This is a genomic window from Pseudoxanthomonas sp. GW835-FHT14C01, from assembly GCF_058793715.1.
The window spans coordinates 564,311-617,844 of the sequence record NZ_JBXAGB010000002.1 but is presented as its reverse complement, the minus strand read 5'-3'; the positions used below and the strand labels follow the sequence as shown (position 1 = coordinate 617,844).

The window sequence follows — 53,534 nt, the reverse complement described above, 5'->3', positions numbered from 1 at the left end:
CGCCTCGTGCAGCGCCGCGGCCTGCTTGATCATCGCCAGCACCTCGGCCGCGCTGTCGGAACTGCCGGCGATGCGGCCGTCCATGCCGAGCACCCACACGCCCGCCTGGCGCACCACGCCGGCAAGCAGGTCCCCCTGCGGATTGCGCAACTCGGCGTGCGGCTCGATGGCCGGCGCGTTCGCGCGGGCCTGGTTGTGCGCTTTGGTGGCCTTGCGCTTCTTCGCCTCGCGGCGGGCCTTGGACTGGATCGACATGGGGTCCTCGCGGTACGTCAGAGTTGATCGGTGGGTTCCAGGGCGGCGGCGTTCTGCGGGCATGCCAGGCGGCGACGGTGGGCCTGCGCTTCCCATTGCCACATCAGCCAGCCCAGCAGCGTGAAGCCGGCCATGCCAAGCGCCAGATGCAGGCCATGATGGCTCAACAACGGCGACAGCAGCCCCGCGATCACCGCATTGACGATCAGATTGCTGAACGCCTGCAGCGACGACGCCGCACCGCGCTGGCGCGGATACATGTCGAGGATCGCCAGCGTCAGGATCGGGAATACCAGCGCCACGCCGAGCGCCGCCAGCATCATCGGCAGCACCGCCCACGGCACGTCGATGTCCGCGCCCGCCCAGGCGTTGTAGCCCACGTTCGCGACCATCGCGAGCGCCATGCAGGCGTAGCCGATCCTCACCAGCCGCGTGCCCTCGATGCGCCCGGCGGCGCGCCCCGACAGGAACGCGCCCAGCACCATGCCGCCGATGGTCGGCAGGAACAGCCAGGCGAACTGCTGCTCGTCCAGGTGCAGCAGGTCCATCACGAACGCCGGCGCGGAGGCGATGTACAGGAACAGGCCGCCGAAGCTCAGCGAGCCCGCCGCCGCCAGCCGCAGGAAGCGCGGATTGCGCGCGATGCCGACGTAGTCGCGCAGCAGGACGCGCGGCGACACCTTCAGCCTCGCCGCCGGCGGATGCGTCTCCGGCAGCCAGCCGATGACCGCCGCCATCAACAGCAGCGAGAAGCCGGCCAGGAACCAGAAGATCATCGGCCACGCGCTCCAGCCCAGGATCCAGCCGCCGACGATCGGCGCGATCGCCGGGGCGATGCCGAAGATCATCGACACCTGGCTCATCAACCGCTGCGCATCGTCGCCATCGCGCGCGTCGCGGATCACCGCACGCCCGACGATGAAGCCGACGCCGGCGGACAGGCCCTGGACCGCGCGGAACAGCAGCAGCGTGCCCATGTCGGTGGCCAGGGCGCAGCCGACAGAAGCCAGCAGGAACACGAACAGCCCGCCCAGGATCACCCGCCGGCGCCCGAACGTGTCCGACAGCGGTCCATGCACCAGGCTCATCAGCGCGTACGTCAGCAGGTAGACGCTGATCGTCTGCTGCATCGCCACCTTGTCGGCACCCAGTTGCGCGCCGATGGCCGGGAACGCCGGGAAGATGGTGTCGATCGAAAACGGGCCGAACATCGCCAGCCCGCCCAGCAGGAGGGCCAGGCGGCGGTTGGAAATGGCGTGGGGGGCACTCATTGCGGGGAAACTCCGGACAGGCGCGGCGGGGCATCATGAACAGGCCGCGCCGGGTCGCACATGGTACGCCCAAACCGCCGGCAGCCCGCCGCAGCGGGCTATAATCCGCCGGCAAGACTCAGGTGGGAGAAGCCCGTCGCCCGCGACGTGCTGCCGAAGGCGCAAACGCCCGTAATCGCTCAGGCCCGATACCACCGCTGCTGCAAACACTCTGGAGAGACCGGTCGCCCTCGTGGCCGCACCGGCGCCGAAGGGGCACGAAGCACGCGATCCTCGTCGGCGCGCTTCCAAACTCTCAGGCAAAAGGACAGAGGGGCATCCCACGTGCGGCTTCCGCACGCTGGCCCTATTCGCCCTTCCGGATGCCTCCCATGTCGAACACCCCTTCCCTGCGCGAGCTCGAGCACCACGGCGCGTTCCTCGAACGCCACATCGGCCCCAACGACGCCGAGATCGCGCACATGCTGCGCGTGGTCGGCCACGATTCGATGGATGCGATGACCGATGCCATCGTCCCGGGCAACATCAAGTCCGCGCAGCCGCTGGCCCTGCCCGCGCCGATCAACGAGGAAGAGGCGCTGGCCAAGATCCGCGCGCTCGCCGACCGCAACCAGGTGTTCCGCAGCTTCATCGGCCAGGGCTACTACGGCACGCACACGCCGAAGGTCATCCTGCGCAACATCCTCGAGAACCCGGCCTGGTACACCGCCTACACACCCTACCAGGCGGAAATCTCGCAGGGGCGCATGGAAGCGCTGATCAACTTCCAGACGATGGTCACCGACCTGACCGGCATGGAGATCGCCAGCGCCTCGCTGCTGGACGAGGCCACCGCCGCCGCCGAGGCGATGACGCTGGCCAAGCGCTCGGCCAGGTCGAAGTCGAACACCTTCCTGGTCGCTGGCGACACCCACCCGCAGACGCTGGAAGTGCTGGCCACCCGCGCCGAGCCGCTCGGCATCACCGTCGAGGTCGTGCGCTCGACCGACGCTTTCCACGAAAAGCTCGCCGCCGGCGACTACTTCGGCGTGCTGGTGCAGTACCCCGCGTCCAGCGGCTGGGTCGAGGAGTGGTCGAAGGACGCCGACACCATCCATGCGAACAACGCGCTGTTCGTCGTCGCCACCGACCTGCTGGCGCTGACCCTGCTGAAACCGCCGGGCGAGATGGGCGCCGACATCGTCATCGGCAACTCGCAGCGCTTCGGCGTGCCGTTCGGTTTCGGTGGTCCGCATGCGGCCTTCATGGCCTGCCGCGACGCCTACAAGCGCAGCATGCCGGGCCGCCTGATCGGCGTGTCGGTCGATGCCGAGGGCAAGCCCGCCTACCGCCTGACGCTGCAGACGCGCGAGCAGCACATCCGCCGCGAGAAGGCCACGTCGAACATCTGCACCGCGCAGGTGCTGCTGGCGGTGATGGCCAGCATGTACGCCGTCTACCACGGTCCCGAAGGCCTGGCGCGCATCGCCGGCCGCGTCGCCCGCCTCACCGCCATCCTCGCCGCCGGCCTGCGCACGCTCGGCTATCCGGCCGTGCACGCGAGCGCCTTCGACACGCTGTGCATCGAGCCGGGCGACGCCCGAGACGCCATCCTGGTCCGCGCCCGCGACGCGCGCCTCAACCTGCGCGTGCGCGGCAACGGCTCGCTGTGCATCTCGCTGGACGAGACCACCACCCGCGCCGACATCGACGCGCTGTGGGCCGTGTTCGCTGGCGAAGGCGCCACCCTGCCTTCGGTGGACGCGCTGGACGCCAGCGCGCCGTCGCTGATCCCGGACGCCCTGCGCCGCCGCAGCGACTTCCTGACGCACCCGGTGTTCAACACGCACCACAGCGAGCACGAACTGCTGCGCTACATGCGTGCGCTGTCGGACAAGGACCTGGCGCTGGACCGCACCATGATCCCGCTGGGCAGCTGCACGATGAAGCTCAACGCCACCGCCGAGATGATCCCGGTGACCTGGCCGGAATTCGGCAACATCCACCCGCTGGCGCCGGCCGAGCAGGCCGCCGGCTACGCGCAGCTGATCGACGAACTGGAAGCGATGCTGGTGGAGTGCACCGGCTATGACGCCGTCAGCCTGCAGCCGAACTCCGGCGCGCAGGGCGAGTACGCCGGCCTGCTGGCGATCCGCGCCTACCACCGCGCACGCGGCGACGCCCACCGCGACATCTGCCTGATCCCCGAATCCGCGCACGGCACCAACCCGGCCAGCGCGCAGATGTGCGGCATGCAGGTGGTGGTGACCAAGTGCGACGCCAACGGCAATGTCGACGTCGAGGACATCCGCCGCGCCGCCGAGAAGTACAGCGACCGCCTGGCCGCGATCATGATCACCTACCCGTCCACGCACGGCGTGTTCGAGGAGGACGTGGTCGCCATCTGCGACATCGTCCACCAGCACGGCGGCCAGGTGTACACCGACGGCGCCAACATGAACGCGCTGGTCGGCGTGGCCAAGCCGGGCAAGTGGGGTTCGGACGTGTCGCACCTCAACCTGCACAAGACGTTCTGCATCCCGCACGGCGGCGGCGGCCCCGGCGTCGGCCCGTGCGCGGTGAAGGCACACCTGGCGCCGTACCTGCCGAAGAGGCTCGGCGGCGAAGGCGACGTGGGCATGGTGTCGGCGGCCAGCTTCGGCAGCGCCAGCATCCTGCCGATCAGCTGGATGTACATCACCCTGATGGGCGCGACCGGCCTGCGCAAGGCCACGCAGGTGGCGCTGCTCAACGCCAACTACATCGCCAAGCGGCTGGAACCGCACTTCGAGACGCTCTACACCGGCCGCAACGGGCTGGTGGCGCACGAATGCATCCTCGACCTGCGCCCGATCAAGGACCGCACCGGCATCAGCGCCGAGGATGTCGCCAAGCGCCTGATCGACTTCGGCTTCCACGCGCCGACGCTGAGCTTCCCGGTGGCCGGCACGCTGATGGTCGAGCCGACCGAAAGCGAATCGCAGCACGAACTGGACCGCTTCATCGACGCGATGATCGAGATCCGCGAGGAGATCCGCGCGGTCGAGGACGGCCGCCTGGACCGCGAGGACAACCCACTGAAGAACGCCCCGCACACCGCCACGCGGGTGATGGCCAGCGAATGGACCCACGCCTACCCGCGCGAACTGGCCGCATTCCCGCTGGCCACGCTGAAGCTGCAGAAGTACTGGCCGCCGGTCTCCCGCGTCGACAACGTCTACGGCGACAAGAACGTCATGTGCGCCTGCATCCCGGTGGACGCCTACAAGGAAGACGTGGAAGCGTAAGCGCCCGAACCCGTGCCACCCCGCGAGGCCCCGTTTCCCGGGGCCTCGCGCGTTTCGCGAACCGCTCGGGCGCTGGCGCATGTCCTGCAAGCGTCTTCACGCAAAAATGTGATATCAAATCCTCAGGGGCAGTGGGCTCCGTGAGGAATGCGACGGCATGCGGTCAACGGAATCGTGGGGACACCCCTTCTGGATGGTCATCGCCTGCCTGGCCGGCCTGCTGGTCTCCACCGTCGCCGACGCTTCCACCCTGGTCCGTGGCTACACGCCCCGCTACGCCACCACCGCGCGTGGCGACCTGCTGGTGATCGGCAACACGCTGATGACCTGCCCCACGGCGGCGCTCAACTGCACCACGGCCCAGGGCGGCGGCAGTTTCAACAACAACAGCTTCGCGATGGAGTGGGTGAACGCCGACAACGTCACCACCTCGCCGCAGAACTCCTCCACCGCCACGCTCAGCATCCCGGCCGGCAGCACGGTGGTGTTCGCCGGCCTGTACTGGGGCGCCGACACCAGCAGCGGCGGCAGCGGTGCGGCGCCTGCGCCGGCCAGCCGCAACGTGGTGCGTTTCGCCACCCCGGCGTCGGGCTACGCCAACACCACCGCGGCGACCGTGGACGTCAGCGGCACCCGCTTCTCGGCCATGGCCGACGTCACCTCGCGCGTCCAGGCCGGTGGCTCGGGTACCTACAAGGTCGCCGGCATCCAGGCCGGACGCGGCGCCGACCGGTACGCCGGCTGGTCGCTGGTGGTGGTGGTCACCAACCCCTCCCTGCCCCCGCGCAACATGGTGGTGTTCGACGGCTACGCCAACATCAACAGCACCGCGCCCACCGCCATCACCACGACCGTCACCGGTTTCCGCACGCCGCCGACCGGCGCGGTGGCATCGCGCGTCGGCTTCATCGCGTACGAAGGCGACCGCGACAGCACCGGCGACAATTTCCAGGTCAACGGCGCCAACCTCAGCAACGCGCTGAACCCGGTCGGCAACGCGTTCAATTCCACGATCAGCAGCGGCGCCACCTACTTCACCGCCAAGAGTCCCAACTACACCAACCAGTTGGGCTTCGACGCCGACCTGTTCGACACCACGCTGCTGCCGAACAACGCCACGTCGGCCACGCTGACCTTCACCACCGGCGGCGAGACCTATTTCCCTGCGGCGATCCTGTTCTCGACGCTGGTGTTCGAGCCGGTGATCGATTCCAACTTCATCAAGTCGGTGACCGACCTCAACGGCGGCACCGTCGGCACCGGCGACATCCTCGAGTACACGATCGCCTACGGGAACACCGGCAACGACGGCGCCCTGCAGGTGGTCGTCACCGATGCCATCCCGGCCAACACCACGTACGTACCCGGTTCGCTGCAGATCGTCGCCGGCCCCAACGCCGGTCCCAAGAGCGATGCGCCCGGCGACGACCAGGCCAACTTCGACGCCGCCAACAACCGCGTCGTCTTCCGCTTGGGTACCGGGGCGAACGGCCTGGCGGGCGGCACGCTGTCGCCCGGTACCAGCGGCAGCCTGCGCTTCCGCGTGCAGGTCAACGCCACCACGCCGCAGAACGCGACCATTCCCAACACTGCGGAAACCGCGTACGTCTCGGCGTCGCTCAACGAGGCGAAGACGGCCACGTCGAACACCGTATCGGTCACCGTGTCCAACCGGGCGGACGTGTCGATCACCAAGACCGCCAGCGCGGCGCAGGCCATCGCCGGCGAACCCGTGGAGTTCACCCTGACGGTCAACAACGCCGGTCCCGCCGCGGCGAACGGCACGATCCTGCGCGACCCCGCCGTGGCGAACCTGGACTGCCTGGCGGCGCCCGCATCGGGCAGCGCCACCTGCGAGGGCACCGGCGGGGCCTTGTGTCCCGGCGGCGTGGCCAGCGGACCGATCGCCGTGTCCGCGCTGCAGTCCGCGGGCGGCGTCGTCCTGCCTGCGCTGCCCGCGGGCGGACGGATCGTGGTGGAACTGACCTGCGTTCCCGCCAGCCCGTGATGCCGCGCCTGGCCTGAATCGAGCGCCATGGCAGCCGCTATCATCGCGCCATGTCCAGCCTCACCGCCTTCGCCCTCGACGCCCTGATCTTCATCGGCCTGGCCTGGACCGTCTGGCGGGCGCTGGGGCGCTCGATCCCGATCGCCGTCATCCCGATCGTCATCGGCCTGCTGCTGGCGGCCACCGGCGTACTGCCCCCCGGCTGGGGCGTGCCCTCGCAACCCGGCGACCACGTCGGCTTCGTCGGCGTGCTGCTGCTCGCGTTCACCGCCGGCCTGGAAACGCGCCAGTCCGCGCACCTGCCCAGCGCACCCTATACCGCGCCGCTGCCGCGCACGCAGGCCACGCGCTTCATCGCCAGCGCCGGCATGGCGCTGCTGCTGCCGTTCGCGCTGGGCACGCTGGCGGCGCACGTCTACTTCACCGGTCTGCCGGGCTGGGACGCACCGAAAGGCGGCGCCTGGATGGGCGCGCTGGCGATCGGCCTGTGCCTCGCGGTCAGTGCGCTGCCGGTGCTGATCGGCATCGTGCGCGAACTGGGCCCGCTGCATCGCCCGTTGACGCAACTGGCGATACGCATCGCGGTGATCGACGACGCCGTGCTGTGGACGGGTCTGGCACTGCTGCTGATCGCCGCGGAAGGCGGCTCGCTGCTCGTCGACGCCGCTTCGCCGACGCTGCTCGCCCTCGGCGCGCTCGTCCTGCTCGCCGCCGCCGGCCCGCTCGCCCAGCGGATGCGTGTGGAACCGCCCGCATGGGTCGTGTGGCTCGCGCTGCCGCTGTTCCTGGCCGCCGGGGCCTGGGCCAGTTCCCATCTGGGCCTGCATGCGTTGCTGGGCGCCTACTTCGGCGGCGCGATGGTGCCCGCAACGTGGACGAAGCGCCTGCCGGTCGAACGCTTGGGCCAGTTCGCGCTGATCGGCCTCGCGCCGCTGTTCTTCGGCCACAGCGGCCTGAAGATCGACGGCAGCGCGCTGGGCTGGGCATCGCTGCAGGCCTCGCTCGCCCTGCTGGTGATTGCCGTCCTGGCCAAACTGGCGGCCGTGCTGGTCTGCCCGCCGGTCTCCACGCTGTCGCGGCGCGAGACGCTGGCGGTCGGCGCACTGCTGCAATGCAAGGGCCTGATGGAAATCGTCGCGGCCACCATCCTGCGCGACAAAGGGCTGCTGTCGGAACAGGCGTTCGCCGCGCTCGTCACCCTCGCGGTGCTGTCGACGCTGCTGACCGGCCCGTTCTTCCGTGCCCTCGTGCGACGCCGCGCGCTGGCCGACACCGGCGGCCGCCAGACCGCATAACGTTCGCGTCGCGCGCGGCGGTGGCGATCGTGCATCCGGCACCACGCCCGACACGCCTCGCGCATCCAGATCAGGTCGCGACGTCTCCGACGGAGGCGACCGAGTAGCGAACGGAGCCAGGGCGATCGACGTAACGCGATGCCTCCACGCCCGGCGCTCGCCACTCATCCGCCTTCGGCACCTTCCCCCGCCACGCGGGGAGAAGTTTTCAGAACTCCACCTTCACCGACGCCGCACTGCGCTTCGCTTCGCCGTGATACACCGCTTCGATGTTGTTGCCGTCCGGGTCCAGCACGAACGCGCCGTAGTAGCCGGGATGGTAATCGCGCAGGCCTGGCCCACCGTTGTCCTTCCCGCCATGCGCAAGCGCGACGGCGTGGAACCGGTCCACCATCGCACGGTCCTGCGCCTGGAAGGCCAGATGGTGGCGCCCGGTCAACGCGCCATCCGCCGCTGCGCTGTCTGCGGTGGAGACGAACAGTTCGTCGGCCCAGAAGTACTGGTCGCCCTCGCCGCCCATCGGCACGCCGAGCACGTCGAACACCGCGCTGTAGAAGGCCTTGCTGGCCTGCAGGTCGCGCACGACCAGCTGGATGTGGTCGATCAGGCGGCCGCGGTGCAGTTCATGGGTTTCCATTGCGTCATCTCCAAGGGGAAAGGCGGCAGTGATGCCACCGGATGCGGACAGGCAGTGTCCGCGACCGCGCGTCGGCCCGCCGTCAACGCCTCCTAACGCGGCGTCCACGCGGCGACGCCGATGATGAAGCGTGCCACCCCGCGGTGGCCCCACGTCGTCCAGGAGATCCCCGATGGCTGCGCGCAAATCCCCCGCCAAATCCTCCCCTCGTCCCACCGCCGACCACGCGACGCGCGGCGAGGGGGGCGAACTCCACTTCGGTGCCGGCGGCAAGCACCCGCCGCTGACCACCAACCAGGGCATCCCGGTCAGCGACAACCAGAACTCGCTGCGCGCGCACGGGCGGGGGCCGACGCTGCTGGAAGACTTCATCCTGCGCGAGAAGATCACCCACTTCGACCACGAGCGCATTCCCGAGCGCATCGTGCATGCGCGGGGTACCGGCGCGCACGGTTACTTCGAACTGACGAAGTCGCTGAAGAAGTACACCACCGCGCGCGTGCTCACCGAGACCGGCGTGCGCACCCCCGTGTTCTGCCGTTTCTCCACCGTGGCCGGCGGCGCCGGCTCGGTGGACACGCCGCGCGACGTGCGGGGCTTCGCGGTGAAGTTCTACACGCAGGAAGGCAACTGGGACCTGGTGGGCAACAACATCCCGGTGTTCTTCATCCAGGACGCGATGAAGTTTCCCGACCTGGTGCACTCGGTGAAGATGGAACCCGACCGCGGCTACCCGCAGGCCGGCAGCGCGCACGACACGTTCTGGGATTTCGTCTCGCTGACGCCGGAAGCCTTCCACATGATCATGTGGGCGATGAGCGACCGCACGATCCCGCGTTCGCTGCGGATGATCGAAGGTTTCGGCGTGCACAGCTTCCGCCTGCTCGACGCCAGGGGCAACAGCACCTTCGTCAAGTTCCACTGGCGCCCCACGCTCGGCCTCCAGTCCACGGTCTGGGACGAAGCGGTCAAGCTGCAGGCCGCCGACAACGACTTCCATCGCCGCGACCTGTTCGAGGCGATCCAGAAGGGCGACTTCCCCGAGTGGGAGCTGGCCGTGCAGCTGTTCAGCGAGGAACAGGCCGACGCCTTCCCGTTCGATCATCTCGATCCCACCAAGCTGATTCCGGAAGAGCTGGTACCGCTGACGGTGGTCGGCCGGATGGTGCTGGATCGCTGGCCCGACAACTTCTTCGCCGAGACCGAGCAGGTCGCCTACTGTCCGGCCAACATCGTGCCGGGCATCGACTTCAGCAACGACCCGCTGCTGCAGGGCCGGCTGTTCTCGTACCTGGATACCCAGCTCTCGCGCCTGGGCGGGCCCAACTTCCACCAGATCCCGGTGAATGCGCCCAAGTGCCCGTTCGCCAATCTGCAGCGCGACGGCCACATGCAGATGCAGGTGCCGAAGGGACGCGTCAACTACGAACCCAGCAGCCTGCAGCCCGATACGCCGCGCGAGACGCCGGCCGGTTTTCGCAGCCATGCCAGCATCGCCGACGGCCACAAGGGACGCGTGCGGCCGGAAAGCTTCGCCGACCACTACAGCCAGGCACGGCTGTTCTTCCGCAGCCAGACCGCGCCCGAGCAGGCGCACATGGCGGGCGCGCTGGTGTTCGAACTGTCGAAGGTGGAAACCCCGCACGTGCGCGAGGCCATCGTCGGTCACCTGCGCCATATCGATGCCGATCTCGCCCGGCGTGTCGCCGATGGCCTGGGGCTGGACGCACTGCCGCCTGCGCCGCCCACGACCGTCAAGCCGAAGGACATGCCGCCCTCGCCCGCGCTGCAGATCATCGGCAAGATGAAGCCGACCCTGCAGGGCCGTTGCGTCGGCATCCTGGTGGACGACGGCTCGGACGCGGCCACGGTGGCGGCCCTGCGCAAGGCGGCGGAAGCCGATGGCGCGCAGGTCAAGATCGTGGCGCCGAAGATCGGCGGGGCGAAACTCGGCAACGGCAAGCGGTTGCCGGCGGACGGACAACTCGCCGGCACGCCGTCGATGGTGTTCGATGCGGTGGCGCTCGTGCTCTCGGAGACCGCCGGCAAGGCGATGGCAGCGGAGGCCGCGGCGGTGGACTGGGTGCGCGATGCGTTCGGACATCTCAAGGCGATCGCGCACGACGACGGTGCGGCGGCGGTCATCGGGGCGGCCGGCATCGGCAAGGACGCCGGCGTGGTGCATGCGGCCGAGACCGGCGCCTTCATCAAGGCAGCGAAGACGCGCCAGTACGCCCGCGAACCGAACGTCCGCACGCTCCCCTGACGGCCGCCAGGACACCGTCCATGCCCGAAACCCTCTACGACGCCCTGCGTGAAAGCCACGACGTCCAGCGCTCGCTGTGCCGGCGCCTGTTGCGCTCGAAGGCCGGGACGCGCGCACGGCTGGACCTGTTCACCGCATTGCGCATCGAACTGGCCGCGCATGCCGCGGCCGAAGAGCGCTTCCTGTACGTCCCCATCCTGATGGACGACCGCGGCCTGGATCCGTCCCGCCATGCGCTGCACGAACACCATGAGATGGACGAACTGGTCGAGGACCTGCAGTCGCTCGATCCGCGTTACGCCGCTTGGGGGAAGAAGGCGCGCGAGCTGTCGGAAAAGGTGCACCACCACCTGCGCGAGGAGGAAAAGAAATTCTTCCAGGTGTCGGGCAAGATCCTCAGTGCGACGCAAAAGACCCGGCTCGCCCGCCAGTACCGGCGCGACTACGCGCGCATGCGCCGGGAACTGGAATCGGCGTAGCCGGCGGCATCCCTGCGCCACGCACCACGCGTCCGCGGTAGCCTGCGCGCATGGACTCCCTGATCGCGGCCGCAGGCCGGGCGCTGGCCGCCGGCGACATCCTGGGCGCCCTCAGGCACGTGGGCTGGCGCGAGGATCCCGACGCGCTGGCGCTGCGCGGCATCGCGATGGCGCAGCTCGGTGATTACCCGCGCGCACGCGACCTGTTGCGCCGCGCCAGCCGTGGCTTCGGCCCGCGGGAAGCGGTCGCGCGGGCGCGCTGCGTGGTGGCAGGGGCGGAAGTCGCCCTGGCGTTGCGCGACCTGGGGGCGGCCTCCCGGCCGCTCGATGACGCCGCGCGTACGCTGGCCGCGCACGGCGACCGCACCAATGCCTTGCACGCACGCCTGGTCCTCCTGCGCCAGCACCTGCTGCTCGGTCGCCTCGACGCCGCCAGCGCGGTGCTGGACGCAGACAGTTTCGATGATGCGCCGCCGGCGCACCGTGCGCTGGCCGCGCTCGCCGCTGCCGAGATCGCGTTGCGCTCGCTGCGCACGCGCGACGCCCGCCACGCCCTGCAGCGCGCGCAGACCGCGGCAGAGCAGGCCCGCATCGCGGCGCTCGTGGCGGAAGTCGCGGCGGTCGCGGCAGCGCTGCAGTGTCCGGCCGCGCGCATGCTGCATGCGGGCCACGAGCAGCCGGTGCGGCTGGACGAGATCGAAGCACTGCTCGACGGCGGCACGCTGGTCGTCGATGCCGTACGCCATGCCCTGCGCGATGGCCGGCGGATGCTGCCACTCGCCCGCCGACCCGTCCTGTTCGCCCTGCTGCGCACGCTGGCCGAAGGCTGGCCAGGCGATATCGAGCGCAACGTCCTGATCGCACGCGTGTTCCGTACGCGCCATCCCGACGAGACGCATCGCGCGCGGCTGCGCGTGGAAATCGGGCGCCTGCGCCGCCTGGTCGCTCCCTTCGCCGGCATCACCGCGACCTCAGGCGGGTTCCAGCTGGTGCCGCACCATGCACGCAACGTCGCGGTGCTGGCGCCGCCGCTGGATGGCGAGCAGGCCACGCTGCAGGGCCTGCTGGCGGACGGCATGGCCTGGTCCACCTCGTCGCTGGCGCTCGCCACGGGCATGCACCAGCGTTCGGTGCAGCGCGCGCTCGTCGCGCTGGAAAGCGCGGGCCAGGCGCGTTCGATCGGTCGCGCACGCGCGCAGCGCTGGCTGGCGCCGCCGCTGTCCGGATTCACGACCATCTTGTTACTCCCTGCCGTGCCGCCGCCTGCGTAGATTGGCCGCACATCCACCGCATCCGGAGTTCCGCATGAGCCGTCCCGCCTCTCCCCACCGCGATACCGCCCCGTCCCGTACCGCGGAGATCGTCCGCGAATACGGCCCGTTCGACGGCGCGCCCAGCATCCACGGCGTGACCCACGACGGTCGTCACGTATGGGCCGCCACCAGCGAGCGCCTGCTGGCCATCGAGCCGGCGAGCGGCGCTGTCGTGCGCAGCATCGCCTCCCATGCCGATGCCGGCACCGCCTTCGACGGCACCCACCTCTACCAGCTGACCGAAGCACGCATCGACAAGATCGATCCCGCCTCCGGCACCGTGGTCGCATCGATTCCCGCACCGGGTGCGGGCGGCGATTCCGGCATGGCCTGGGCGGAGGGCAGCCTGTGGGTGGGCCAGTACCGCGACCGTTGCATCCACCAGATCGATCCGGCCACCGGCGAGATCCTGCGCACCATCGCGTCCGACCGTTTCGTCACCGGCGTGTCGTGGATCGATGGCGATCTGTGGCATGGCACCTGGGAAGGCGATGACAGCGACCTGCGCCGCATCGATCCGCACGATGGCCACGTCATCCAGCGCGTCGACATGCCCGCGGGCGTCGGCATCAGCGGGCTGGAATCCGACGGTGGCGACCTGTTCTATTGCGGCGGCGGCCCCAGCGGCAAGCTCCGCGCCGTGCGCCGGCCTGCCCGCGCCGCCTGAATCCGGCCGCGCCGCGCAATGCGGCGCCCACCGTATGGACGTGGGCACTCGCGCGGCAGGCACTGCGATCGGAGGACAGCACACGTTCACGCCATCGTGTGACCGGGCACGCAGTTGCGCGTGCCCTCCCGCGCCGCGTTGACGCGATCTTTGCGAACCCCACGCGACACTGCAGCCGTGGTCGATGCCGCTACGGCGGCGAGCCGGATCCAGGTGAACAGCCACGGCGGCCACGCGGGTACCGTTGTGCGAAGCCCTAGCTTCGTCCAGTTCGGCTGCAGGTGCGTCCCCGTTGAAGGATCGCTGGCGCGGTACCCTCTTTTTCCCGACGTCACTCGTCGCGTTCGTCTCCCGCCACGGGCGTCGTCGGGCATGCGTGGACGACCGAAGGCGGATCGCATGCCGCAAGGGCTGCTGTCGCCGTAGCGGGAAAACGCAGCGAAGCAGGCGTCACGAGCGTCGCCATCGCCACGGCCGCCGCCGCGAACACGCCGGCGACGCACAAGGGCATCACCTCCGCATCCGCGCCTGCATCGCGCCGGCGCGCACGCCGGCGCCCGGTATCGGGCGACATGCGTTTCATACGTTCGGCGGCAACGGCGTGCGCATGCGCGGCGTGACGTCCGCCGGTCCCGCCAGCGACTGCAACTGGCAGAACGTGGCGTCGTAGGCGCCGACTTCTTCCTGATGCTGGCACAGCGCGCGGAACGGGTTGCGCGCGGACAACGCCTGCGCCGATGCGCGCAGGCGTTCGCCATCGGGATGGCTCTGCACCAGCGCGGCGACCCACACGGTGAGCGCTTCGAGTTGGCCGGTGGTACGGGCGTCGCTGGTGTCCAGTCGGTCCAGCAGGGTATGCAGTTGGGCTTGCGAGTACAGCAGCATGGGGCATGACATCCGGTCGGTGATCGTCGCGTGCCGGCCCCTGTTCCCGCCGCGGTTGTCGTTGATCACGCGCATGAAAACAGGGTGCGGCCAAGCCGCACCCTGCCGAGTCATCTGCCGTTGTGAAACCGTGACTTCCGGCCTATCGGGCCTTGTCAGGCACGCAGGTTCACTTCCGCAACCTTGTCCTCGTAGTCTTCCTTGGGGTCGACACCGAGCAGCATCTTCACCCCCGCCAGGAGGCTGTGTTCGTTGAGCCAGATTTCCGCGTGTTCCGCATCGAAGCGCAACAGCGCCAGCTTCGGATCGTCCTTGCCGCCCTCGTACCAGGCGGCGATGAACGGATTCCACAGCCGCTCGATCACGGCACGGTCGTCGTCGCGCACCAGCGAGCCCTGCAGGCTGGCGAAGATGTCGTGCCCCATCGACGCGAACGTGGCGATGGCCCGTTGCGGCGACGCCGTCCGCTGCGCGAGCAGGTTGTCGGTGGCGGTGAAGATCCACAGCGGACCGCGACCCTCGTGTTCCAGCAGCGCGGTCATCGGCCGCGTGTGGCCGTCTTCCACGCCATCCAGCCCCAGCATCATCGTGCGATCGGACTTGATCGCCTTCCACAACTTCTTTTCCAGTTCTTCGGGCGTATGCATGGCGCGTTCCTCGTCGGTGTTGCCTGCACGCTAGGGGCCGCCCTGTCGCGTTGCCGTCAACGCGACGGGGTCCCGTCAGCCCTGCGTCATCTTTGTCGTGCAGCCGTCACGGCCGGCGCACTGGCGCATGAACGGCGTTGCGCCGTTTCACCCGGCGTTCGCGGCGGCGCGCGCAGCCTGCGCTGGCGATTCCACCAGGAGATGGTCCATGAAAACTTCCCGCTATCTGTTGTCGCTCGGCCTGATGTCGGTGATGTCGGCCGCCGCTGCCCAGACATACGGTCCGCAGGACGAAGGCCGCCGCTTCAGCGACGGCAGCAGGATCGAATGCCGCAATGTGGAAGTACAGAAGAACAGCCGCGATCCCAACCGTGTCGCCGGCACTGCCATCGGCGCCGTCGTCGGCGGCCTGCTGGGCAACCAGGTGGGCAGCGGCAACGGCAAGAAGGTCGCGACCGTGGGCGGCGCCGTCGCCGGTGGCGCGATCGGCCGCAAGGTGCAGGGCAACAGCCAGGAGAACCGGGGCGACCGCGTGGTCGAGCGCCGTTGCGAGCGCGTGTACCGCTGAGCGCAGCTATCGCAGGACAGGTGCCATCGGCGCCTGCGGTGACGAGGCCGCAGGCGCCTTTCTTTTGTCCATAGCGCACGCGTCGCGCACGACCCCGGCCAGGCTAGCCATGCGTGCCCCACGCCGCCGATGGCGCCTGCGCTGCCTGTGCGGCCGCGTCGTCGACCGCCCGCGGCTTGCCGATGTAGTAGCCCTGCAGCCGGTGGCAACCCATCGCCGCCAGCATCTGCTTCTGCTCCAGCGTCTCGACGCCTTCGGCCACCACCTCCAGACCGAGCTGCTGGCCGAGCATCACCACCGACTGCACGATGGCGGCATGGCGCGAGCCGGTGGTCATCTGCCGCACGAACTGCCTGTCGATCTTCAATTCATGGGCCGGCAGTGAGGCCAGGTAGGACAGGCTAGAATAGCCGGTCCCGAAGTCGTCGAGCGAGACGCGCGTGCCGATCGCCGTCAGTTGCGTCAGCACGTCGACAGTGCGCTCGGGCTCCAGCATCGCCATCGACTCGGTGATCTCCAGCGTCAGGGCGCCGGGCGGCAGGCCATGCCGGCGCATCGCCGTGGCAACCTGCGCCACCAGATGACCGCTGCGCAGCTGCACCGGCGACAGGTTCACCGACACCGTCGGCACGCGCGCGCCGGCGCGGCGCCAGGCGGCCCACTGGCGGCACGCCTCGTCCAGCACCCATTGCCCCAGATCCACGATCAGGCCGACGCGTTCGGCCAGCGCGATGAACCGGTCGGGCATCACCAGGCCCAGGCGTGGGTGCTGCCAGCGCACCAGCGCTTCCATGCCGGCCAGGCCGTTGTCCACCGCGCGTACCTGCGGCTGGTAGTGCAGTACCAGTTGCCCGCGCTCGAGTGCCTTGCGCAGTTCGTACATCAGCTGCAGCTGCCCCTGTACTTCGTCGCCCATCGACGGGGCATACAGCGCCAGCCCGTTGCGACCGGCCTGCTTGATGAAGTACATCGCCGCATCGGCATGGGCGATCAGCGTCTGCGCGTCCTCGCCGTCGCCGGGATACTGCGCGATGCCGATGCTGGCGCTGACCGTCACATCGTCGTTCTCCTGCAGCCGGGTCGATTCGGCCAGCGCGGCCAGCAGGCGCTCGCCGCGCACCGTGGCCTCGCCGGTTTCCGTCACCCGGCTGACCATCACGAACTCGTCGCCGCCCAGCCGCGCCACCGTGTCGTCGGCCGCCGCCATGCGCCGCAGCGTGTCGGCGACACGCATCAGCAGCGCATCGCCGACGTGGTGCCCGAAGGCGTCGTTCACGCCCTTGAAACCGTCCAGGTCGATGAACAGCACGACGAAGCGTCCTCCGTACCGCCGCCCGCGCAGGATGCGCTCCTGCAGTTCGTCGATCAGCATCATCCGGTTGGGCAGACCGGTCAGTGCGTCGTGCATCGCCAGATGGGTCAACTGCTGGTTGGCCCGCTGCAGCGAAGCCGACAGCCGCGCCGTGCGCTCGTGCAGCAGCCGGTCCAGTGCGCTCGCGCCGATCGCGGTGCCGAGCACGGCGGTGTTCACCACCACCACGAGCCAGGCCAGCGAGTCCGGCGAGAGGCCCGCGCCCAGCGCGGCGCTGCAGATCGACCCGGCGGGGAAGTACGCCGCCGCCATGCCCGTGTAATGCATGCCGACGATGGCCACGCCCATCACGCCGGCCGCGAGCGCGCGATGCAGGCGTTCATGGCGTGCGTTGTCGCGCAGGCGGTAGGCGATGGCCAGCGCGGCGCCGGCCGCCACCATGGCGATCAGCAGCGACGCGCCGAACCACAGCGGCCGATAGACGATGTGCGGATCCATCCGCATCGCCGCCATGCCCACGTAGTGCATCGCGGCGATGCCGAGCCCCATCACCACCGCCCCGCTCAGCAGGCGCAGGCGGGTGACCTGGTCGCGCGTGACCAGCCACAACGCGTAGCCGCTGGCGGCCACCGCCATCAGCAGCGACAGCAGGGTGATGCCGGTGTCGTAGCCCAGGCGGATCGGCAGGCGCAGCGCGAGCATGCCGATGAAGTGCATCGACCACACCCCGATGCCCATCGCCAGCGCGCCACCGCCCAGCCACCAGCGCCGCGCCACCGGATCGCTGGCGCGGATGCGGCCGGTGGTCTTCAGCGCCGCGTACGAGGCCATGACGGCCACGGCGAACGACGTGATCACCAGCTCGGGCACATAGGTTGCGACGAGTCCTGCTTCCATGGAACGTGCCGGGTAGCCCTCTCCTGAAGCCGTTAACGGCGCTGGCGATTCAAGAATGAAGCGGTCCGCCGACGACCGGCACGGGCGTGATCCATTGTGCGAGCGCGGTCACACATCGTGTGCGGGCCGTCCACGCGACGCCCCGCCGCCGCCGCAGGCACGGGAAACGCCCGACGGCGGCCGCCTGCGGCAGGCGACCGCTCCCTGGACGGACAGGGGATGCGCGAGAACCACCAGATCATCCTGCGCAAGCTGGCGCAGTGGCATGGACGCGCTGCTCGGGCTCGTGCGCTCGTGCGCTCGTGCGTCCGTCGGGCGCCGGGAACGCAGGCCCGCTACACGCGGCGAGAGGCGCTACGGCAACGCCCGCGCCCGATCACTTCTCCGTCACTCCGCATCGCGTGCAATCGAAGCCTCCCGGCAGGCGTGACCCGATGACTGCGCGCAACCCTTCGAATCCCCATAGCGATAGCGAAAAGGCCAACACGCCCGACCGGCATCGCAACGACAAGGCGACGTGGAAGGAACACGACCAGCCCGAGGTGCCGCACGAAGACAAGGAACCCCGCGATCCGGAGCAGGACTATCCGGGCGCGCGCGACACCGTTCCGCGTTGACTCAGCGCGACGCGTCGCCGCCGGTCGACGGCAGCGACGCCTGCACCGCGTCCAGATCGGACGCGCGGACCGGTCGCACCACGCGTGCACGTTCCCGCCCGTCCTCGAGCACGATCACGGTCGGCCACAACGTCACGCCGAAGGAGCGGCCCAGCGGGCGCCCTTTGCCGTCTTCCACCTTGAGGTGCGCAACCTCCGGCCTGCCATCCAGCAAGGCGCGGATCGCCGCCTGCGCTGCCTGGCAGTGCCCGCACCAGGGTGCACCGAATTCGAGCACCACCCTGCCCGGCAACGCCTCGACCGCCGAGCGCGCCGGCTCCACCGCCGCGTAGTCGGCCACGTAGGTCATGCCGCCGCCACGGCCTGTTCGATCGCGTCCCGCGGACGGTTGGTCAGGTCCTTGCCGATCTCGGCCACGATGCGCTGGGCAGCTTCCTTGTGCAGCAGAGGACGCACGCGGCCGAGCGTGACGGGATCGGCCACCAGCACGAGGTGCGCGTACTGCTGCTTCAGCGCGCCGCGGTTCAATCCCTGGGCGAGTTGCTTGGCGAAGGTGGCTTCGTCGATCTGACGGCTGGAAGATTCGCCGGGCATGCTCCCTGCCGGCCCATCGTCATTCATGTTCATCAGCTCGAGCAGATCGTACTGGTGCAGCGATGCGGTGCCGTGCTCGCCGCGGTTGCGGAAGATACGGGCGCCCTCGCCGTCCGCGACCACCACCAGCGCGTCAGTGGGCACTGCGGTCATGTCGTTCTCCTTTACCCGAATGCAGGAGTACCGCTGCACCACGCTCCTTCCCGTGGAAGGAACGCGGGTGCAGCGGCGCCGCCGGCATGTGTCAGTGCGGCTTCTGGCGGTCGAGCGTGAAGGCGTCGGCGACCGCATGCTTGGCGCGCTCCCAGGTCAGGCGCGAACCACCGCGCGCGCGATCCCAGCCACGTTCCAGGTCGGTGGCCAGGCCGTCGTCCCACTCGCGGTCGGCATACTGGCTGCGCGCGTAGGTGCCGTAGCGGTACGCCGAACGGTAGTCGTCGAAGTCCTCGCCGTCCTGACGGTACGGTGCGCTGTCGAAGCGCTGCGAGAACTGCTCGTCGGTCCGTGCATAGGCATCGTACGTACGGTCGGCGCGCTCCCAAGCGTCCTGCAGGGCCGGGCGCGCCTGCTCCCACGCCAGGCGCGACTCGCCGCGCCGTTCTTCCCAACCGGCCTGCAGGCGGCGCTCGGTGTCTTCCCACGACTGCTCGGGATATTCGCCGCGCGCCACTGCGCCCGCGTGATAGACGCCGGCGTAGTCGCGCTGGAAGTCGTATTCGTCCGAATAGTAGGGACGCGTGCGCGCGGTTTCGCGCCAGTAGTCCACTTCACCGGTCGGATCGATGCGCTCGGCGACGCCCTTGCCGGCGGCAGCGCCGATGACGGTACCGGCCGCCGCACCGATCAGCGTGCCGATGGGACCGAACACCGTACCGGCCACGGCACCGGCGGCCATGCCGCCCGCCACGCCACCCACCCCGACGCCGACCGGGTGCGAACCCGGCGCGCCGCTGATGGGGTCACGGTTTGCATCACGTTGTGAAGTATCGCGGGTCATCGTCGTGTCCTTGCATGAAAGAGGAAAGTTGTCGGAAGAGAGCCGGCGCACTCATCGTTGCGGGCGGCGTGACTCCGATCTTCCTCATGGCGCGTGACCATCGTGTGCACTCGCTTCAGGCTGGCGCATACGCCGCATCAACATCCGTCGTCTGCATCGCTTCTCGATCACGGTGCGCATCGCACGTCGAACGACGTGCGTGCGTTCGACGCAGCGGGCATTGCGCCCGTTGGTGCCCGTTGGTGCCCGGTGAGCCGGTGAGGGTCGGGCGTGGCGGTGAGCGACGTGTTGTCATGTCCACACTTGCGGGTTTTCGGAACCGCATTGATAACGTGGGCAGCGAAACCGGACATCGCGAGCATCTGCCCGATGACGCCAGTGCGCGAGCACGACGGTAAAGCGCGCCCCTCATCCGCCTTCGGCACCTTCTCCCCGTTGTCACGGGGAGAAGGACTGTAGCGCCGTCATGCACTGATGCCCCGCGTCAAGGATCATGCCTGCGCATCCGCAGCATGCGCCCTTACCCGCCTGCTCACGCAGCCGTCGAAGCGCCCACTTCCTCGCGCGGCAGGTTGATGACGAAGATCGTCCGGCCGGCCTCGACGCGGGCGTTGACGTCGCCACCGTGCGCGGTGGCGATCTCGCGCACGATGAACAGACCCAGTCCCAGGCTGGTGTGCTCACCCTTGTTGGCGGTTTTCGAACCGCGGCGCAGGGGCTCGAACAACGCATTGAGCGCATCGGTCGGCAAAGGATCACCCGCATTGCTCACGGCGATGCAGGCACGGCTGGCGTCGCCGGCGACGGTCACGCGGATCTCGCCCCCCTCGTCGCCGTACTTGGCGGCATTGGTGACCAGGTTGTGCACGGCTTCGCGCAGGCGCGCGTCGTCGAAATGGCCGCAGGTATCGCCCTCCACGTGCAGGGAGATAGGTGTGTCGTGCAGCGTCGTGCGGAGCAGGTCGACTTCTTCCGTGATCGCCTCGCCCAGGTCGCACGCGCCGCGATGCAGCGTCATGCCCGCGCCCAGCGTGCTCTTGCTGTAGTCGAGCAGGCCATCCACCAGGCGGCTGAGTTGCTGTCCACCACTCAGGATGCGCTCGGCGTAGCGCGCATGCGGCGTGTCGCGGGTACTGTCGACCAGCAGGTCCGCGGTGCCGACGACGGCCGTCAATGGGCCACGCAGGTCGTGCCCCAGGGCGCCGAGGAAGACATCGCGCCACGACTCCACGGTGCGCGAGAACTCCACCAGCGATTCGGCCACCGCCTGATCGATCGCTTCGTTGAAGCGGATCATGTCCTCGATGGAACCCGTCGCTAGCGCTTCATCCGCGGCCCACCGCCACAGCACCGAGGCGCGCAACGCGCGGTATTCGGCGATCATCTGGTTGACGCCGAAGCCATCGTCGGCACGGCTGCGGCCATGGCTGGTGGCGGCCGATTCCGGACCCGGCGACACCGGTGCGCGCCCCTGCGCCTTGGCGCGCTGCTGCGCCGGGCTCTGCGGCGTCCGCAGGTCGGCGACGATCTCGCGCAGGATGAGCGGGATATCGTTGCGCAGGCGCTTGTGGTTCAGTTGCGCGCCGCTCGGCGCCTGGGTGATGGCGAATGCCACCGCATCATCGAGGATGCGCTGCGTATTCGCTTCGATGAAATCGGCAAGTCGCATGAGCACTCCGTGGCTTCCTTCTGCGTGATGGTGTTCTTGCGTGGTGTCGTGTACGTCCGCCTCCCCTGTCGTTGCGACCGGAACGCCTCAATCGGCGATGCTGCGCGGGTCGCGCGGATCGTCGATGTGCGTGTCCGCGTCCGGTGGCCGGTCGGGGCCGCCCGGCACGTCGTCCGGATCGCCCGGATCGCGCGGCATCGGCGGCGCCTCCGGATCCTCGGGGCGATACGGATCGCTCGGCTTGCCCGGTTCGCTGGGCTTGCCGGGTTCGGACGGCGTACCCGGCGGCGTCGGCTGCCCGGGCGGCGTCGGCTTGCCCGGCTCGGTGGGCTGCGGCGTGCCGTGCGCCAGGACGTGGGGGCTGCGGCTCATGTCGTATCTCCTGCGCGCCGAGGCGGCGCGCTAGCTTTTCGCGGCCGTCGACGCCTGCAGCGCGGCGGCCAGTCCGGCGTCGCCGGACACCAGATCGCTCCAGCGCACTTCGATGCCGTTGCGGCGTCCTTTTTCCACCAGCTTCAGGCCGGCGGGATCGATGGTGAGCGTGTAGGCCTGTTCGCCGAGCGTCAGTTCGCGGCGGAGCGGCTTGTCCAATGGCGTCATGGGATCTCCTCAGATCTGTGGGGAAAAGGGGCGAGGCTGTCCGTCGGCGGCGCCGGGTTCGGCTTCCGGATCGTTGCGTTCTTCATTGGTGCGTTTGCCCGTCGATTCGCCCGGCGCGAGCGCCCCGTCGGGGCGACGCTGGCGTTCGACGGGATTGGGGGACAACGACGGGGTGTCCCGGGTCTTGCGATCCATGGCGGGTTCCTCGTTTGTGGGCATCCAGCGTGGCCGCCGCAACGTTGACGAACCGTGAGGACAACGTTGGCGTTTTCAGCGTGTGCTCACGATGCGGACAAACGCGACTGCGCGCTGAACGCCGTGATGCGACACGCACGATGTCTTTACGGTCGACCTCGCAGCATCGCCGCATGCTCTGCCAAGAACGTATCGACGCGCGTCTTTCCGACGCGGAAAGCCTGGTCCGCTCCGGCGCCGATATCGGCGACCCTCACGCGTTTCTCCGCGGCCTGTGGACGCAGGTGTACGACCGTGCGCCAATGCACTTGCGATCGGCGGTGCTGCGTCGCCTGCATACGCTGGCGCGCCACCTGGGCGTGAACTACATCCACGGCGACGGCGATCCCACCCCGGCCTGACGTCCGGTTCACGGGCTCGCGTCGTGTGCGATTCGAATACGGACGGAGCGGATCAGGCGACCGAGCGCAGACGCGTCAGTGCCACGTCGATGTCGTTGCGGCGGAACGGCTTGGCCAGCACGGCCGCGTTCGCGAAGCGTTCCGGCAGCCCCTGCTGGCCATAGCCGGTGGTGAACAGGAACGGGATGCCGCGCTCGCGCAGCGCATCGGCGACCGGGAACGATGGCGTACCCGCCAGATTGACATCCACTACCGCCAGGTCGATCTGCGCCCCGTCCAGTCCGGCCAATGCCTCGTCGACCGAGCCGGCGCTGCCGGCCACTTCGTACCCCAGCGTGGGCAGCAGGTCTTCCAGCAGCATCACCAGCATGGATTCGTCTTCCACGATGAAGACGCGCGGTGCGGGGTCGGTCGTCGTCATGCGGCCACTCCTAGGTCGGGCATGGGGGCGGTGATCCGGCATCGCACGCCGGCCGTATCGAAATCCAGGGCCACATCGCCGCCCAGATCATGGCGCAGGCCGCGCTCGATCAGGCGCGAACCGAAACCCCGGTGCGCGGGCGCGACCACCGGGGGGCCGTCCCGCTCCTGCCAGCACAGGATCAGCGTGCGCCGGCCCTGCACGGGCTCCGCGCGCCAGTGGATACGCACGCGCCCCACCTTCGCCGACAGTGCGCCGTACTTCATGGCGTTGGTGCACAGTTCGTGCAGCGCCATCGATAGCGCCAGCGCGCGTTGCGGATCCAGCTCCATGTCCGGGCCATCGATCTCGAAGCGGTCCTCGTCGTCCACCAGGCAGGGGGCGATGGCGGTACGCACGATGTCCTGTAGCGGCGCGTGTTCCCACTCCTGCCGGGTCAGCACGTCGTGCGCCTGCGCCAGTGCGTGCAGGCGCGATTCGAAGCGGTCGCAGGCCGCATCCAGGTCGGCGGCACCGCGCAGGGTCTGCAGGGCGATCGACTGCACGATGGCCAGGGTGTTCTTGACGCGGTGGTTGAGCTCGTGGAGCAGCAGGCGCTGCCGCTCTTCGTGCTGGCGGCGCGCGGTGACGTCGGTGGCGGCGCCGAACCACTCGGTCACTTCGCCGCCGATCGGACGGATCGGCACGGCGCGCGAGGCCACCCACGACCAGCCGCCATCGTGGTTGCGCACGCGGTGTTCGGCATCGAAGGTGGTCTGGGTGGCGCGGGCGCGGGCGATGGCCTCGGCGACGAGGGCGCGGTCATCGGGATGGATCATCACCTCCAGCCAGTCCGGCGTCAGCGTGCCGTGCCGGCCGAGCAGCATGCCGCCGCCGACGATGTCCACGGCGCTCCAGTCCTGGTTGGTGCGGTAGACCACGTCGGAGGTCGCATCGACCATCGCGGCCAGCCGCTCCTCGCTCTGGCGACGCGCTTCTTCGTGCTGCTTGCGTTCGGTGACGTCGCGGGTGGTGCCGGCGACGGCCTCCACCTCACCGCTGGGTCCGATCACCGGCACCAGCAGGTAGTCGTAGATGCGGCGGCCGTTGGTGCCGTTGAACGGCACGTCGCCGCGCACGGGCCGGCGGGTGGCGACGACCTGTTCGATCTCGCGGTCGTGCATGGCCGCGTGCCAGGGTTCGTAGCCGATTTCCAGGCAGTTCTTGCCGATGGCTTCGTCCCACGTCATGCCCCACATGGCCAGCAGGGCGGCATTGGCGTAGGTGAAGCGGTGCTGCAGGTCCCACATGTAGACCAGGTCGGGGGTGGTCTGCAGCAGGGTTTCGTACAGGCGAACGCGCTGCTCTGCGGGGGCGTGCGCGCCGCCTGCCATCAAGGAGCTGTCCATGAAAGCGGGCTTTTGATGATGGCGATGCCGCACCTTACCGTCCGTCGGCGTGCGGGACCCGTGAAACTTGGCAGGGGGGGCTGCCAGGGCGGGGCTGCTGTTCAGGCAGCAGGCCAAAGAAAGGCCCCGCGATGCGGGGCCTTGGGGGTCACGGGGCGCCGGCGCTGCGTCAGGCCTTCGGCTCGCCCTTTGACGCCACCGTGTCGCGGCGGCGGCTGAAGCGCGATGCCAGCGCGTTGCGGGCATCGTCCACACCCTTGTCCTTGCCGGCCACTTTCAGCACGCCGTAGACCTCGAGGGCGGCGGCCATGATGTCGCTGCCGAGGGCGCGTTCGGTGTCTTCCATGCGCTGCATGAGGTGGGCCATGCGGGCGAGGCGGGGCCGCAGGGCCGTGAGGGCCAGATGGTCCTGGCGGAAGGCGGCGATGTCGAAGTCGCGCGGCATTAGGCCGGCGTGCTGTCCGGCGACCTCAAGGGCTTTTTCGCAGAAGGCGCGCGATTTGTCGCCCATCTTCACCAGTTCCAGGCGTTCGTCGGGGGTGAGGGCGATCAGCAGGTCGAGGTCGGCTTCCAGGGCGGTGAGGGAGCCGTCGATGCGCTCCAGCCGGTCGGTCTGGAAGGTCATGGCGATGCGGTTCTGTGTCATGTGCTTGCGTCCATTCGGGTGATACCGGCCGGGTCCGGCCGGCACCCCTTCTCGCCGATCGGGCGGAAGTAGCTGAAGCCGATGTGCGGCACCGTCACCGCGTCCGGCGTGTAGTTCACCACCCCACGCGCCACCTCCTCCTTCAGCGTGCCGTAGTAGTAATTGGCCAGATCGTCCGACTGCCAGGTGACGCCCACCTGCGGCGTGAACTGGCCCTTGCCCAGCTGGAACGGATACCCACAGCGCCTCGGTGTCGGCGCCGATACTGGCCTCCTGCCAGGCGACGATGCTGCCGCTGGCGGGCACGCGCACGGGGAGCGTCTCGACGCGGGGCGTGGTCAGGCTGACCGACAGCACCGGCGCGGATTCGGCCGGCGCCTCAGCGGCATCATCGCGGCCGCTGACGATGGCGACCAGGACAACCGCGACGACGGCCACGGCCAGGACGAGAACAATGCGACCGCGCTTCATGGGGAAGGACTTCCTCGGACTCCGGTTCCACGGTGCGCATCGACGCGCCGCGGCAGCACGCGGGACGGCGTGTGCGCGACGGATGATGGAGGGCGGATGTCGCGGGAATGTCGCGCCGTGCAACGACGCGGTGCGGACTCAGTCGCGCAGCTTCAGCGTGGGCTGCTCATCGATCGTCCCATCCTCGTTGACCACGACATAGCGGTCGCCTTCGCGGTTGAACAGCACCGGGATGGGCGTCTTGAACAACGGGCGGCGGACGAACTTCAGACGCCAGTGGAAGGTTTCCATGGTCTGGATGGTGGCCTGCTGCTCGGGGGTGAGGCCGGCCAGCAGGCCGGCCTCTTCCCCCGTCGGGGCGCCCTTGCGGCGCTCGGGACTGAGGGGGCTGGTCGTGCCGGCGGTGTCCGGCTCGGGGAGGTCACGGGGGCGTTGCGGATCCGACATCCGGTGGGGGTCTCCTGATGGCGTGGAAGAACGCGCGCGCGTGCGGCGCGCGCAGGGCTACACCCTGTATCGGCCGACAGGAACAGAACGTGAGGACGGATTCGGAAAATCCAGTCGGGGTTCAGCGATGTCGACGCCGCCGGCGTGTCAGACGCGCAGCTTCAGCGTGGGCTGCTCGTTGAGGGTGCCGTCTTCCTCGATGACCACGTAGCGGGAGTCGTCGCGGTCGAACAGGACGGGAATGGGGGCCTGGAACAACGGACGGCGCACGAAGGCCAGGCGCCAGTGGAAGATCTCCAGCGCTTCCAGCGTCATCAGCTGTCCAGGCGTCAGACCGACGCGCAGGGAATGCGGATCCTGCGCCGGCAGGGACTTGCGGCGTTCGGGCGTGGCGGGCGCCGTGGTCGGCACGGACGACGGCCAGGGGCCGGTGATGACGGCAGCGCGGGCAGCATGGCGGTACATGAAGGGGGAACTCCGGGAATACGGGTGACGCCTGTGATCGGTAACGGCCGCAGCGCGCGGCGGTTTAGGTCGTGACGACGATGCAAGCGGCGTGCCGGAAGTCCCGCTCATTGCCGCAGCTGCAGCGTCTGCCGTTCGTCGAGGGTGCCGTCCTCGTTGATGACCACATAGCGCGTGCCGTCGCGGTTGAACAGGACCGGGATCGGCGCCTGGAACACCGGCCAGCGGACGAACGCCAGCCGCCAGCGGAAGCTTTCCATCGTTTCCAGCGTGTCCAGCTGCGCGCGCGACAGGCCGGAACGCAGCGCATCGGCATCCTGTTCGGGATCGGCTTCACGACGTTCGACGATACAGGCCGGGTCGACGGGCTCGTCGTCGATCAGCTCGTTGATCAGGTCGTCGTGCGGAAAATCGCGGGGGTCTTGCATGGGAACGGCTCCGTTGCGAACAGGAAGGCACGCGCGCGCCACGGCGGCGCGGGGCAGCCGGCGGAGCGCGACGATGGGGAGGGGTCGATGGGTGGGCGCGGCGCAATGAAAAGCCCCGCTTTCGCGGGGCTTTCCTTCCATCACCCTGTGCAGTCCCTGCACACCTGTTCTTGTCGGATTGCCATGCGGCGGCAGGACATCCACCGCGCGCCCTGCGGGACCCGTTACGCGAACGGATCCTGCAGCACCATGGTGTGGTCGCGGTCCGGACCGGTGCTGACGATGGCCAGCGGGCAGCCGGACAGCTCTTCCAGCGCGCGCAGGTACGCGCGCGCGGCCGGCGGCAGTTTGTCCCACTCGGTGATGCCGTGGGTGTTCTCTTCCCAGCCCGGGAATTCCAGGTACACCGGCGTGCACTCTTCCCAGCCGCCTGCATCCAGCGGCGCGTACTCGGTGCGCTTGCCGCGGTACTCGTACGCGATGCAGATCTTCAGCGTCTTCATGCCGTCCAGCACGTCGAGCTTGGTGATGCACAGCCCGGAGATGCCGTTGATGGCGACGGCGCGCTTCAGCGCGACGATGTCCATCCAACCACAGCGGCGCGGACGGCCGGTGGAAGCGCCGTACTCCTGGCCGCGGTCGCGGATGCCCTGGCCGATCTCGTCGTCCAGTTCGGTCGGGAACGGACCGCCGCCGACGCGCGTGGCGTAGGCCTTGCAAATGCCCAGCACGTAGTCGATCGCGTCCGCGCCCACGCCGGTGCCGGCGAACGCGCCGCCGACGGTGGTGTTGGAACTGGTGACGTAGGGATAGGTACCGTGGTCGATGTCGAGCAGCGCGCCCTGCGCGCCTTCGAACAGCACGCGCTTACCCTGCTTGCGCAGGTCGTGCAGGATGCCGGCGACGTCGGACTTCATCGGCTGCACGTACTCGCCGAAGGCCAGCGCTTCGTCGTAGGTCTTCTGGAAATCGACCGCATCGACGTTGAGGTACTTGGTAAGCACGAAGTTGTGGTAGTCGAGCGCCGTGCGCAGGAGTTCTTCCAGCTGCTTGGGGTAATGCAGGTCGGCGACGCGGATGCCGCGGCGCGCCACCTTGTCTTCGTACGCCGGGCCGATGCCGCGGCCGGTGGTGCCGATGGCCTTGCCGCCGGCGGCCTTCTCGCGGGCCTGATCGAGGGCGATGTGGTACGGCATGATCAGCGGCGTGGCCGGGGAGATCTTCAGGCGCGAACGCACTTCGACGCCGGCCGTTTCCAGCTCGTCGATTTCCTTGATCAGCGCGGCGGGCGACAGCACCACGCCGTTGCCGATCAGGCACAGCGCGTCGGGGCGCAGGATGCCGGAGGGAATCAGGTGGAGCACGGTCTTCTTGCCCCCGATGACCAGCGTGTGGCCGGCATTGTGGCCGCCCTGGAAACGGACGACGGCACCGATTTCCTCGGTGAGCAGATCGACGATCTTGCCCTTGCCTTCATCGCCCCACTGGGCGCCGAGAACGACGACTGACTGACCCATGACGGGTAACTCCTCGATTGTTGGCGGCCATCGGGGCCGCCGGAAGGGTCGTGCTGGGCCATGGCGCCGTTGCCGCCGGCAGGCTCCATCGGGGAGCCGCCCGCCACGCCGGGCCCAGACACGGAAAAAGCCGGCGGTCTTCCCACGCAGGGAGCCCGGCCGGCTTTTGTGCATTATCCGGGTTTAGGGGGACGGGGGCTACCCTGCCCGGCCTCGCATCATGGGCGTTCAGGAATGGGGCGACAGGCGGTCCTTCGTCGGCGCACGTTCGAGTACGAGGGTGGGATGAGGGGCGCTTTCCTATCCGCGGCCGCTCACTTCCCCGATCCCATCGACCACGCGCACGCCCGAGGCTGTCTCCGTCCAACCGGAGATGACTTCATGCGCAGTACCCTGGATCACGAGCGCGAACGCCACCTGCGTCGCGAACAGACTGAAGCTGAAAGGGCACTCTGGTGGCGGCTGAGGAACCGTCGCCTGCTGGGATGGAAATTCCGCCGTCAGCACAGGATTGGACCGTACTTCGCGGACTTTTTCTGCCTGGAGGCCGGGCTGGTGATCGAGCTGGACGGAAGCCAGCACTTGGAACAGATAAAAAATGATGCTTCGCGTACGAGCTATCTGCTGCACGCAGGCTTCGATGTCCTGCGATTCTGGAACGACCAGGTGTTGCACGACACGGAGGCCGTGTTGATCGCGATCACCATCGCGCTCGCCCCTCATCCGCCTTCGGCACCTTCTCTCCGTTGGCACGGGGAGAAAGAAGCGCCAAAGCGCCTCAATGCTTCACCCACCACAGCAGCGTCAGCCCGAAGATCAGGATGAAGCCGCCGACCGCGCGCACCTGGCCGTCGGACATGCGCAGCAGCTGCACGGCGGCACGCTTCCAGCTGGCAGGGACGGCGAACAGCACCAGGCCTTCGAGGATGGCGACCAGGCAGAGGGCGGACCAGAGTTCGGACATGGGCGGCGTGATTCCGTCTCCGCAACGCACAACGGAGCGATGAAGAAGAGAGGGGCTGAAACGGCACCGGCCGCCTCGTGGGCGGCCGGTGCGGAAGACTCAGCGGTCGTTGCGCATGTACTGGAGGAAGGGGTCGTCCTTGTCCAGCACGATCACGCCCTGCCCGTCCTTGAACGAGGCGCGGTAGGCCTCCAGGCTGCGCTGGAAGGCGTAGAACGACGCGTCGCGGCCAGCGGCCTCGCCGTAGATGCGGGCGGCTTCGGCGTCGCCTTCGCCGCGCAGCTTCTGCGCGTCGCGCTCGGCCTCGGCCAGCAGCACCGCGACATCGCGGTTGGCCTGCGCCATCACGATGCGCGCCTGCTCAGCGCCCTGCGCACGCAGCGCGCTCGCGACCTGCTTGCGCTCGGCGCTCATGCGGTCGTAGACCTGTCCGATCACTTCGCTGTCGGTGGGCAGGTCGATCTGCTTGAAGCGGATATCGACGATCTGCATGCCCAGGGTCTTGGCGCCGGCGTTGATGCCGGGCAGCTGCTTCTCGATCAGCTCGTTGCGGTTGCCGGACACAAGCTGGGTCAGCGTGCGCGAGTTGATCTCGTTGCGCAGCGACTCCTTGATGATCGGCGCCAGGCGATCGGTCGCCGTCTCCTGGTTGCCGCCGGTGGCTCGGTAGAAATCCGCGGCGTTGACGATGAAGCCGATGGCGATGAAGTCGACGCTGACGTCCTTGCGCTCGGAGGTCAGCGAACGCTCGGGCGGGAACTCGTTGGCGGTGAAGCGGCGGTCGAACACGCGCGCGGTTTCCACCAGCGGCAGCTTGAAGTGCAGACCGGGGCCGATCTCGCTGCGCACCACGCGACCGAGGTTGAGCACCAGGCCCACCTGTCCTTCGCGCACCACGTACACCGACCCCATCAGGCCCAGCAACAGGGCCACAGCGATGCCGACGATCAGGGAACTCTTCATGGCTGCGCCTCCTCACGGCCGGTCGGTCGTGGCGGACGCGGCAGATTGCGGGTACTGGACGGGGTGCTCTCGACCTGCGGCAGCACTTCGGTGGGAATCACGCCGGTCGGCGGCTGCGCGGTGCCCGGGGCGTTGCCCATCGGCACATAGATCAGCTGGCGGCTGTCGCCGCCGACGACCTTGCGGTTGCCGGCCAGCACCTGCTGCACGGTATCCAGCCACAGGCGCTTGCGGGTGACCTCCGGCGCGTTGCGGTACTCGTCCAGCAGCAGGGTGAAGCGGGTGGCGTCACCGGTGGCCTTCGCGATAGCGGCGGTCTTGTAGCCTTCGGCCGCGGTGCGCACGCCCTGCGCCTGGCCGCGCGCCTCGGGCACGATCTTGGCGGCTTCGGCACGGGCCTGGCTCACCACGCGTTCGTTCTCCTGCTGCGCGCTGTTGACCTCGTCGAACGCCGGCTTGACCTGCTCCGGGGGACGCGCGTCCTGCAGGCTCAACTCGGTGACGACCAGGCCGGTGCGGTAGGCCTCCAGCGAGCCCTGCAGGGCGGTGCTGGCGGCGGCGGACAGCGGGCCGCGGGCATTCAGGGCGGCATCGAGGTTGGAGCGGCCGATCACTTCGCGCACGGCGCTCTGCGCGGTCTGCTCGAGCACGCGGGTGGCGTCGGTGGTGCCGAACAGGAACAGCTTGGGATCGCCGACGCGGTACTGCACGTTGAACGAGACGGTGATGATGTTCTCGTCGCGGGTCAGCACCGGCAGGCTGTTGCTGAAGGTGCGCACGCCGGTGGCGTTGACCTTGGTGACGCTTTCGATCGGCCACGGGAACTTGAAGTTCGGGCCCGGCTGCATGGTGCGCGCGTACTGGCCGAAGCGGAGCACCACGCCACGATCCTGCTCGCCGATCAGCTGGAAGCTGGAGAACAGGACCAGCAGGCCCACGCCGACCAGCACCCAGCGCAGCGGATTGCCACCGCCGCCGACCCCGCCGAACAGGCCCCTCAGGCGTTCGACCACGTCACCGATGCCACCGCCTCCCTGCGGGTTGCGCGGCTTCCAGTTGCTGTTCCGGTTGCCGTTGTTGCCAGATCCGCCGCTGCCGCTGCCAGGGGTGTTCCAGGCCATGCCCACTCCATTCTGAAAGATTCGCGCGGCCGGGGCCGGCGCAGGTTTCGATTCTACTAGATAGGGGCGACCCGGCCGGGAGGCAAGGCCGGGAGGTCATGGGGCAAGCACCTCCGTAGGGGCGACGTCAGTCGCAACCGCACGTCCGTCGGCAGGATCATTCGTCATGGCGGGGACGTGCCCCGGTCGCGACTGACGTCGCTCCCACAGAAAGCAGCCGCCCCTACTGCCAGTCTTCCCGCTCCGCCTTCGGCAGCAGGGCTTCCAGCGGATGCCCACCGGCCTGCGAGGCCAGACGCTGGGCGTCGGCCAGGGCGAGATCGACGGTGACGCGCCACCCCTGTTCTTCGAAATCCTCGGCCAGCACGGCGCCGAGCGCATGCAGGCGCGAGCGCAGGCGCGCGGAATTGGCCGGCAGGTGCAGTTCGCCGCGCACGCGCTGGAACCCCAACCGTTGCGCCAGCGCGCCGCGCAGCAGATCGATGCCCTGCCCGTCGCGCGCCGACAGCCAGACACGCTCGCGGCCCATGCCGGCGCTGGGAGCATCGCCTTCGTCGACGCCGGGATCCGGCTGGTCGTGGCGCGGAACGGCGCCTTCGATGCGGTCGATCTTGTTGAACACCAGCATCTGCGGCAGGTCGCCGGCGCCGATTTCCTGCAGCACCTCGTCGACCTGCGCGATGCGCTCCTCGCGGTGCGGATCGGCGGCGTCGATGACGTGCAGCAGCAGGTCGGCTTCGCGCGCCTCGCTCAGCGTGGACCGGAACGCGGCGACCAGTTCGTGCGGCAGGTCGCGGACGAAGCCGACGGTGTCGGCCAGCACCACCGCGCCGCCCGGCAGGTCGATGCGGCGTACGGTCGGGTCCAGCGTGGCGAACAGCTGGTCGGCCGCGTAGGCCTCGGCGCCGGTCAGCACGTTGAACAGCGTGGACTTGCCGGCATTGGTGTAGCCGACGAGCGCCACGCGCGGCAGTTCGCTGCGCACGCGGGCGCGGCGCATCTGCGTGCGCTGCACTTCCACTTTCTCCAGCCGCTTCTGCAGCTGTTCGACGCGCTTCTGCAACAGGCGGCGGTCGGTTTCCAGCTGGGTTTCGCCAGGACCGCGCAGGCCGATCGAACCGCCGCGCTGGCGCTCCAGATGGGTCCAGCCGCGCACCAGGCGCGTGGCCATGTGGCGCAGCTGCGCCAGTTCCACCTGCAGCTTGCCTTCGTGGCTGCGTGCGCGCTGCGCGAAGATGTCGAGGATCAGCCCGGTGCGGTCCAGCACGCGGCGCTGAAGGAGTTTTTCGAGGTTGCGTTCCTGGCCCGGCGACAGCGGGAAATTGACCAGGATCAGATCGGCGCCCGTCGCATCGGCGGCCGCCTTCACCTCCTCCAGCTTGCCGCTGCCGATCAGCGTGGAGGGATTGGGACGGTCGATGCGCGCGGTCAACAGCGCGGCGATGGTGGCGCCGGCCGAACGCGCCAGGTCGCTGAACTCGTCGGTTAGGCCGTCGTCGGGACGGCCGCCGGCATGCGGCTGGATCAGCAACGCATGCTCGCCCTTGCGGGATCTTTCAAACAATGGGGTCGTGCCTCTTCACGCGAGGCACGCATTATCACGCGGTTTCGTCGTCGCCGCCTTCCGCGTCTTCATCGCCCTGCTGCACGTAGCCGCCGCCGGGTCCCACGCGCACGTTGCGCGCCGGCACCACGGTGGAGATCGCGTGCTTGTAGACCATCTGGCTGACCGTATTGCGCAGCAGGACCACGAACTGGTCGAAGGATTCGATGGTGCCCTGCAGCTTGATGCCGTTGACCAGGTAGACCGACACCGGGACGCGCTCGCGCCGCAGTGCATTCAGGAAAGGATCCTGCAGGGATTGCCCCTTGGACATGACGTACTCCCGCCTTGCGTTCTTATAGGTATGTAGTAGTGCCGTGCCGGGCCGACGAACCGCTCCCCTGTCGTCCCGGAGCCCCGATGTTACACAACATCGGCCCGGTGGGGCGTTGCCAAGTCAGGCAACTGGTCCCAATTCCGGAGAATGCGAGCCGAACGGCTCACGACGGAGGCAGGAACAGTGCCAGGGCCGTGTCCAGGCGGGCGCGGTCGGTGGCCGGATCGAACCAGCGGGCGTCCAGCCCACCGCGCAGCCAGGTCAATTGGCGCTTGGCGAGCTGGCGGGTGGCGGCGATGGCGCGCTCGCGGAACGCATCGGCACTGCCCTGTCCGTCCAGGTACTCCCAGGCCTGGCGATAGCCGACGGCACGCACGGCCGGCAGATCCAGCGGCGCGGCCACGGCCTGCATGGCGGGCAGCGCACGCAGGCCATGGACTTCGTCGAGAAAGCCCTGCTGCAGCATCAGGTCGAAGCGATGCGCGATGCGCTCGTGCAGGACGGCGCGGTGGCTCGGCGCCAGCACCAGCTTCAGTACCCGGAACGGCAGGCGTGCGCGCCGGGCTTCCTGCTGCCATCGGCTGATCGGCTGCCCGGTCAGGCGGTACACCTCCAGCGCTCGCTGGATGCGTTGGGGATCGGTCGCGTGGATGCGGGCCGCCGCCACGGGATCGACCTGCGCCAGGTCGGCATGCAGCGCGGGCCAGCCGCGCGTCTGCGCCTGCGCGGCGATGTCGGCGCGCAACGAGGCGTCGGCGGCCGGCATCTCGGCGAGACCGTCAAGCAGGGCCTGGAAATACAGGCCGGTGCCGCCCGCCAGCACCGGCAGGCGGCCACGCGCGGCGATGTCCTTCAGCGCATGCCGCGCGTCCTGTGCGAATTCGGCAGCCGAATAGGTCTGCCAGGGATCGCGTACATCCAGCAGGTGATGCGGCACGCGTGCCTGTTCTTCCTGCGTGGGCTTGGCCGCGCCGATATCGAGGCCACGGTAGACCAGCGCCGAATCGACGCTGACGATTTCGCCGCCATGCCGCTCGGCCACCTCCAGCGCGAACGCCGTCTTGCCCGACGCGGTCGGGCCCATGATGGCGATGGCGAGCGGACGGGCGTCGAGCGACATGCGGTAGCGGAAGGCGTAACGTGCGGGCGCCAAGCTTAACGCCATGCTTCCGCATCGGCGGCATTCTGCGATGCAGGTCATGCTTGGGCGATGCGGAAGCGGCGTGCGTGCGCACCGCTCGTGTACAGTCCGGTGGCGTCCACAGGGGGATGCCGGAGAACAGGCCGATGCGCGAGTCCGTGCGCGCGCCTCGTTCGAGCAGCGGATGGCGTTCTTTCCTTGTGCGAGTCGACCGGATGCCTGTGTCTTTCCTGTTCCCGCGCCAGCACCTGCTGGCCCTGTTCGCCCTGTCCGTCCTGCTCGCCGCATGCGGAACGGAAACCCCCGCCTCCGGCACCTCCACCACGATTCCTGCCTCCGCAGCGGCGTCATCGCCCTCGCCTGCGGCGCAGCCGGCGCGCGTGATGGCGGCGGCCGTCCCCACCACGGCCGTGCCTAATCCCATCCTGTTCGTCACCCAGGTGCCGATGGCGGGCGATCCGTTCGCCAGCCGCATGTCCACCTTCGCCAACCATCTGCCCAGCATGCTGGCGCTCCCGCGCGGCGGCGACCTGATGATCCGCTATCCCGACGGCACGCTGCGCAACCTGACCAAGGAAGCGGGGTTCGGCATGGAAGGCCAGCAGGGCGCGAACGCTATTGCGGTGCGCGAGCCGGCGGTGCACTGGAGCGGCACCAAGGCGATCTTCAGCATGGTGGTCGGCGGACCGCCGCAGCGCTATGTGCATCCCACTGCGAAGTGGCAACTGTACGAGATCACCGGCCTGGGACAGGGCCAGTCCGCGGTGATCACCAAGGTGGCGAACCAGCCCGCCGACTACAACAACGTCTCGCCGATCTACGACAGCCAGGATCGCATCCTGTTCACGTCCGATCGTCCGCGCGGCGGCGAGGCGCACCTGTATCCGCAGCTGGACGAGTACGAGAGCACGCCGACGGTCACCGGCATCTGGCAGCTGGACCCGGTGACCGGACGGGTGCGCCTGCTGAACCATGCGCCGAGCGGTGCGTTCTCGCCCAGCATCGACAGTTTCGGTCGGGTGGTCTTCATCCGCTGGGACCACCTGCAACGCGACCAGCAGGCCGACGCGGGCACCAACGGCGCCTACGATCTGGCCAGCGAGGCGTCGGGCGCGGCCAGCATCGGCCTGCAGCCGGAGACGTTCCCGGAATCGCGCACCGGCATGGGCAGTGCCTACGGCAACGTCAATGGCTTCACGTACAACCTGTTCACGCCGTGGCAGATGAACCAGGACGGCACCGAGGAGCTGACGCTCAACCATATCGGCCGGCAGGAACTGTCGTTCGGCTACCTGCCGAAATCGTTCTCCACCGACAGCGCGCTATCGGACTACTCCAACACCGCGCTGATCGCCAACAAGAAATACATCCGCATGGATGGCGGGCTGTTCCAGATGCGCGAGGATCCGACCACCGCGGGCAGTTACTACGCCATCTACACGCGCGAATTCTCCACCGGCGGCACCAACCAGATCGTCCGGCTCACCGGCGCGCCCACGCTCAACGCGGAACAGATGGAGATCGTCGATGCGTCGCCGGCCGCGGACGGCAGCGGCAATCTGGCCGGCGGCCGCTTCCGCAATCCGCTGCCGATGAGCAGCGGCCACATGGTCGCCAGCTACACCGGCAGCCCGACCTTCCAGGCCGGCGTGTCGCTGCGCCTGCACCAGCTGCAGACGAATGCCAGTGGACTGCTGGTGGCCGGCCCCGCGCTGACCCCGGGCATCAGCAAGAACCTGACGTGGTGGGATCCGGACACGCAACGCAGCTACAACGGCGCGCTGTGGGAAATCGAGCCGGTGGAGGTCGTCGCGCGATCGCGCCCGCCCGTGACCACTACGCCGATGGCATCGCCCGAGCAGTCGGTCTTCGCCAGCGAACAGGTCAACGTAGCCGCGCTCCGTGCGTGGCTGGAGGCGAACCAGCTCGCACTGATCGTCACCCGCAACCAGACCGCGCGCGACCGCGACGACAAGCAGCAGCCGTACAACCTGCGCGTGCCCGGCGGCGTGCAGACGCTGGGCGGCAGTGGCAGGATCTACGAGATTTCGCACTACCAGATCCTGCAGGCCAACATGATTCGCGCCTACAACAACGGCTCGATCTACCAGCGCGGTCGCCGGCCGATCGCACAACCCATGGCGGTCGCCGCCAACCCGGCCAACACCGGTGGCCCGGCCGGCAGCGTGCGTATCGCCGCCGACGGATCGACCGCGGCGTTCGTGCCCGCCAGCCGCGCCCTGACCTGGCAGAGCACCGACGCGGCCGGCGTCCCCGTCGTGCGCGAACGGTTGTGGGTGACGTTGCAGCCTGGCGAGATCCGTACCTGCACCGGTTGCCATGGCGAGAACGCGCGCAACCAGGCCGGCGCCGTACCGTCCACCGCGCCCCCCGAAGCGTTGCGACAGTTGCTGCGCCACTGGAAGCAGCAGCATTCCACCGATCCCATCCGGGTCAACGGCTCGCAACCACTGATTCCGAACCGGTCGGCGCAGGCCACGCCGTCCGCCGGCGCAGCGGTCTCCGCAGCAGACGATGCCGCGCTGACCGCGACCTGGCTGCAGGACGTGCAGTCGCGCCGCGCCCGGCAACCCTCCGCACCCCAACGACAGCAGGTGCGTTGAGCACGACCCGTCGCGCATGCCGTCCGCCCTTCGTGGCGGCGGGCGCGACACCGGCTCAGCGCGCGTCGAGGAATGCCTTCAGCGCGGCGATTTCCTCATCGGTCAAGTCCTTGTAGCGGTAGGCGGCGACGCCACTCATCATTCCCGTCTTCGACTTGCCGCCTGCGGCCACCTCGCCTGTCCTCATCAGGCGGGTGAACTGTTCCAGTGTGTACGCCTTGGCCACGATCAGGGACGGCGCGGGATCGCCTTCCCAGCCGTTGAGATCCCAGCCGTGGCATTCGGTGCAGGTGGTCATCGCCAGGTGGCGACCAAGCGCCTGCATCGACGACGGCGGCGCAGCCGGTGGCCGGTTGCCGGGATCCGGCTTCATGTCCGGCAACCAGGGATGCGTGCCGTCCCGCGTCGTTTCGATCAGGCGGTCGGACCAGCGCCCCTCCGGCAGCGTCGGATTGTCCACGGCCGGCAATGCGCGCAACCACGCGATGATGTCGCGCACTTCGCGGTCGCTGAGGTGCTGCAGCATCTTGATCGGCATGCCCCAGGGCACGTGCCCGTCGTGCGTGCGGCCTTCGCGCAGCAGGGCCGCCAGCGCGCCATCGTCGTACAGCGCGCGCCGTCGGGTGAGGTTGGGCGCGACGATGCGGCCGAGTTCGGGATTCTCCTGGAAGACCTCGCCGCCGCCGTTGGCGCCATGGCAGCCGTTGCAGCCCACGCGTGTCGCCACGCGCAATCCCTCGACCGGATCACCTGGCGGGGGAACGGGCTCCATGGCGGCCGAGGGCACGGCCGATGGCGACGATGCCGGACTGCAGGCGACCAGCAGCAGGAGAGGCAGGAGCGTCGTGATGCGCATGGCACGGCTTCCGGAGGTCGACTATCGGGCCAACGCGGCGGGAGTCGCGCGCCGGCCAGTCAGTCGTCGTCGGGCCAGCGGATCGTCGGTGTCGTCGCCGCCTGCCGCGGCATCGGGATCGCCGCCACTGCATTCCAGACCTTCAACGCGTCCACCGTGGCGGCCACATCGTGCGCGCGCACGATGGCGGCACCGCGTTGCGCGGCGATCAGGTGCGCGGCGACGGAACCGGCCACGCGGTCGGCGGGCGCCTCGCGACCGGTGAGCTGGCCGATGCTGCGCTTGCGCGACAGACCCGCGAGCACAGGGACGCCGAGCTGCGTGAATCGTTCGAACTGCGCCAGCAGGGACAGGTTGTGCGCGGTGTCCTTGCCGAAACCGAAGCCCGGATCGATGACGATGCGCTTCTTCGGAATGCCGGCCATCTCGGCCGCGAAGATGCGTTCGGTCAGGAACCGGTGCACCTCGCCGACCACATCGTCGTAGTCCGGGGCCGCCTGCATCGACCGCGGTTCGCCCTGCATGTGCATGATGACAACGGGTACGTCGAGTGCCGCTGCCGTTTCCAACGCACCGTCGCGCCGCAAGCCATAGACATCGTTGATCATGCCCGCACCCGCTCCGACGGCGGCACGCATCACCTCGGGCTTGTAGGTATCGATGCTGATCGGCACGCGCACGCGCGCGGCGAGCTGCTCGATCACGGGGATGACGCGACGCAGTTCCTCATCCAGCGATACGTCGTCGGCCCCCGGCCGCGTCGATTCGCCGCCGATGTCGAGCAGATCGGCGCCCTCGTCCACCAGTCTTAGCGCATGCGCGATGGCGGCCTCGGGGGTGTCGTGCACGGCACCATCGGAGAACGAATCCGGCGTGACGTTGACGATACCCATCACTTGCGGGCGATCCAGCTTCAGCACGCGGCCGGCACAGTCCAGCGTGGGCGTGGTGTCGAACATCACTTCTTCCCATCCTGATCGTTGTCGCGCGATACCGCGCCCGAGCCGACGCCGAACGCGACGCCCAGCGCAAGACCGATGGCGATGCCCGCGCCGATGTTGTCCATCGCCGACCCGATCGCCACACCGATCGCGACGCCTGCCCCGATGCCGACCGGCAGCATCGGATGTTTCGGACGCTTGTCGTTGTCTGCCATGGAATCCCGCGCAAAGAAAAGGCCAGACATCAGTCTGGCCTTTCGTCGTCGTACTGGCAACGCGCTCAGGTCTGCGCGGCCGGTCCACCGATCGGCGGCAGTGGGCGCGATTCCGGCTTGTCGTCGTCCTTGCCGGCCTTGCCCCAGCCCATCGGCGGCGGCGGATCGCGGCCTTCCATGATGGCGTCGATCTGCGGCGCATCGATGGTTTCGTACTGCAGCAGCAGGTTGGACATCGTGTGCAGCTTGTCGAGGTTCTCGGTCAGGATCGTCTTGGTCCGCGCATAGGCGCGATCCAGGATGAGGCGGACGACTTCGTCGATCTTGCGCGCGGTCTCGTTGGACACGTTCTTGTGCTGGGTGACCGAGCGGCCGAGGAACACCTCGTCCTCTTCCTCACCGTAGGCGATCGGACCCATCTCGTCGCTCAGGCCCCACTTGGTGACCATGTTGCGTGCCATCTTGGTGGCGCGTTCGATGTCGTTGGACGCACCGGTGGTGACCTTGTCGGCCCCGAAGATCAGCTCCTCGGCGACGCGGCCGCCGTACAGCGAGCACAGCTGCGACTCGATGGCGACACGGTTCAGCGAATACTTGTCGCCTTCCGGCAGGTACATGGTCACGCCGAGCGCACGGCCGCGCGGAATGATGGTGACCTTGTAGACCGGGTCATGTTCGGGCACCAGCCGGCCGACGATGGCGTGGCCGGCCTCGTGGTAGGCGGTCAGCGTCTTCTCGTCCTCGCTCATCGCCATCGAACGACGCTCGGCACCCATCAGGATCTTGTCGCGGGCACGGTCGAAGTGGTCCATGCGGACTTCCTTCGCGTTCTCGCGTGCGGCGAACAGCGCCGCCTCGTTGCAGAGGTTGGCGAGGTCGGCGCCACTGAAGCCAGGCGTGCCGCGTGCGATCACCATCGGCTCGACGTCGTCGGCCAGCGGCAGCTTGCGCATGTGCACGCGCAGGATCTGCTCGCGGCCCTTCACGTCGGGCAGGCCCACGACGACCTGGCGGTCGAAACGGCCCGGGCGCAGCAGCGCCGGGTCCAGCACGTCGGGACGGTTGGTCGCGGCGATGACGATGACGCCTTCGCCACCCTCGAAGCCGTCCATTTCGACCAGCAACTGGTTGAGGGTCTGCTCGCGCTCGTCGTGACCGCCACCCAGGCCGGCGCCACGATGGCGGCCGACGGCGTCGATCTCGTCGATGAAGATGATGCACGGCGCGTGCTTCTTGGCCTGCTCGAACATGTCGCGCACGCGGCTGGCACCGACACCGACGAACATCTCGACGAAGTCGGAACCGGAAATGCTGAAGAACGGCACCTTGGCCTCGCCCGCGATGGCCTTGGCCAGCAGCGTCTTGCCGGTGCCGGGCTGGCCGACCATCAGCACGCCGCGCGGGATCTTGCCGCCGAGCTTCTGGAACTTGCCGGGGTCGCGCAGGAACTCGACCAGTTCGCCGACTTCTTCCTTCGCCTCGTCGCAGCCGGCGACGTCGGCGAAGGTGACCTTCACCTGGTCCTCGCCCTGCAGCTTGGCGCGCGACTTGCCGAAGGACATCGCACCCTTCGCGCCGCCACCGCCGCCCTGCATCTGCCGCATGATGAAGATCCAGAAACCGATGATCAGCAGCACCGGCAGGAAGTTCAGCAGGATCGCCGTCAGGCTGATGCCGCTGGGCGGCTCCTTCTGGATGATCTCGACCTGCTTGTTGCGCAGGACGTTGATCAGGTCGCGGTCGAACGGTGCGTTGATGGTCTTGCTGTCGCCGTTGCGCAGGACATAGGTGATCTCACCGACCCCGCTGCGGGCATCGCCACCGAACTCGACACGCTGCACGTTGCCGCTGTCGACCTGGTCGAGAAACGTGGAATAGGTGGTGCCGCCGCCCATGGCCGCGGTGCTGCCGCCCTTCGGCGAGAAGCTCTGGAAGACGACCATCAGCACGACGGCGACGACTACCCACAGCAGCAGATTCTTGGTCAGGTCGTTCATCCGCATCGGCTCCGCTGTTCCTCTTTGCTCATTCGCACGTTAGGCCACCTTACTTGATCTGGACCCGCTTGCCCTGCCCCAGGGCGTACACCTCGGGCGAGCGCTTGCGGGACGCGTCCGGCTTGCGGATCGCCACCTTGTCGTAGCGGCGGCGAAGCTCCCGGATGTAGTCGTCGGAGCCGGCGCCCTGGAACAGCTTGATCAGGAACGCCCCGCCCGGCTTCAGATGGTCGTCGGCGAACGCCATCGCCAACTCCGCCAGGTGCATCATCCGCGGCTGGTCCACCGCATCCACACCACTCTTATTGGGGGCCATATCGGACAGCACAAGGTCCACGGGCGCGCCGTCCAGCATGGCTTCCAACTGGGATAGAACGCTGTCTTCCCTGAAATCCCCATGAAGGAAATCCACGCCGGCCAGCGGCGGCATGTCCAGGATGTCCATCGCCACGACCCGACCGCTGGTTCCCAGCGCCTGACGGACGAACTGCGACCAGCCGCCGGGGGCGGCGCCGAGGTCGACCACCACCATACCCGGCTTGAGCAGGCGGTCGCGCTCCAGCAGTTCCTCGAGCTTGTAGGCGGCGCGCGAACGAAGACCCTCGGCCTGGGCCTTCTTCACGTACGGATCGGAGAAGTGTTCCTTGAGCCAGCGCTGGCTGCTTTTGCTGCGGGTGGCCATGGCGGCGAGGTCTCCGGGCACGCTGCGACGGGAGCCGCCGGAGCCGTTCGTGGGGGTGGCCATGATACCCTGATCCCCCTTTTCGACCCGTACCGTGCCGCATGCCCGTAGCCCTGACCGCTGCCCAGACCCGTTTCCTGCGCGGCCAGGCCCACGACCTGAAGGCGTTGCTGCAGATCGGCAACAAGGGCGTCACCCCGGCCTTCATCGCCGAGCTGGACGCCGTGCTGGAGCAGCACGAACTGGTCAAGGTCAAGGTCGCCGGCGAGGACCGCGACGCGCGCGACGCCATGATCGGCGAACTGGCCGACCAGGCCGACGCCGCCCTCGTGCAGCGGATCGGCCACACCGCGGTGCTGTACCGCCCCAGCAAGGAACGCCGGCAGATCGTGCTGCCGCGCGGCTGAGCCCGGCGCGCAGGCCGCCCGCCATGCAACTGAGCCACGAACTGCCCGACTACGCCTTCAGCCTGCGGTCCGCCGACGGCCGGACCGCTCGCGTCAACGATCGTACGCTGTCGACCAGTTTCATTCTCTCGCCCCAGCAACTCGTCGAAGACTGGGGGGTGCACGACAGCGCCATGCTGGTGCCGGACGATCTGGCCCCGCTGCTCGCGCTGCAGCCGGAAGTCATCCTGCTGGGGACCGGTGAGCGCCAGGTATTCCCCCCGGCCGCCGTGATGGCCGCGTGCCTCCGCCAGGGCGTGGGCCTCGAGGTCATGACCAACGCGGCAGCCGCGCGTACGTTCAATGTGCTCGCCAGCGAATCGCGCAAGGTCGTAGCCGGTTTCCTGCTGGCATCGCATTGAGCGCATCCCGCGATGCAGCGCCTGTTCCTGCTGCTCGCCGTCCTGTCTGCCACCGCATGTACCCGGCCGTCGCCGGACGCCGCGCAACGCTACGACCTGTGGCGGCAGAGCGCTGATGCGCGTGGCCTGGCCAGCTACCAGCGCACGCTGACCGATGCCGGCGTCGGCGATGTCCTACCGATGCGCGCGCTGTTGCGTTCCAGCCGGCGTTGGCAGGCCTGCGATGCGCCCGAATTCCTGCTTCCCCCCAGCGAGCATGCGCCGGCGATCGTGCCGACCTTGCACGTGGTCGCAGAGCTGCAGGTGGTGGGGATCGTGACGGGCGCAAGCGCGCGGTCGGGTTACCGCTCCCCGGAGCTGAACCGCTGTTCCGGCGGAAGCAGCCGCAGCCGCCACGTGCTGAACAATGCGCTGGACTTCGACCTGGCCGACGACCGCCACGTCGTCGCGCTGTGCGACTTCTGGCGCAGGGAAGGGCCATCGTTGGCGATGGGGCTGGGCTTCTACACGCCGACCAGGATCCACATCGACACTGCCGGCCATCGCACCTGGGGGACGGACCATCGTCGCGGAACCTCGCTGTGCATGCGTGCCGCCGATCAGTCCGAGCTGTATACCAGGCGCGCGAGCACGCCGTAATGGTCCGAAGGCCAGGTGCCCGTCGCGTCGGCCTGGTCGAGAACGATGGCAGCATCGACGACGCGGAAGGCATCGCGTTGCGCGAACACATGGTCGATGCGGACCGGAGGATGGCCCAGATGCGTATTGAGGGTGGCGTGCGCGGGCGTGTTGGTGTCCTGGCCGGCGTGGGCCTGATCGTAGGCTTCGACGAATCGCGCACGCAGCGCCGACAATTCAGGGGTGTCCGAACGCGTGTTGAAGTCGCCGCCGACGATCGACGGCGCATCACCTGCGGTTTCGTCGATCAGCGCCAGCAGACCGGCGATCTGTTCGGCGCGTATCGCGCCGCCCTCGGGCCTGTAGTGCAGATGGGTTACGTAGACGTTCACCGGATGTCCGTCGATCGTGGTGCGCACCCACCCTGCGGTCCGGTAATCGTCGAGGGGCGCCAGCCTGGTCTCACGCGATGCGTCGATCGCTTCCCTGACCAGGATCGCGTTGCCATAGCGACGGACCTGAGCGGGATCATCTGCGGAAAAGAAGCGGTACTGATAGCCAAGGCGCGACGCCAGCCCCTGCGCCTGGTTCGGTAGCGCTGCATCCTGCAGAACCTCCTGCAACACGATCACGTCCGGTGCCAGCGCCTTCAGTTCCGCCACGATCATGTCCTGGCGATGCGGCCAATCCTGCTTGTCGTGCCACAGGTTGAGGGTCACAACATCGATGGTCGAGGGTGCTGGCGGATCGCGGGGCGGCTGACAGGCGACCAGCGCCAGCAGCGCGACGACGGCGATGAAAGGCCTGAGCCACACGAGGGATGGCCGTACGACGCTCAACGCGCGGGCAGGTACTGCAGCGGATCCACCGGCTTGCCGTTGTGGCGGATCTCGAAGTGCAGCATTTCGCGCGAGGCGCCGCTGCTGCCCATCTCCGCGATCTGCTGTCCGGCCTTGACGCTCTGGCCTTCGTTGACCAGGCGCTTGCGGTTGTGGCCGTAGGCGGACAGCCACGTCTCGCTGTGCTTGACGATGACCAGTTCGCCGTAACCCACCAGGCCGGCACCGGAATACACCACCACGCCGTCCGCCGCTGCGCGCACGGCCTGGCCGCTGCTGCCGGCGATGTCGATGCCCTGCTTGGTGGCGTCGCCCGCGACGAAGCGGCCGATCAGGTGCCCGTCGGCCGGCCACCGCCACGAGAAACCGCTGTTCGCCGGTGCGGCCGGCGCAGCGGGCCGGGTGACCGGTGCGGGCGACGGGGCCGGGCGCGTGGTCGTGCCGGTGGCCGGTCTTGATGGCGTGGTCGTGGTGGCCGTCGCGGGAGGACGGCTGCTTCCGCTGCCCGGAAACAGTTTGAGCGACTGGCCGGGATAGATCGTGTACGGCGCCGCCAGGCCATTCCAGCGCGCCAGGTCGTTGACGTCCACGCCGTTGCGGAATGCGATGCCGTACAGGGTGTCGCCCCGCTGCACGCGCACCGTGGCGCCCGGCTTGCCCTGCGAGGTCTGTCGTGTCGGCGACGATGCGGAAGGCTCTCTGACCACCGTGGTGGAACAGGCGGCGAGCACGGCCATGGCGATGCCGGTCAGGAAGGCGCGCGTGATGCGATGGCCGGAGCGGAGCGTCGTGGTCATGCGTTCGTTCGTTTCCTCACAGGGCTGAGCCGCGCGGCTCAGCCGGTCAGTCGCTGGAACAGTTCGCGTGCCGCCACGCCACCGCCCCCAATCAGCACGCTGAAGTAGATGATCGTGCCGATGTTGGCCAGATGGCCCAGCAGGATCGCTCCCCCGTCGCGCTGGATGAATCCGATGGCATACAGCAGCAGCGCCAAGGCTGGCAGGGTATTGCTGAATGGCACGAATCCGAAGGGCGCCATCAGCAGCAGCGCGGCCAGGATGAAAGCCAGGTTGTTGATGACGCCCTGCCCCGGCCCATCGACGAAGAAGCGCAAGCGATGCGGGCGACTGATCTTCTCCATGCGCCGCACCCAGACCAGGCCCCCGGCCAGGCCGGGACGCAGGCGATCGGCAGGCAGCGCCTTGTCCTTGATCCGTTGCGGCAGCCACAGCGGGCGGTTGAACAGGCGACTGACACCCACCAGCAGGATGGCCGCACCGAACACGGTGCTGACGCCGGGGATCGATACCGGGATCAGGAACACCAGCGTCAGCAGGATGGTCAGCAGCAGCAGGCCTTCGTCGCTGAAGACGTCCAGCAATTCGCCCAGGCTCAGCGTGTCGGGCGGCAGCCGCTCGATGATGCCGGCCACCTGCTCGCCCAGCGAAGCCGCGCTGTTGGGGAGTCCATCGTGCTGCGGCGCATTCGTCACTTCATTCAATCCAGTGTGCCGGACAGCAGCGGCACGAACACCACCGGCGCCAGCGTGGTTTCCTCGACGCCGTCGGCGCGCTTCACCAGCCGCACCAGCGACTGCGAACCGCTGCCACCGACGGGGGCGACGAGTTGCCCGCCGACGGCGAGCTGTTCCACCAGCACCGGCACCAGCGCCGGGGCGGCGGCGGTCACGATGATGGCGTCGTAAGGGCCGTGCTCGGCCCAGCCGATGCGACCGTCATCGTGCTTGCTGCGCACGTTCACGCCGAGCTGGCGCAGCCGCTTGCGGGCCTGCCGCAGCAGGTCGCCGATGCGCTCGACCGTGTAGACCTCCAGCCCCAGCACGCCCAGCACCGCCGCCTGATAACCCGATCCCGTGCCGATTTCCAGCACCTTCTTGGGCGCGGTTTCCAACAGCACCTCGGTCATCCGTGCCACCACCCACGGCTGCGAGATGGTCTGGCTGTGGCCGATCGGCAACGCCGTGTCTTCATAGGCGCGCGTCGCCAGTGCTTCGTCGACGAACAGATGGCGCGGCAGCGTGCGGATGGCGTTGAGCACACGCTCATCGGCGATGCCCGATTCCCGCAGACGCTCGACCAGCCGGTCGCGCACGCGTTGCGAGGTCATGCCCATGCCCACGGCTTCGGGCTGCAACCGCAACCGTGGCGTCATGCCGAGCCCTCGAGCGCGGCGGTCAGCCCGCCGACCCATCCGGCCACTTTTTCGAGCGCCTGGTAACGGGTCAGGTCGACGTGGATCGGGGTGATGGAGATATGGCCCGTGCGCACCGCATGGAAGTCGGTGCCCGGGCCGGCATCCTGCTCGCGCCCGGCCGGACCGATCCAGTACACGGTATGCCCGCGTGGATCCGGCTGCGGCACGCACGGCTCGGAGCGGTGGCGGTTGCCCAGCCGCGTGACCTCGAAGCCGCGCACGTCGGACCAGGCCAGGTCCGGCACGTTGACGTTGAGGATGGTATCGGCGGGCAGCGGATCGGACTTCAGGCGCGCCACGATCTCCACGGCGGCGCGCGCGGCGGTCTCGTAGTGCTTGGCATCGTGGTTCTTAGTGGCCAGCGACATCGCCACCGCTGGCAGGCCCAGGAAACGGCCTTCCATCGCCGCCGACACAGTGCCGGAGTAGATGACGTCGTCGCCCAGGTTGGCGGTGTTGTTGATGCCCGACACCACGATGTCCGGCTCGAACTCCAGCATGCCGGTCAACGCCAGGTGCACGCAGTCGGTCGGCGTGCCGGCGATGCTGCAGGTGTAGTGGTCGATGCGCTTCAGCCGGATCGGCAGGTCCAAGGTCAGCGAATTGCTGGCACCGGAGCGGTCGCGGTCGGGAGCGACCACGTACACTTCGTGGCCCGCATTGCGCAGGCCCTCTGCCAGGATTCGGATGCCGGGGGCGTCGACGCCGTCGTCGTTGCTGACCAGTACGCGCATGGGGTTCCTCGGAGACCAGCCCATGATACCGGAACCGCGCCGAGGCTTCCCGCGCTTGCGTCACGTCGCGATGCCGCTACGCTGGCAGCATGTCCCGCTCCACACCGCCCGATGACGACGACGCCGCGCTGTTCCGCGATGCGATCGGCGAGGTGCGCAGGCTGCAGGAGGCGCCAACGCCGCCGCGCAAGGCCCCTCCGAAGCCCGCGGCACGCATGGCCGAGCGCGACGAACACGATGCGCGCGGCGAGTTCCAGCGCGGTCTGGACACGCTGGACCTGCATGCCGCAGGCGATGTCCTGAGCTATCGGCGCGAGGCGCTGTCCCCGCGCGCGTTCCAGCGCCTCAAGCGGGGACAGTTTTCGGTGCAGGACGAACTGGACCTGCATGGCGCCACTGCCCTGCAGGCGGAAGGCTTGTTGCGGCGGTTCCTTGCGGACGCGCATGCGCACGATCATGGCTGCGTGCGCGTGATTCATGGCAAGGGACAGCGTTCGGACGGGGATGCGCCGATCCTGAAAAACCTGGTCGACCGGCTGCTGCGTCAGCGGTCCGACGTGATGGCCTTCCATTCGGCACCGCCCACGCAGGGCGGCACCGGCGCGGTGCTGGTGCTGCTGGCGCACCGCTGACCGGACGCACCGTTTTCGTCCGGCCGCGTCCGCGCGCTTGCCTGCCTACTGCTTGCTGGCCGTCTTTTCTTCGATGCGAGGCGGGTTGACCCATGTCAGGCTGATCCCGCGCCGCTTGGCGATCCGTTCCACGTAGGCGATGTACTGCTGCTCGGCGGTCAGCTGGCGCGGTTCCGGTGGCGGCGCGGACGCGGTTCCCCCGGTGCTGGCGCAGGCAGCCAGCAGACTGCCCGCATGGCGTTCATGGCGATCCCTCCGACACAGGGGAAGATGGTCAGGCTCCGTCGGCGCCGTTCGAACACGGCCACGCGACGCCCGATTTCGCTTATACGCCTGCGGTCCGACGCTTCCAGTGCCTTCAGCGGAATTCCGACGGACGGTCGTCGCCCTGCGATGCATCCACGATCGTGCCCAGTTCGTGCAGCACGGCGGTGGCATAGCTTCCCGGCGGCAACGCGAACGCCAGGCGAAGCGCGTCGGCGGACAACCACGACCACGCCAGCCCTTCAGGCCGCAGGCGCAGGGCACGACGCTCCTGGCGCAAGCCTTCGCGCTCGATTCCCTGCCGCAGCGCCTCCGCGTCGTCGTCCTGCACCACCCAGGTCTCCAGGTCGCGCGCCTTCGCCTGCGTGCGCAGCTCACCGGTTCCCCACAACGGGCCGGTCGGATGGATGTCGAACGCCGCAAGCCGCTGCGCGAGTTGCTCGTTCCACGGCTCGGGCCCGAACACGCTGCGACTGCCCGCCAGCATCCAGACCTCGCCGTCCAGGCCACGATTCCAGCTGCCGTCCGCCAGGCGCGCCGCGAGTAAACGGTTGAACAGCTCGGAGCGCGCCGCCGAGATGAGCAGCGAGCGTTGTTCGCGCCGCACGCGACGGCCCGCGAACATCGCCAGCGCCGCGGCGACATTGCCACCGTCACGACCGAAGCGCTGCTCGCCGAACCAGTTCGGCAATCCGTGCGCCGCGATCTCGCCCAGTCGCGCTTCGATGGCCGTCGCGTCACCGTCCACATCGCGCAGCACCAGGTCGAAGCGGTTGCCGGCGAGCGCGCCGCGCGGCAACTTGCGCGAATGCCAGGTCGACGCCACCACCTTGAGTTCGTCGGAATGCAAGGCCGCCAGGTCAGGCGCCACCTTGCGCGGCAGGTGCACGCTGAAGCGCTGTCGCGTCACCGCATGCCGGTCCTTGAGACCGGCGTAGCCCACGCCCATTTCGGCGATTCCGGCCCAGGCGGCGATGCGCTTGGCGGCGAACGCCGTGTTCATGCCCCGCTTCTCGATGGTGAGCAGCAGATGCTCGCCTTCACCGGATGGATCGAAGCCGGGCAGTTCCTCGACGACGAAGTCCTCGAGGGCGCACCGGATGCGCGTCGAGAGTACCGGCGCACCGAACGCGCGCGGCAATGCCTCGCTCACGCGCGCACCAGCAGCACCACCGCCTGCGCGGCGATGCCTTCGCCGCGCCCGGTGAAGCCGAGCTTCTCCGTGGTGGTCGCCTTGATGCTGGCCGCATCGATGGCGATGCCCAGATCCTCCGCCACGCAGGCACGCATCGCATCGGCATGCGGCCCGACCTTGGGGCGCTCGCAGAGGACGGTGACGTCGACGTTACCCACGCGCCAGCCGCGCTCCCCGATCAGGGCATTGCAATGGCGGACGAACGCACGGCTGTCCGCGCCCTTCCAGCGGTCGTCCGACGGCGGAAAATGGCGTCCGATGTCGCCCAGCGCCAGCGCACCGAGCATGGCGTCGCACAGCGCATGCAGCACCACATCGCCATCGCTGTGCGCCAGCACGCCGCGCTCGTGCGGCACGCGTACGCCACCGAGCATGACGTGGTCGCCATCGCCGAAGGCGTGCACATCGAAGCCCTGGCCGATGCGGATGTTCAAGGAGTGGGACATGTTGTTTCCGTTGGAGTGTCAGCGATCGCGCTGCGCCAGCTCGTAGGCGAAGCGTGCCAGGTCCGCCGGCGTGGTGATCTTGAAGTTGCTTTCGGACCCTTCCACCAGCAATGGACGCAGGCCAAGCCGCTCCATCGCCATCGCTTCGTCCGTGACCTCGAGATCGTCTGCCGTGGCGGCTTCCAGCGCCCGCGTCAGCTGCAGGCGACGGAACAGCTGCGGGGTGAAGGCGCGCCACAGCCGCTCGCGCGGCTCGGTGCCATCGATGCCGCCGTCGTCGCCGGCGCGTTTCAGGGTGTCGCGCACCGGCGCGGCGAGGATGGCGCCGACCGGATCGTTGCGTCCGCGCTCCAGCAGCTGGGACAGGTCCGACAGCGACAGGTTCGGGCGCGCGGCATCATGCACCAGCACGAAATCGTCCGCGCGCACGTCGTCCGGCAAGGCGCGCAAGCCCGCCAGCACGGAAGCGGCGCGACTCGCACCGCCGATGCAGGCCTGCACCGGTTTGCCCGCAAACTCCGTCCAGCGCGGCCAGTCGGGATCGTTCTCCGACACCGGCACGACCGCGCCTTCCACCGCGTCGTGCGCGAACAGCGCGGTCAGCGTGTGCGCAATGAGCGGCGCGCCGGCCACGACCAGATACTGCTTGGGACACTCGCCGCCGAAGCGGGTGCCGCGTCCAGCGGCGGGCACGACGGCCCAGATGCGGGCCATCAGGGCGTGGGCTCCGCGATGTCGCCATCGCTGCCATCCCCGCTCTCGCCAGCAACGGGCGGTGGCGGAACCGGCTCGACCACCCGGTAGAACTTCTCGCCCGGCTTGATCATGCCCAGTTCGCTGCGCGCGCGCTCCTCGACCGCCGACTCGCCGGACTTGAGGTCCTCGACTTCGGCAGCCAAGGCGTCGTTGCGTTCCTGCAGGCCGGCATTCTCGCGCTTCTGCGATTCGACCTGCTGCTCCAGCGCGACGACCTGGCCCGAACTGCCAACGCCGAACCAGAACTTGTACTGCAGCCATCCCAGCAGCAGTACGAGCACCAGCAGGAGCCAGGGCGCCTTGCGCATGGATTACTTCTTCAGCGACACGAAGGCGTTACGGCCGGCGTAGCGCGCCTTGTCGCCCAGCGCCTCTTCGATGCGCAGCAGCTGGTTGTACTTGGCGACTCGGTCGCTGCGGCACAGCGAACCGGTCTTGATCTGCGTCGCCGTGGTGGCCACCGCGATGTCTGCGATGGTGGTGTCCTCGGTTTCGCCCGAACGGTGCGACACGACAGCCGCGTAGTTCGCATGGTGCGCCATCGCGATGGCTTCCAGCGTCTCGGTCAGCGTACCGATCTGGTTGACCTTGATCAGGATCGCGTTGGCGGTGCCGGACTCGATGCCTTCCTTGAAGATCTTCGGGTTGGTGACGAACAGGTCGTCGCCCACCAGCTGCACCTTCTTGCCGATGCGGTCGGTCAGCAGCTTCCAGCCCGCCCAGTCGTCCTCGGCCAGGCCGTCCTCGATGGTGATGATCGGGTACTGGGCGGCCCAGTCGGCGAGGAAGTCGACGAACTGCTCGCTGGTCAGGCGCTTGTTCTCGCCGACCAAGTGGTACTTGCCGTTGTCGAAGAATTCGCTGGAGGCCACGTCCAGGCCCAGCAGCACGTCTTCACCCGCGGTGTAGCCGGCCTTGCCGATCGCTTCCAGGATGGTGTCCAGCGCTTCGACGTTGCTGCGGAAATCGGGGGCGAAGCCGCCCTCGTCGCCGACGGCCGTGCTCAGGCCGTGGCCCTTCAGCACCGACTTCAGCGAGTGGAAGATCTCGGTGCCGGCGCGCAGCGATTCGGCGAAGGAGTCGAAGCCGACCGGCAGCACCATGAACTCCTGGAAGTCCACGTTGTTGTCGGCATGCGCACCGCCATTGATGATGTTCATCATCGGCACCGGCAGGGTGACGTCGTTGCCGTTGGCCAGATACTTCCACAGCGGAAGCTTCTTCGAGGCGGCCACCGCATGGGCATTGGCCATCGAAACGCCGAGCAGCGCGTTGGCGCCCAGGCGCCCCTTGTTCTCGGTGCCATCCAGGTCGATCAGGCGCCGGTCCAGGCCTTCCTGATCCACGGCATCGAAGCCCTTCAGCGCGGATGCGATCGTCGTGTTGACGTTTTCAACGGCCTTGCGCACGCCCTTGCCCAGGTACCGGGTCTTGTCGCCATCGCGCAGTTCCACGGCTTCCTTGGTACCGGTCGAGGCGCCGGACGGCACCATGGCGCGACCGAAGGAACCGTCTTCCAGCGTGACCTCGGCTTCGAGGGTGGGATTGCCGCGGGAATCGAGGATTTCGCGGGCGTGGATCTTGGCGATGTTGGTCATGGTGGGGTCGGGTTGGAGGATGAAAGGGAAAGTTCAACGTCGGCCAGGTTGGCTCGGTCGCGCTCGGTCTTGCCTAGATAAAACGTACCATCCAGGGGCGCTATGCGGTCGCGGTCGCCGTCGCGGGCAGGTCGTCCAGCGAACAACACGTAGTCTTGGCCCGGCATCAGCAGCACATCGCAATTGGTAGCCCCGTTCTGGATCAGGACATCCTTCGGCACGTGTCCTTTCAGAACACGAAGCGTACTGAAGCGCAGGCCGGGTGCGGGGTACCTGAAAGGCGTATTCAAGGGCGGATCGCGTAGCAACCGTTGGAGCTCGGCATCTTCAGCCGCCGTCAGCGGCTCGACTCCATCGATGCGGACGATGGCCACGAGGTCGGCCGTCCTCGCGACCTCACGGGGAGCCGGCGTCACCTTGGGCGGATCCATGCTGCATGCGGCGGCGCCGGCGACGCCCAACACCGAAACGGCGCCCGCAACGGACAGCAACGTCCGCTTCACGGCGACGCTCTTCGCCATGCGCCACGGCCCAGAAGGCATCAGACGCTGCTCTCCAGAAACCCGTTCTTCTTGGTGATCGCGTCCAACGCGAGCAACGTTTCCAGCAGCGCTTCCATCTTGTCCAGCGGCCACGCGTTGGGACCATCGGACAGCGCCTTAGCCGGATCCGGATGCGTCTCGGCGAACAGGCCAGCGACACCGACCGCGACGGCCGCGCGCGCCAGCACCGGCACGAACTCGCGCTGGCCACCGGAACTGGTGCCCTGCCCGCCCGGCAACTGCACCGAATGCGTCGCGTCGAACACCACCGGACAGCCGGTATCGCGCATCACGCTCAGCGAACGCATGTCGCTGACCAGGTTGTTGTAGCCGAACGACGCGCCGCGCTCGCAGACCATGATGTCCTGGTTGCCGGTGGACTTGGCCTTCTCGACGACCGGCTTCATGTCCCACGGCGACAGGAACTGGCCTTTCTTGATGTTGACCGGCTTGCCGGCCGAACAGACCTTCCTGATGAAGTCGGTCTGGCGCACCAGGAACGCCGGCGTCTGCAGCACGTCGACGACGGCGGCGACTTCGTCCATCGGCGTGTATTCATGCACGTCGGTCAGTACCGGCACCCCGACCTGCTTCTTCACCGCATCCAGCACCTTCAGGCCTTCTTCCATCCCGGGGCCGCGGAAGCTCGTGCCGGAGGTGCGGTTGGCCTTGTCGAAGCTCGACTTGAAGATGAAGTTCATCCCCAACTTGCCGGTGATTTCCTTCAACTGGCCGGCGACATCGATCTGCAACTGCATCGACTCGATCACGCAGGGGCCGGCGATCAGGAAGAGGGGCTGATCCAGCCCGACGTCGAATCCACAGAGTTTCATTCAAAACACCTCTCGATCTGACCCCTCTCCCCCGGGAAGAGGGGTTGGG

At 68.5% G+C, this 53,534-nt stretch carries 60 protein-coding genes and 1 riboswitch (1 of these 61 cut by a window edge); of the genes, 16 read left to right on the top strand and 44 right to left on the bottom strand.

Going from position 1 to position 53,534, the window contains the following annotated elements; all coding sequences use genetic code 11:
* A protein-coding gene (locus tag AC1Q5B_RS09595; protein ID WP_492631457.1) for a hypothetical protein crosses the window boundary here: on the bottom strand, positions 1–255 show its 5' portion. Its footprint begins 156 nt before the window's first position; 255 of the gene's 411 nt are visible here — the first part of the coding sequence; it begins with the start codon at positions 253–255; its stop codon lies off the left edge, out of view.
* Between the two features lie 17 nt (positions 256–272).
* The gene (locus AC1Q5B_RS09590) at positions 273–1,526 is read right to left on the bottom strand and encodes a multidrug effflux MFS transporter (RefSeq protein ID WP_492631456.1); all 1,254 of its coding nucleotides are present in this window, start codon (positions 1,524–1,526) and stop codon (positions 273–275) included.
* 201 nt (positions 1,527–1,727) lie between these two features.
* Positions 1,728–1,847, top strand: a riboswitch (glycine riboswitch).
* A 41-nt stretch (positions 1,848–1,888) separates the two neighbouring features.
* Here AC1Q5B_RS09590 and gcvP point away from each other — a divergent pair.
* The 3 genes from gcvP to AC1Q5B_RS09575 all read left to right on the top strand — a co-directional run bounded on the left by gcvP (position 1,889) and on the right by AC1Q5B_RS09575 (position 8,095).
* Positions 1,889–4,792, top strand: a complete 2,904-nt coding sequence (gene gcvP / locus AC1Q5B_RS09585) for an aminomethyl-transferring glycine dehydrogenase (RefSeq protein ID WP_492631455.1) — start codon at positions 1,889–1,891, stop codon at positions 4,790–4,792.
* Between the two features lie 157 nt (positions 4,793–4,949).
* On the top strand, positions 4,950–6,800 hold the full coding sequence (locus AC1Q5B_RS09580; protein WP_492631454.1) for a hypothetical protein: 1,851 nt from the start codon (positions 4,950–4,952) through the stop codon (positions 6,798–6,800).
* 50 nt (positions 6,801–6,850) lie between these two features.
* Positions 6,851–8,095, top strand: a complete 1,245-nt coding sequence (locus AC1Q5B_RS09575) for a cation:proton antiporter (protein ID WP_492631453.1) — start codon at positions 6,851–6,853, stop codon at positions 8,093–8,095.
* A 208-nt stretch (positions 8,096–8,303) separates the two neighbouring features.
* On the opposite strand, the gene AC1Q5B_RS09570 is transcribed toward AC1Q5B_RS09575, so the two are convergent.
* Positions 8,304–8,732 carry a VOC family protein gene (locus AC1Q5B_RS09570; RefSeq protein ID WP_492631452.1) on the bottom strand — a complete coding sequence of 143 codons (429 nt, stop codon included), beginning with the start codon at positions 8,730–8,732 and terminating at the stop codon, positions 8,304–8,306.
* A 172-nt stretch (positions 8,733–8,904) separates the two neighbouring features.
* On the opposite strand from AC1Q5B_RS09570, the gene AC1Q5B_RS09565 reads away from it, so the two are divergent.
* From AC1Q5B_RS09565 to AC1Q5B_RS09550, 4 genes are read left to right on the top strand one after another with little or no spacing between them, the layout of a single operon-like run.
* Entirely contained in the window at positions 8,905–10,998 is a 2,094-nt protein-coding gene (locus tag AC1Q5B_RS09565) for a catalase (RefSeq protein WP_492631451.1), read from the top strand.
* Between the two features lie 20 nt (positions 10,999–11,018).
* The gene (locus AC1Q5B_RS09560) at positions 11,019–11,477 is read left to right on the top strand and encodes a hemerythrin domain-containing protein (RefSeq protein WP_492631450.1); all 459 of its coding nucleotides are present in this window, start codon (positions 11,019–11,021) and stop codon (positions 11,475–11,477) included.
* A gap of 50 nt (positions 11,478–11,527) precedes the next feature.
* Positions 11,528–12,748 (top strand): helix-turn-helix domain-containing protein, encoded by a 1,221-nt coding sequence (locus AC1Q5B_RS09555; protein WP_492631449.1) that lies wholly within the window; start codon positions 11,528–11,530, stop codon positions 12,746–12,748.
* A gap of 34 nt (positions 12,749–12,782) precedes the next feature.
* Positions 12,783–13,457, top strand: a complete 675-nt coding sequence (locus AC1Q5B_RS09550; protein ID WP_492631448.1) for an NHL repeat-containing protein — start codon at positions 12,783–12,785, stop codon at positions 13,455–13,457.
* Between the two features lie 331 nt (positions 13,458–13,788).
* On the opposite strand, the gene AC1Q5B_RS09545 is transcribed toward AC1Q5B_RS09550, so the two are convergent.
* The 3 genes from AC1Q5B_RS09545 to AC1Q5B_RS09535 all read right to left on the bottom strand — a co-directional run bounded on the left by AC1Q5B_RS09545 (position 13,789) and on the right by AC1Q5B_RS09535 (position 14,989).
* Positions 13,789–14,031, bottom strand: coding sequence for a hypothetical protein (locus tag AC1Q5B_RS09545; protein ID WP_492631447.1), 243 nt, complete (start codon positions 14,029–14,031; stop codon positions 13,789–13,791).
* 5 nt (positions 14,032–14,036) lie between these two features.
* Positions 14,037–14,342, bottom strand: a complete 306-nt coding sequence (locus AC1Q5B_RS09540; protein WP_492631446.1) for a hypothetical protein — start codon at positions 14,340–14,342, stop codon at positions 14,037–14,039.
* A gap of 155 nt (positions 14,343–14,497) precedes the next feature.
* A complete protein-coding gene (locus AC1Q5B_RS09535; protein WP_492631445.1) occupies positions 14,498–14,989 on the bottom strand; it encodes a pyridoxamine 5'-phosphate oxidase family protein in 492 nt (163 codons plus the stop codon).
* A 208-nt stretch (positions 14,990–15,197) separates the two neighbouring features.
* On the opposite strand from AC1Q5B_RS09535, the gene AC1Q5B_RS09530 reads away from it, so the two are divergent.
* Positions 15,198–15,557 (top strand): glycine zipper 2TM domain-containing protein, encoded by a 360-nt coding sequence (locus AC1Q5B_RS09530; protein ID WP_492631444.1) that lies wholly within the window; start codon positions 15,198–15,200, stop codon positions 15,555–15,557.
* A gap of 103 nt (positions 15,558–15,660) precedes the next feature.
* Here AC1Q5B_RS09530 and AC1Q5B_RS09525 read toward each other — a convergent pair whose 3' ends face one another.
* Complete coding sequence (locus AC1Q5B_RS09525; RefSeq protein ID WP_492631443.1) at positions 15,661–17,766, bottom strand: putative bifunctional diguanylate cyclase/phosphodiesterase; 2,106 nt, start codon at positions 17,764–17,766, stop codon at positions 15,661–15,663.
* A 434-nt stretch (positions 17,767–18,200) separates the two neighbouring features.
* On the opposite strand from AC1Q5B_RS09525, the gene AC1Q5B_RS09520 reads away from it, so the two are divergent.
* On the top strand, positions 18,201–18,383 hold the full coding sequence (locus AC1Q5B_RS09520) for a hypothetical protein (RefSeq protein WP_492631442.1): 183 nt from the start codon (positions 18,201–18,203) through the stop codon (positions 18,381–18,383).
* A gap of 1 nt (position 18,384) precedes the next feature.
* Here AC1Q5B_RS09520 and AC1Q5B_RS09515 read toward each other — a convergent pair whose 3' ends face one another.
* From AC1Q5B_RS09515 to AC1Q5B_RS09485, 7 genes are all read right to left on the bottom strand, one after another.
* Positions 18,385–18,732 (bottom strand): thioredoxin family protein, encoded by a 348-nt coding sequence (locus tag AC1Q5B_RS09515; RefSeq protein WP_492631441.1) that lies wholly within the window; start codon positions 18,730–18,732, stop codon positions 18,385–18,387.
* The gene (locus tag AC1Q5B_RS09510; RefSeq protein WP_492631440.1) at positions 18,729–19,130 is read right to left on the bottom strand and encodes a host attachment family protein; all 402 of its coding nucleotides are present in this window, start codon (positions 19,128–19,130) and stop codon (positions 18,729–18,731) included. The genes AC1Q5B_RS09515 and AC1Q5B_RS09510 overlap by 4 nt, the downstream gene beginning before the upstream one ends.
* A 91-nt stretch (positions 19,131–19,221) precedes the next feature.
* The gene (locus AC1Q5B_RS09505; protein ID WP_492631439.1) at positions 19,222–19,974 is read right to left on the bottom strand and encodes a hypothetical protein; all 753 of its coding nucleotides are present in this window, start codon (positions 19,972–19,974) and stop codon (positions 19,222–19,224) included.
* A gap of 532 nt (positions 19,975–20,506) precedes the next feature.
* A complete protein-coding gene (locus AC1Q5B_RS09500) occupies positions 20,507–21,643 on the bottom strand; it encodes a sensor histidine kinase (protein WP_492631438.1) in 1,137 nt (378 codons plus the stop codon).
* An 87-nt stretch (positions 21,644–21,730) separates the two neighbouring features.
* On the bottom strand, positions 21,731–22,015 hold the full coding sequence (locus AC1Q5B_RS09495; RefSeq protein WP_492631437.1) for a hypothetical protein: 285 nt from the start codon (positions 22,013–22,015) through the stop codon (positions 21,731–21,733).
* A 30-nt stretch (positions 22,016–22,045) separates the two neighbouring features.
* Positions 22,046–22,243, bottom strand: coding sequence for a hypothetical protein (locus AC1Q5B_RS09490; protein WP_492631436.1), 198 nt, complete (start codon positions 22,241–22,243; stop codon positions 22,046–22,048).
* A 9-nt stretch (positions 22,244–22,252) separates the two neighbouring features.
* Positions 22,253–22,438: a hypothetical protein gene (locus AC1Q5B_RS09485; protein ID WP_492631435.1), complete on the bottom strand. Its 186-nt coding sequence runs from the start codon at positions 22,436–22,438 to the stop codon at positions 22,253–22,255.
* Between the two features lie 173 nt (positions 22,439–22,611).
* Between AC1Q5B_RS09485 and AC1Q5B_RS09480 the strand changes: the two genes are divergently transcribed.
* Positions 22,612–22,839 (top strand): hypothetical protein, encoded by a 228-nt coding sequence (locus AC1Q5B_RS09480; RefSeq protein ID WP_492631434.1) that lies wholly within the window; start codon positions 22,612–22,614, stop codon positions 22,837–22,839.
* Between the two features lie 52 nt (positions 22,840–22,891).
* Here AC1Q5B_RS09480 and AC1Q5B_RS09475 read toward each other — a convergent pair whose 3' ends face one another.
* The 7 genes from AC1Q5B_RS09475 to AC1Q5B_RS09445 all read right to left on the bottom strand — a co-directional run bounded on the left by AC1Q5B_RS09475 (position 22,892) and on the right by AC1Q5B_RS09445 (position 28,622).
* The gene (locus AC1Q5B_RS09475) at positions 22,892–23,260 is read right to left on the bottom strand and encodes a response regulator (RefSeq protein ID WP_492631433.1); all 369 of its coding nucleotides are present in this window, start codon (positions 23,258–23,260) and stop codon (positions 22,892–22,894) included.
* Positions 23,257–24,648, bottom strand: coding sequence for a sensor histidine kinase (locus AC1Q5B_RS09470; RefSeq protein ID WP_492631432.1), 1,392 nt, complete (start codon positions 24,646–24,648; stop codon positions 23,257–23,259). Before AC1Q5B_RS09470 ends, AC1Q5B_RS09475 begins: the two co-directional genes overlap by 4 nt.
* A 169-nt stretch (positions 24,649–24,817) precedes the next feature.
* Complete coding sequence (locus tag AC1Q5B_RS09465; RefSeq protein WP_492631431.1) at positions 24,818–25,765, bottom strand: hypothetical protein; 948 nt, start codon at positions 25,763–25,765, stop codon at positions 24,818–24,820.
* A 138-nt stretch (positions 25,766–25,903) separates the two neighbouring features.
* A complete protein-coding gene (locus AC1Q5B_RS09460) occupies positions 25,904–26,212 on the bottom strand; it encodes a hypothetical protein (RefSeq protein WP_492631430.1) in 309 nt (102 codons plus the stop codon).
* A 147-nt stretch (positions 26,213–26,359) separates the two neighbouring features.
* The gene (locus AC1Q5B_RS09455) at positions 26,360–26,677 is read right to left on the bottom strand and encodes a hypothetical protein (RefSeq protein ID WP_492631429.1); all 318 of its coding nucleotides are present in this window, start codon (positions 26,675–26,677) and stop codon (positions 26,360–26,362) included.
* Between the two features lie 107 nt (positions 26,678–26,784).
* Complete coding sequence (locus tag AC1Q5B_RS09450; protein ID WP_492631428.1) at positions 26,785–27,105, bottom strand: hypothetical protein; 321 nt, start codon at positions 27,103–27,105, stop codon at positions 26,785–26,787.
* Positions 27,106–27,329: 224 nt separating this feature from the next.
* Positions 27,330–28,622, bottom strand: a complete 1,293-nt coding sequence (locus AC1Q5B_RS09445; protein WP_492631427.1) for an adenylosuccinate synthase — start codon at positions 28,620–28,622, stop codon at positions 27,330–27,332.
* 381 nt (positions 28,623–29,003) lie between these two features.
* Between AC1Q5B_RS09445 and AC1Q5B_RS09440 the strand changes: the two genes are divergently transcribed.
* Positions 29,004–29,447, top strand: a complete 444-nt coding sequence (locus AC1Q5B_RS09440; RefSeq protein WP_492631426.1) for an endonuclease domain-containing protein — start codon at positions 29,004–29,006, stop codon at positions 29,445–29,447.
* On the opposite strand, the gene AC1Q5B_RS09435 is transcribed toward AC1Q5B_RS09440, so the two are convergent.
* The 6 genes from AC1Q5B_RS09435 to miaA form a co-directional block, all read right to left on the bottom strand.
* The gene (locus tag AC1Q5B_RS09435; protein ID WP_492631425.1) at positions 29,401–29,586 is read right to left on the bottom strand and encodes a DUF2065 domain-containing protein; all 186 of its coding nucleotides are present in this window, start codon (positions 29,584–29,586) and stop codon (positions 29,401–29,403) included. The genes AC1Q5B_RS09440 and AC1Q5B_RS09435 overlap by 47 nt on opposite strands.
* A gap of 99 nt (positions 29,587–29,685) precedes the next feature.
* Positions 29,686–30,549: a protease modulator HflC gene (gene hflC, locus AC1Q5B_RS09430; RefSeq protein ID WP_492631424.1), complete on the bottom strand. Its 864-nt coding sequence runs from the start codon at positions 30,547–30,549 to the stop codon at positions 29,686–29,688.
* Complete coding sequence (gene hflK / locus AC1Q5B_RS09425) at positions 30,546–31,670, bottom strand: FtsH protease activity modulator HflK (protein WP_492631423.1); 1,125 nt, start codon at positions 31,668–31,670, stop codon at positions 30,546–30,548. The genes hflC and hflK overlap by 4 nt, the downstream gene beginning before the upstream one ends.
* Before the next feature lie 223 nt (positions 31,671–31,893).
* Positions 31,894–33,234 (bottom strand): ribosome rescue GTPase HflX, encoded by a 1,341-nt coding sequence (hflX, locus tag AC1Q5B_RS09420; RefSeq protein WP_492631422.1) that lies wholly within the window; start codon positions 33,232–33,234, stop codon positions 31,894–31,896.
* A gap of 34 nt (positions 33,235–33,268) precedes the next feature.
* Complete coding sequence (hfq, locus tag AC1Q5B_RS09415; protein ID WP_062355623.1) at positions 33,269–33,547, bottom strand: RNA chaperone Hfq; 279 nt, start codon at positions 33,545–33,547, stop codon at positions 33,269–33,271.
* 166 nt (positions 33,548–33,713) lie between these two features.
* Positions 33,714–34,670, bottom strand: coding sequence for a tRNA (adenosine(37)-N6)-dimethylallyltransferase MiaA (gene miaA, locus AC1Q5B_RS09410; protein ID WP_492632075.1), 957 nt, complete (start codon positions 34,668–34,670; stop codon positions 33,714–33,716).
* A 236-nt stretch (positions 34,671–34,906) separates the two neighbouring features.
* Between miaA and AC1Q5B_RS09405 the strand changes: the two genes are divergently transcribed.
* A complete protein-coding gene (locus AC1Q5B_RS09405; RefSeq protein ID WP_492631421.1) occupies positions 34,907–37,315 on the top strand; it encodes an HzsA-related protein in 2,409 nt (802 codons plus the stop codon).
* 55 nt (positions 37,316–37,370) lie between these two features.
* Here the strand turns inward: AC1Q5B_RS09405 and AC1Q5B_RS09400 are convergent, their stop codons facing one another.
* The 5 genes from AC1Q5B_RS09400 to rlmE form a co-directional block, all read right to left on the bottom strand.
* Positions 37,371–38,171 carry a c-type cytochrome gene (locus AC1Q5B_RS09400; protein WP_492631420.1) on the bottom strand — a complete coding sequence of 267 codons (801 nt, stop codon included), beginning with the start codon at positions 38,169–38,171 and terminating at the stop codon, positions 37,371–37,373.
* A gap of 59 nt (positions 38,172–38,230) precedes the next feature.
* The gene (folP, locus tag AC1Q5B_RS09395; RefSeq protein WP_492631419.1) at positions 38,231–39,130 is read right to left on the bottom strand and encodes a dihydropteroate synthase; all 900 of its coding nucleotides are present in this window, start codon (positions 39,128–39,130) and stop codon (positions 38,231–38,233) included.
* Entirely contained in the window at positions 39,130–39,327 is a 198-nt protein-coding gene (locus AC1Q5B_RS09390; RefSeq protein WP_492631418.1) for a glycine zipper domain-containing protein, read from the bottom strand. Before AC1Q5B_RS09390 ends, folP begins: the two co-directional genes overlap by 1 nt.
* 65 nt (positions 39,328–39,392) lie before the next feature.
* Positions 39,393–41,324, bottom strand: a complete 1,932-nt coding sequence (gene ftsH, locus AC1Q5B_RS09385; RefSeq protein ID WP_492631417.1) for an ATP-dependent zinc metalloprotease FtsH — start codon at positions 41,322–41,324, stop codon at positions 39,393–39,395.
* 49 nt (positions 41,325–41,373) lie between these two features.
* The gene (rlmE, locus tag AC1Q5B_RS09380; RefSeq protein ID WP_492632074.1) at positions 41,374–42,006 is read right to left on the bottom strand and encodes a 23S rRNA (uridine(2552)-2'-O)-methyltransferase RlmE; all 633 of its coding nucleotides are present in this window, start codon (positions 42,004–42,006) and stop codon (positions 41,374–41,376) included.
* 101 nt (positions 42,007–42,107) lie between these two features.
* On the opposite strand from rlmE, the gene yhbY reads away from it, so the two are divergent.
* The 3 genes from yhbY to AC1Q5B_RS09365 are packed head-to-tail and all read left to right on the top strand — an operon-like array spanning position 42,108 to position 43,453.
* Positions 42,108–42,413, top strand: a complete 306-nt coding sequence (gene yhbY, locus AC1Q5B_RS09375) for a ribosome assembly RNA-binding protein YhbY (protein ID WP_492631416.1) — start codon at positions 42,108–42,110, stop codon at positions 42,411–42,413.
* Positions 42,414–42,436: 23 nt separating this feature from the next.
* A complete protein-coding gene (locus tag AC1Q5B_RS09370) occupies positions 42,437–42,814 on the top strand; it encodes an Mth938-like domain-containing protein (RefSeq protein ID WP_492631415.1) in 378 nt (125 codons plus the stop codon).
* Between the two features lie 12 nt (positions 42,815–42,826).
* A complete protein-coding gene (locus AC1Q5B_RS09365) occupies positions 42,827–43,453 on the top strand; it encodes a D-Ala-D-Ala carboxypeptidase family metallohydrolase (RefSeq protein WP_492631414.1) in 627 nt (208 codons plus the stop codon).
* Here AC1Q5B_RS09365 and AC1Q5B_RS09360 read toward each other — a convergent pair.
* The 5 genes from AC1Q5B_RS09360 to surE form a co-directional block, all read right to left on the bottom strand.
* Positions 43,414–44,151: an endonuclease/exonuclease/phosphatase family protein gene (locus AC1Q5B_RS09360; protein WP_492632073.1), complete on the bottom strand. Its 738-nt coding sequence runs from the start codon at positions 44,149–44,151 to the stop codon at positions 43,414–43,416. The genes AC1Q5B_RS09365 and AC1Q5B_RS09360 overlap by 40 nt on opposite strands.
* Before the next feature lie 116 nt (positions 44,152–44,267).
* Positions 44,268–45,068: a peptidoglycan DD-metalloendopeptidase family protein gene (locus AC1Q5B_RS09355; protein ID WP_492631413.1), complete on the bottom strand. Its 801-nt coding sequence runs from the start codon at positions 45,066–45,068 to the stop codon at positions 44,268–44,270.
* 38 nt (positions 45,069–45,106) lie between these two features.
* The gene (locus AC1Q5B_RS09350; RefSeq protein WP_492631412.1) at positions 45,107–45,763 is read right to left on the bottom strand and encodes an exopolysaccharide biosynthesis protein; all 657 of its coding nucleotides are present in this window, start codon (positions 45,761–45,763) and stop codon (positions 45,107–45,109) included.
* 5 nt (positions 45,764–45,768) lie between these two features.
* Positions 45,769–46,443, bottom strand: a complete 675-nt coding sequence (locus AC1Q5B_RS09345) for a protein-L-isoaspartate(D-aspartate) O-methyltransferase (protein ID WP_492631411.1) — start codon at positions 46,441–46,443, stop codon at positions 45,769–45,771.
* Positions 46,440–47,219 carry a 5'/3'-nucleotidase SurE gene (gene surE, locus AC1Q5B_RS09340; protein ID WP_492631410.1) on the bottom strand — a complete coding sequence of 260 codons (780 nt, stop codon included), beginning with the start codon at positions 47,217–47,219 and terminating at the stop codon, positions 46,440–46,442. The genes AC1Q5B_RS09345 and surE overlap by 4 nt, the downstream gene beginning before the upstream one ends.
* 89 nt (positions 47,220–47,308) lie before the next feature.
* Here surE and AC1Q5B_RS09335 point away from each other — a divergent pair, with 89 nt between their 5' ends.
* Positions 47,309–47,851: a Smr/MutS family protein gene (locus tag AC1Q5B_RS09335; RefSeq protein ID WP_492631409.1), complete on the top strand. Its 543-nt coding sequence runs from the start codon at positions 47,309–47,311 to the stop codon at positions 47,849–47,851.
* A gap of 358 nt (positions 47,852–48,209) precedes the next feature.
* On the opposite strand, the gene truD is transcribed toward AC1Q5B_RS09335, so the two are convergent.
* From truD to kdsA, 7 genes are read right to left on the bottom strand one after another with little or no spacing between them, the layout of a single operon-like run.
* Positions 48,210–49,268 (bottom strand): tRNA pseudouridine(13) synthase TruD, encoded by a 1,059-nt coding sequence (gene truD / locus AC1Q5B_RS09330; RefSeq protein WP_492631408.1) that lies wholly within the window; start codon positions 49,266–49,268, stop codon positions 48,210–48,212.
* A complete protein-coding gene (gene ispF / locus AC1Q5B_RS09325) occupies positions 49,265–49,756 on the bottom strand; it encodes a 2-C-methyl-D-erythritol 2,4-cyclodiphosphate synthase (protein ID WP_492631407.1) in 492 nt (163 codons plus the stop codon). The genes truD and ispF overlap by 4 nt, the downstream gene beginning before the upstream one ends.
* Before the next feature lie 18 nt (positions 49,757–49,774).
* Positions 49,775–50,470 carry a 2-C-methyl-D-erythritol 4-phosphate cytidylyltransferase gene (ispD, locus tag AC1Q5B_RS09320; protein WP_492631406.1) on the bottom strand — a complete coding sequence of 232 codons (696 nt, stop codon included), beginning with the start codon at positions 50,468–50,470 and terminating at the stop codon, positions 49,775–49,777.
* Positions 50,470–50,820, bottom strand: coding sequence for a cell division protein FtsB (gene ftsB / locus AC1Q5B_RS09315; RefSeq protein WP_492631405.1), 351 nt, complete (start codon positions 50,818–50,820; stop codon positions 50,470–50,472). The genes ispD and ftsB overlap by 1 nt, the downstream gene beginning before the upstream one ends.
* 3 nt (positions 50,821–50,823) lie before the next feature.
* A complete protein-coding gene (gene eno, locus AC1Q5B_RS09310; protein WP_492631404.1) occupies positions 50,824–52,110 on the bottom strand; it encodes a phosphopyruvate hydratase in 1,287 nt (428 codons plus the stop codon).
* Positions 52,107–52,631 carry a hypothetical protein gene (locus AC1Q5B_RS09305; protein WP_492631403.1) on the bottom strand — a complete coding sequence of 175 codons (525 nt, stop codon included), beginning with the start codon at positions 52,629–52,631 and terminating at the stop codon, positions 52,107–52,109. The genes eno and AC1Q5B_RS09305 overlap by 4 nt, the downstream gene beginning before the upstream one ends.
* Before the next feature lie 20 nt (positions 52,632–52,651).
* Positions 52,652–53,485: a 3-deoxy-8-phosphooctulonate synthase gene (gene kdsA / locus AC1Q5B_RS09300; protein ID WP_492631402.1), complete on the bottom strand. Its 834-nt coding sequence runs from the start codon at positions 53,483–53,485 to the stop codon at positions 52,652–52,654.
* Positions 53,486–53,534 lie beyond the last annotated feature (49 nt).

Excerpts from the sequence above, each read along its gene's own strand:
- AC1Q5B_RS09355 (WP_492631413.1), bottom strand. The coding sequence starts at position 45,068 with ATGACCACGACGCTCCGCTCCGGCCATCGCATCACGCGCGCCTTCCTG.
- AC1Q5B_RS09345 (WP_492631411.1), bottom strand. The coding sequence starts at position 46,443 with ATGACGCCACGGTTGCGGTTGCAGCCCGAAGCCGTGGGCATGGGCATG.
- AC1Q5B_RS09465 (WP_492631431.1), bottom strand. The coding sequence starts at position 25,765 with ATGAAGCGCGGTCGCATTGTTCTCGTCCTGGCCGTGGCCGTCGTCGCG.
- AC1Q5B_RS09365 (WP_492631414.1), top strand. The coding sequence starts at position 42,827 with ATGCAGCGCCTGTTCCTGCTGCTCGCCGTCCTGTCTGCCACCGCATGT.
- kdsA (WP_492631402.1), bottom strand. The coding sequence starts at position 53,485 with ATGAAACTCTGTGGATTCGACGTCGGGCTGGATCAGCCCCTCTTCCTG.
- folP (WP_492631419.1), bottom strand. The coding sequence starts at position 39,130 with ATGTTCGACACCACGCCCACGCTGGACTGTGCCGGCCGCGTGCTGAAG.
- AC1Q5B_RS09545 (WP_492631447.1), bottom strand. The coding sequence starts at position 14,031 with ATGTCGCCCGATACCGGGCGCCGGCGTGCGCGCCGGCGCGATGCAGGC.
- AC1Q5B_RS09510 (WP_492631440.1), bottom strand. The coding sequence starts at position 19,130 with ATGACCGCAGTGCCCACTGACGCGCTGGTGGTGGTCGCGGACGGCGAG.
- hfq (WP_062355623.1), bottom strand. The coding sequence starts at position 33,547 with ATGTCCAAGGGGCAATCCCTGCAGGATCCTTTCCTGAATGCACTGCGG.
- AC1Q5B_RS09440 (WP_492631426.1), top strand. The coding sequence starts at position 29,004 with ATGCGCAGTACCCTGGATCACGAGCGCGAACGCCACCTGCGTCGCGAA.
- rlmE (WP_492632074.1), bottom strand. The coding sequence starts at position 42,006 with ATGGCCACCCGCAGCAAAAGCAGCCAGCGCTGGCTCAAGGAACACTTC.
- ftsB (WP_492631405.1), bottom strand. The coding sequence starts at position 50,820 with ATGCGCAAGGCGCCCTGGCTCCTGCTGGTGCTCGTACTGCTGCTGGGA.
- AC1Q5B_RS09550 (WP_492631448.1), top strand. The coding sequence starts at position 12,783 with ATGAGCCGTCCCGCCTCTCCCCACCGCGATACCGCCCCGTCCCGTACC.
- AC1Q5B_RS09565 (WP_492631451.1), top strand. The coding sequence starts at position 8,905 with ATGGCTGCGCGCAAATCCCCCGCCAAATCCTCCCCTCGTCCCACCGCC.
- AC1Q5B_RS09505 (WP_492631439.1), bottom strand. The coding sequence starts at position 19,974 with ATGACCCGCGATACTTCACAACGTGATGCAAACCGTGACCCCATCAGC.
- AC1Q5B_RS09525 (WP_492631443.1), bottom strand. The coding sequence starts at position 17,766 with ATGGAAGCAGGACTCGTCGCAACCTATGTGCCCGAGCTGGTGATCACG.
- eno (WP_492631404.1), bottom strand. The coding sequence starts at position 52,110 with ATGACCAACATCGCCAAGATCCACGCCCGCGAAATCCTCGATTCCCGC.
- yhbY (WP_492631416.1), top strand. The coding sequence starts at position 42,108 with ATGCCCGTAGCCCTGACCGCTGCCCAGACCCGTTTCCTGCGCGGCCAG.
- AC1Q5B_RS09400 (WP_492631420.1), bottom strand. The coding sequence starts at position 38,171 with ATGCGCATCACGACGCTCCTGCCTCTCCTGCTGCTGGTCGCCTGCAGT.
- AC1Q5B_RS09450 (WP_492631428.1), bottom strand. The coding sequence starts at position 27,105 with ATGCAAGACCCCCGCGATTTTCCGCACGACGACCTGATCAACGAGCTG.
- AC1Q5B_RS09560 (WP_492631450.1), top strand. The coding sequence starts at position 11,019 with ATGCCCGAAACCCTCTACGACGCCCTGCGTGAAAGCCACGACGTCCAG.
- AC1Q5B_RS09580 (WP_492631454.1), top strand. The coding sequence starts at position 4,950 with ATGCGGTCAACGGAATCGTGGGGACACCCCTTCTGGATGGTCATCGCC.
- AC1Q5B_RS09500 (WP_492631438.1), bottom strand. The coding sequence starts at position 21,643 with ATGCGACTTGCCGATTTCATCGAAGCGAATACGCAGCGCATCCTCGAT.
- ftsH (WP_492631417.1), bottom strand. The coding sequence starts at position 41,324 with ATGAACGACCTGACCAAGAATCTGCTGCTGTGGGTAGTCGTCGCCGTC.
- AC1Q5B_RS09575 (WP_492631453.1), top strand. The coding sequence starts at position 6,851 with ATGTCCAGCCTCACCGCCTTCGCCCTCGACGCCCTGATCTTCATCGGC.
- AC1Q5B_RS09590 (WP_492631456.1), bottom strand. The coding sequence starts at position 1,526 with ATGAGTGCCCCCCACGCCATTTCCAACCGCCGCCTGGCCCTCCTGCTG.
- surE (WP_492631410.1), bottom strand. The coding sequence starts at position 47,219 with ATGCGCGTACTGGTCAGCAACGACGACGGCGTCGACGCCCCCGGCATC.
- AC1Q5B_RS09570 (WP_492631452.1), bottom strand. The coding sequence starts at position 8,732 with ATGGAAACCCATGAACTGCACCGCGGCCGCCTGATCGACCACATCCAG.
- gcvP (WP_492631455.1), top strand. The coding sequence starts at position 1,889 with ATGCCTCCCATGTCGAACACCCCTTCCCTGCGCGAGCTCGAGCACCAC.
- AC1Q5B_RS09390 (WP_492631418.1), bottom strand. The coding sequence starts at position 39,327 with ATGGCAGACAACGACAAGCGTCCGAAACATCCGATGCTGCCGGTCGGC.
- AC1Q5B_RS09455 (WP_492631429.1), bottom strand. The coding sequence starts at position 26,677 with ATGTACCGCCATGCTGCCCGCGCTGCCGTCATCACCGGCCCCTGGCCG.
- AC1Q5B_RS09540 (WP_492631446.1), bottom strand. The coding sequence starts at position 14,342 with ATGCTGCTGTACTCGCAAGCCCAACTGCATACCCTGCTGGACCGACTG.
- AC1Q5B_RS09335 (WP_492631409.1), top strand. The coding sequence starts at position 47,309 with ATGTCCCGCTCCACACCGCCCGATGACGACGACGCCGCGCTGTTCCGC.
- AC1Q5B_RS09480 (WP_492631434.1), top strand. The coding sequence starts at position 22,612 with ATGCTCTGCCAAGAACGTATCGACGCGCGTCTTTCCGACGCGGAAAGC.
- hflC (WP_492631424.1), bottom strand. The coding sequence starts at position 30,549 with ATGAAGAGTTCCCTGATCGTCGGCATCGCTGTGGCCCTGTTGCTGGGC.
- AC1Q5B_RS09435 (WP_492631425.1), bottom strand. The coding sequence starts at position 29,586 with ATGTCCGAACTCTGGTCCGCCCTCTGCCTGGTCGCCATCCTCGAAGGC.
- AC1Q5B_RS09535 (WP_492631445.1), bottom strand. The coding sequence starts at position 14,989 with ATGCATACGCCCGAAGAACTGGAAAAGAAGTTGTGGAAGGCGATCAAG.
- AC1Q5B_RS09460 (WP_492631430.1), bottom strand. The coding sequence starts at position 26,212 with ATGTCGGATCCGCAACGCCCCCGTGACCTCCCCGAGCCGGACACCGCC.
- AC1Q5B_RS09555 (WP_492631449.1), top strand. The coding sequence starts at position 11,528 with ATGGACTCCCTGATCGCGGCCGCAGGCCGGGCGCTGGCCGCCGGCGAC.
- AC1Q5B_RS09305 (WP_492631403.1), bottom strand. The coding sequence starts at position 52,631 with ATGGCGAAGAGCGTCGCCGTGAAGCGGACGTTGCTGTCCGTTGCGGGC.
- ispD (WP_492631406.1), bottom strand. The coding sequence starts at position 50,470 with ATGGCCCGCATCTGGGCCGTCGTGCCCGCCGCTGGACGCGGCACCCGC.
- AC1Q5B_RS09475 (WP_492631433.1), bottom strand. The coding sequence starts at position 23,260 with ATGACGACGACCGACCCCGCACCGCGCGTCTTCATCGTGGAAGACGAA.
- miaA (WP_492632075.1), bottom strand. The coding sequence starts at position 34,670 with ATGTCGCTCGACGCCCGTCCGCTCGCCATCGCCATCATGGGCCCGACC.
- AC1Q5B_RS09490 (WP_492631436.1), bottom strand. The coding sequence starts at position 22,243 with ATGACGCCATTGGACAAGCCGCTCCGCCGCGAACTGACGCTCGGCGAA.
- hflK (WP_492631423.1), bottom strand. The coding sequence starts at position 31,670 with ATGGCCTGGAACACCCCTGGCAGCGGCAGCGGCGGATCTGGCAACAAC.
- AC1Q5B_RS09445 (WP_492631427.1), bottom strand. The coding sequence starts at position 28,622 with ATGGGTCAGTCAGTCGTCGTTCTCGGCGCCCAGTGGGGCGATGAAGGC.
- AC1Q5B_RS09520 (WP_492631442.1), top strand. The coding sequence starts at position 18,201 with ATGACTGCGCGCAACCCTTCGAATCCCCATAGCGATAGCGAAAAGGCC.
- AC1Q5B_RS09370 (WP_492631415.1), top strand. The coding sequence starts at position 42,437 with ATGCAACTGAGCCACGAACTGCCCGACTACGCCTTCAGCCTGCGGTCC.
- AC1Q5B_RS09515 (WP_492631441.1), bottom strand. The coding sequence starts at position 18,732 with ATGACCTACGTGGCCGACTACGCGGCGGTGGAGCCGGCGCGCTCGGCG.
- AC1Q5B_RS09405 (WP_492631421.1), top strand. The coding sequence starts at position 34,907 with ATGCCTGTGTCTTTCCTGTTCCCGCGCCAGCACCTGCTGGCCCTGTTC.
- AC1Q5B_RS09485 (WP_492631435.1), bottom strand. The coding sequence starts at position 22,438 with ATGGATCGCAAGACCCGGGACACCCCGTCGTTGTCCCCCAATCCCGTC.
- AC1Q5B_RS09530 (WP_492631444.1), top strand. The coding sequence starts at position 15,198 with ATGAAAACTTCCCGCTATCTGTTGTCGCTCGGCCTGATGTCGGTGATG.
- AC1Q5B_RS09495 (WP_492631437.1), bottom strand. The coding sequence starts at position 22,015 with ATGAGCCGCAGCCCCCACGTCCTGGCGCACGGCACGCCGCAGCCCACC.
- ispF (WP_492631407.1), bottom strand. The coding sequence starts at position 49,756 with ATGTCCCACTCCTTGAACATCCGCATCGGCCAGGGCTTCGATGTGCAC.
- AC1Q5B_RS09470 (WP_492631432.1), bottom strand. The coding sequence starts at position 24,648 with ATGGACAGCTCCTTGATGGCAGGCGGCGCGCACGCCCCCGCAGAGCAG.